We start from the raw sequence: 54,441 nt of genomic DNA on the forward strand, positions 1-54,441 counted from the left end.
CAGACCTTTGTACTGCTGCACCGCATGCGTGTTGACCAGCATGACGTGGTGACCGGCCGCTTGTAGGCCGTCCACCAGCCAGTACCAGTTGAAGGTCGACTCCACCGCAACCCCGTAGAGATCGTTCTGGAAAGGCTGCAGCGCCCGCTCGATGGTGGGCAGGTCGTTAGGTAGACGTTCCTGATAAAGCACGCTGTCATTCTCATCAAGAACGACAGCGACACTATTGTTTGAATGCAGGTCGATGGCGCAGAATAGAGTCATGTCAGCCTCCTGTAGCGGCAGTGTGTTTGCCAACTACCAGCCTACTCCGGATGACGGACTATGGGAGGCTGGCTACATGATTTTCAGATGAAAGCTTTCATCTGACCCCGTCTTCGAGTCGGGATGTCGGAGTTGGGCTTGAAAATGGGGTCAGAAGAAAGCGTTCTTCAGACCCCGGAGGAGGGTCAGAGTTAGCGTGGGGTCTGATGAAAGCCTTCATCTGACCCCGTCTTGGAACCAGGGGCGTCAGAGTTGGGTTTGAAAAAAGGGGTCAGAAGAAGGTGTTCTTCAGACCCCGTCCTGTCTTTAGAAATTATCCTTGCCGTGCCGGATGGCCGCAAAAATGGCATTCTCCGAATCCGCCGGCAGCCCATTCTGCGCACAATAATTCCGGGCCGCGTCAACAACCTCGGGATCATCCCACCGGAGGAAGGGATTCAGACGCTTTTCATCACCCAGCACCGACGGCACCGTGGGCTCGCCGGCGTCACGGGCCTTTTGGCACTGTTCTTCAAAGGCTTTGAGGCCTTCGTCCCTGGGTAGCCAGCTGCGGGCGAACCTGAGGTTGGCCAGGGTATACTCGTGGGCGCAGTAAACTGCAGTTTTTTCCGGCAGGTTGCGCAGGGTCTGCAGGGATTGCCGCATTTGTTCGGGAGTGCCCTCGAACAACCGACCACAGCCGCAGACGAAGAGGGTGTCACCACAGAACAGCACCGGGCGGCCGTTGATCTCGACATCCGTGAAGTAGGCGATGTGATCCAGGGTGTGGCCCGGAACTCCCAGAACCTGGAAGGTGATCGATTCCCAGACAACTTCGTCACCGGGGTGGACGAGGTTGGTGGAGCCCTTGAACGGTGACTCGGCGGGGCCGGTTACCCGGCAGTCCGGGTGAGCCTTGACCAGATCCTTAATGCCACCAACATGGTCCGCGTGGTGATGGGTGACCAGAATCGTATCCAGGGTCAGGCCATTGGCGGCCAGGTGTTTCTCGACAGGGGCAGCTTGCCCGGGATCAACAATCAGCGCTTTCCTGGTGTCGGAATCTGCCAGGCACCAGATGTAGTTGTCACTGAAAGCAGGAATTGCGGAAATGGTCAGCATATGGCCCCACATGTGTTCGTAGAATGTGACTGTTATGATAGAGCATTAAATCTGTGGCCCCAACCTGGAGGCTGACAAGGCGGGAGGCAGGGTAGTGGTCAGATCTGGCAACATTGACTATCCGGCAAGGCACGAGAATTTCGAGCGTTGGTTCCAGTCGCCACTCGGGCGGGCGCTGCTGGCGGACCAGCGTCGGTTCTGCGATTACGAGCTTGGCAGCCTGATCGGGGCGCGGCAGCTTCAGATTGGCGTCAGTCACCGTCTGCCGCTGGCCACCGGAACCGATTTCGCACAGAAGATCATGACCACGCCACGGTGGTTCCCCCACATGCCGGAGGATGTCGCGGTATGCGATGCCGATGAGCTGCCTTTCCCATCGGACTCCATGGATCTGGTCATCCTGCACCATACCCCCGACTTTTCACCTTACCCGCACCAGGTGTTGCGGGAATCCGCAAGGGTATTGCGCGGTGAAGGCACGATCGTGTTGCTTGGCTTCAATCCGATGAGTCTGTGGGGCCTGCGCAAACTGATGTCGCGGCAACAGGAAGGCCCCTGGGGTGGCCGGTTCATGCTCCGGCGGCGGATGGAGGACTGGCTCCGCCTGCTCGGATTCAGCGTGGATACGTCCGTGACCCGGTTTCTACGGTTTCCCGTGCAGCGCTCTGGCAGGCACACCTATCGCTGGATCGATACCCGATTGGCGGGTAATCGTTTCCTGCCTCTTGGCGCCTATTACTGTATCCTTGCCAAAAAACGGGTCTATGGCCGTATTCCGAGGCAGCCGGCCTGGCGCAAGAGCAAGGTCATTGCCATGCCCGGAACCGGTGCGGTCGGCGCCTCCCGGGGTTGCTACCGCGGCACGGGCGGCGTGAGCCCCGAGGGTCAGGATTAACGAGGATTCAGGAGTACGAATGGCGGATAAGGTAATTCTCTACACGGATGGTGCCTGCAAGGGTAATCCCGGTCGTGGAGGCTGGGGTGTAGTGCTTCGTTACGGCGACGTCAAGAAGACCATGCACGGCGGCGAGCTGCACACCACAAACAACCGGATGGAGCTCATGGCAGCGATCCGTGGCCTGGAGGCCCTGAAGCGTCCCTGTGATGTGGAGCTCTACACAGACTCCCAGTATGTCCGGAAAGGCATCACCGAGTGGATGGCCGGATGGAAACGCAACGGTTGGAAAACCGCCGCAAAAAAACCGGTGAAGAATGACGACCTGTGGCGGGAACTGGATGCGGAAACCGCCCGGCACCGGGTCAACTGGCACTGGGTGAAGGGCCATGCCGGCGTACCCGACAACGAACTGGCTGACGAACTGGCAAACCGTGGCGTAGCGGAATTGAGTGAAGCATGAGACAAATCGTACTGGATACCGAAACCACCGGCATCGATCCCAATGAAGGGCACCGGATCATTGAAATCGGTTGTGTGGAAGTGGTCGAACGTGAGCTGACCGGCCGGAACTACCACGTCTATATCAACCCGGAGCGGGAGGTGGAGGCCGAGGCCATCACCGTTCACGGCATTACCAATGAGTTTCTGGCGGACAAGCCGAAGTTCGCCGAGGTCGCCGAGGAATTCTTCGAATTCATCAAGGGTGCCGAGCTGGTCATTCATAACGCCGCGTTCGACGTGGGCTTCATGGATTCAGAGTTCGCTCGCCTGAAATCGGTGCGCAAGACTGCCGACCATTGCGGCATCGTCGACTCTCTGGCCATCGCCCGCGCCAAGCATCCGGGCCAGAAAAACAGCCTGGACGCCCTGTGCAAACGCTACGGCGTGGATAACAGCAACCGGGAACTCCACGGCGCACTGCTGGATGCCGAGATCCTGGCCGACGTCTATCTTCTGATGACTGGCGGCCAGACCGCGCTGTCCCTGGATGCCGGCTCGGAAGACGGTGGCGCGGCCGGCGGCATTCGGCGCCTCAAGGCCGACCGTCCCCGGCTTGCTGTAGTGCGGGCCTCCGGTGACGAGGCAAGTGCCCACGAGGAGTTCATCGAGATGCTGAATAAACAGGCGGGGCAGAGTCTGTGGAGCAAGCTCGAACAGGCGGAATGAGAACTGGGTCAGTGTGTACCAATTGTTACACTCCGCCTTTATTGAGCAACATGAGTTTTGTGTTATAAGTAATGATAAGTTCGCCAGTTTTTTGCGAACAGAGAATCGGTCGGTCAGGGTGTAACCGATCTATAACAACAAAGCCCGGCGTTTCGTGGCCGGGCTGAATATCAGGCACGGGACGCGGTAGTCTCCGCAAATCAGACAGGAAGCGTTTATGGTTCAATCGTCTCTGGCGACGAAATCGCAGTCGTTTGATCTGGTCAAAAGTGAGATTGAGCAGACCATCAAACAGGCAGAATCCAGCCTTGAGCGTTTCCAGGAAAATCGCGAGAGCGGGGAAGACCTCCAGAACTGTGTTGATTACCTGAACCAGTTGCGTGGTATTTTCATCCTGGTTGAGCTTCGTGGCGGCACCCTGTTGTGCCAGGAAGCGGTTGCAATGGCCAACGACGTTCCTGTCGGTGCCAATGACGACAAGAACATCCTGCTTACCACCCTGAACAGCGCCCTGTTTATCCTCCGTCGCTACGTGGAGTACTACCACCAGCAGCGCGAGGACCATCCGGAACTGTTGCTGCCGGTTATCAACGATCTGCGCGAAGCCCGCCGCGAAAAACCTTACCCGGAATCCTGTTTCTTTGATGTGGACGTCAAGGAACGTCCCGATTTCTGCGCGGATCTCAATCTCGTTGCATTTGAAGGTAATGAAGCGGACTACGAGGTGATGGCCCGGCGGATGCGTCTGACCTTCCAGGTCGCCTTGCTGGGGGTTCTGCGGGATCGCAACGATGCGGTCAGCAAGAAATTGTTCGGCCGCGCCGCCCGCGGATTTGCGCGCTTGTGTCAGGGTGCGCCCATGGGGCAGATGTGGTGCCTGCTGGCGACTGTCTCGGATACCATGCTTGATCGGGCAATGATCTTCACCAAGGCCCGCAAACGCATGTTCATGCGTATAGAGCGGTACGCCCGGGAAGTGGTTTACGTGGGCAAGGTGGCGACGGCCAAGGATGCACCGGATTCATTGATCCGGGATCTCATCTACATGCTTTACCGTAGCGGCTCTGCGAATCCGGAAGTAACGCGCATTCTCTCCGCTTATCGACTGGCACCCGCGGAATTTCCGGATGCCATGCTGGAAGCCCATGCCCGTCGCCTGTACGGCCCGGGTAGCGATGTACTCAAGTCCCTGTCGGACGCACTCCAGGATGAGCTCAACCAGCTCAAGGACAAACTCGACATTATCGAGCGGGGCATCGAGCCGGATCTGGCGGAGCTTTCGTCTATTGCTGACGCCCTCGAGCGTCTCGCGAATACCCTGGTGATGCTGGATCTTAACAAGCTTGCGGGTATCTCCCGCGAGGAAGCGGCCAAGCTGCGCAAGTGGGAAGAAGATAACCGGCTTCCCGGGGATGACGAGCTCTACCGCCTGGCCGACTCCGTGCTGGGGGTAGAGGATGCGGTGATGCAGATCGTCACTCGCGGTATCACCTCGGAAACGGATGCCCTGGCCGGCAGCCGGCGCAACCGGGATGAATCGGTCTATCTCCAGGAAGCGATGTTCGTGGTGGCGGATGAGGCAAGAAGCGCGCTCACCCTCGCCAAACGGGCCATCACGGCATTTATCGAGTCGGATTACGACAAGCTGCACCTGGCCAATCTGCCTGCAACCCTGCACAGCATCTGGGGTGGCCTGCAGATGGTCAATGATCCCGGCGCTGCAAACGTACTTAAACGGGTGGCCGCCTCGATTCAGGATCGTCTCCTGGATGCCCGCCAGGCCCCTCCGCATCAGGTGCTCGAAGCGCTGGCGGATGCCTTGACGTCGCTTGAGTATTACATCGAAAGCATCGGCAAGCGGGAAGACCGCAACCCCGATCTGCTCAAGCTGGCTGAATCCTCACTCGACGACGTTGGTTTGTAATCCCCATGTCCCATGAGCTCGCAACCATCGTACTGGCGGTCGTCGGCGCGGTTCTGGTAATTGCGAGCCTCCTGTTTTTCCTCCGTCCCCGCTGGTTGCTGGGCTGGCTCAAAGGCATGGCGGTATTCTCCGTGCTGGTCATCGGAATCTACACCCTGGTGATTGCCGTGAACCTGATGGGCTACCAGTCGCTGGAAGGGATGAAAACCGTTGCCACAGTCTCCACTCAACGGCAGGGTGAGCAACTCTGGGTTGTGACCCTGCAGACCGGAGAGCAAGCACCGGTCATCCAGTCAGTCAGGGGCGACCAGTGGCAGCTGGATGCCCGTATCATCCGGTTCGCCGGTCCCATTCGCTGGTTGGGGATTGCACCGGGATACCGGCTTGAGCGCCTGAGTGGTCGTTATACCTCGCTCGAGAATGAACAGAGCATGCCAAGGACGGTGATCGGGCTGAGCGAACAGAAGTGGCCCGATCTCTGGGAGCTGGACCGGCAGTTCAATCTGCCATTTGTGGAGGGGGTCTATGGTAATGCCACCTTCATGCCCATGCGCGACGGCGCCCTGTTCGATGTTCGGCTGTCCGGATCAGGGTTGGTGGCGGCTCCCCAGAATGAAGCGGCACGGCAGGCGGTGCAGCTCTGGGATGAGTAAATCGGTTATTCAGGCATAAAAAAACCTGCGACGCGCGCAGGTTTTTTTATGAGCGGGGCGGGGCTTCAGCCCATGTTGAACAGCTCGCCCAGCTTGGTTGCCAGCATCATGTCGCCTTCAGCGCGCAGCTGACCGGCCATGAACGCCTGCATTCCATCGGTTTCGCCGGAAACGATGCCCTGCAGAGTATCGGAGTTCATGATCAGGGTAACGGAAGGGTCTTCATGAGAGCCTTCGTGCAGCTTGCAGGAGCCGTCGTTGATGGCCAGGTGGTAGTTCTTGTCGTCCTCAATGTCGAACTGGAACACCAGATCGAGGCCTTGAGCTGCGTCTGCGTTGAAATTCTGTTCGAGTTTTTCAAATACCTGAGCTACAGACATTATCTTGCCCTTCTGAATGGTTGTCTTGTCTTGGCGAAGCCGATCTCGCAATTCGACTTTATGGTCAGCAGAGGGTCGTGTCAAGCTCGATCGAACGCTTGTTTTAATTTTTTTGCTCCGCTTATCAGTGTCAATTCGGTAAGTTACACTCTCGTCTTTGCATAACCATTTGGAGAAGCCATTTTGGAGTTCCTGACAGAATACGGCCTGTTCCTGGCCAAGGTCGTTACCTTCGTGGTTGCCGCCCTCGTGATCATTTCCGTCATTCTCTCTGCTGCCCAGAAGGAGCGTGAGGATCATGAAGGTGAGGGCGAGTTGAGAATCCGGAAACTCAACGACAAATACCAGAAGTTGCGGGAAACCATTCAGGCGCGCCTGATGGACGAAGGCGAGCGCAAAGCCTTCCAGAAAGCACGTAAAAAAGAAGACAAAGCCGAGAAAAAGGCCGCAAAAGCCAAGGCCAAGAGTGGAAAGGAAGAGCAGGAAGTTCGCTCGAGAGTCTATGTGCTCGATTTTGACGGCGATATCAAGGCCAGCGATACCGATCAGCTGCGCCGGTCCATTTCAGCAGTACTGAGTGTTGCCAAACCGGAGCAGGACGAGGTGGTTATTCGTCTGGAAAGCGGGGGAGGACTGGTGCATTCCTATGGCCTCGCTGCCGCCCAGCTGGACCGGATTCGCAGCAAGGGTATTCCGCTGACAGCCTGCGTCGACAAGGTGGCTGCCAGTGGCGGCTACATGATGGCCTGTGTTGCGGACCGGATCGTCGCCTCTCCCTTTGCCATTCTCGGGTCCATCGGGGTGGTTGCCCAGTTGCCGAACTTCCACCGTTTTCTCAAGAAGAACGATGTGGATTTCGAGGTGCTGACCGCCGGCGAGCACAAGCGAACCATGACCATCTTCGGGGAAAATACCGAGAAAGGCCGGCAGAAGTTTCTCGAAGATCTCGAAGATACCCATGGGCTGTTCAAGGAGTACGTCACCGAGCGCCGGCCCAGTGTCGATATTGCCAAGGTGGCCAACGGCGACATCTGGTTTGGCAAGCGGGCCCTGGAGGTCAATCTGATCGACGAGATCAAGACCTCCGACGAATATCTCATTGAGGCTTGTGATCGTGCCGACGTAGTGTCAGTAACATTCCAGCGCAAACGGACACTCCCGGAAAAACTGGGGCTGGCCACCAGCGCAGCCCTGGAGCACACCGTATGGCGGGTGCTCAGTGCTTTCCGGAACCAGAAGATTCAGTAGCTGACAACAAACGGGGTAACACCATGACAACGAACAGCGAATTCAAAGCCTGGCGAGTGGAAGAGAGAGATGGCGAATACCAGGGCAGTGAACAGACCCTCAGCACGGCCGATTTGTCGGAAGGCGAGGTTCTGATCCGGGTCAGTCATTCGTCACTGAACTATAAGGATGCGCTTTCTGCGTCCGGCAACAAGGGTGTTACCCGCTCGTTTCCCCATACGCCGGGCATCGATGCTGCCGGCGAAGTTGTGGAATCCGCAACCGGCGCACCGGCGGTAGGCAGCCAGGTCATTGTTACCGGTTACGATCTGGGCATGAACACCGATGGCGGTTTTGGTGAGTACATCCGTGTGCCGGCCGCCTGGTGTGTGCCGATGCCCTCCGGCTGGGATGCCCATACTGCGATGATCTACGGCACGGCCGGCCTGACCGCAGGCCTGTGCGTCGGCAAACTCCTGAAGATGGGCGCCAGCCCGGAACAGGGCAAGGTGGCTGTCAGCGGTTCCTCCGGTGCCGTGGGTAGCGTGGCCGTCGAATTACTGGCCAACCTGGGCTTTGACGTGGTGGCGATCAGTGGCAAGGCTGATCATGCCGACAGTTTGAAGGAACTCGGCGCCTGTGAGGTGGTTGGCCGTGATGCTCTGACTGAAGAGAAAAAGCCGCTGCTCAAACCAGTCTTTGCCAATGCGGTTGATACCGTGGGTGGCACACCGTTGGCGGAGTTGCTCAAGCAGATACAGCCGGGTGGGTCAGTGTCTTGCTGCGGCCTGGTGGCCGGTCCTCAGCTGTCCACTACCGTGCTGCCGTTCATCCTGCGGGGCGTGAACCTGTTGGGTGTGGACTCCGTTGAGATTCCGCTGGCTGACAAGCAGGCGGTGTGGGAGAAGTTCGCCGGTGAGTGGAAGTGTCCGAAGACCGAGGCCTCCGCCCGGGATATCGGCCGTGCCGAGCTGGATGAGGCGCTGAAGGCGTTTTTGAAGGGGGCGTCGGCTGGGAAGATCGTGTTGGATCATGGCCGGTGAGGTGAGGTCCAAGGAGGGGTCAGATGAACGAGTTCATCAGACCCCGAGGCATAAAAAGGGGTCAGAAGAAAGCTTTCTTCTGACCCCATGTTCAAACCCGGAGTCTGACTCAACTCAGGGGTCAGATGAACTTGTTCATCTGACCCCATCTTCAACCAACCTCCAGCTCACCCGGCCCGCCGCCTAAACAGCGGCAAATCCGTATCCGTCGCCGCCTGGTACCCCTGGCTAAAGAAGTTCAGGCACTTCGCCGCCTGGCTGATGTCCTTGTCCGCCCGCAGCACATACGAGTCAAACCCGCAGCGCTTCATGAACTGCAGCTGATCCAGCAGCACATCCCCGATCGCCCGCAACTCGTTCTGATAACCAAACCGTTCCCTCAGCAGCCGGGCAATGCTGTAACCGCGGCCATCCACAAAGCGGGGGAAATTTACCCCGATCAGCGGCAGTTCATTGACCCTATCAGCAATCATTTCCGGCTCATCATGGCTGTCAAACCAGACACCAATCCGATCGTTACCGGTGAAATGCTCGTAGCCGGCCAGCCAGAGATCGGCCGGGATCAGCGCCGGCTGGTCCGATGGAATGTCGAGAGACTCGCCATCCTCCGGACGCGGAACCACAACCCAGTCGTCCTGACGGACAGTGCCATCTACATTGATTACGTCAGGCATAGACCCGCTCCTTGAAAGGTTTGATGCCAATACGGCGATAGGTATCGAGGAATTCTTCCTCCTCGGTACGCTGGTCGACGTACACATCGATAATCTTCGCGACAACCTCCGGCATGTCTTCCCGGGCAAAGGAGGGCCCGAGAATCTTGCCGATATCCGCATCATGGTGGGAGGAGCCGCCCAGGCTGACCTGATAGAACTCCTCGCCCTTCTTGTCGACACCCAGAACGCCAATGTTGCCGACATGGTGATGACCGCAGGCGTTCATGCACCCGGAGATATTGAGATCGATGTTGCCCAGGTCATACAGATAATCCAGATCCTCGAACCGGCGCTGGATGGCCTCAGCCACCGGGATGGACTTGGCGTTGGCCAGGGCGCAGTAGTCGCCGCCCGGGCAGCAGATGATGTCAGTCAGGGTGTTCAGGTTGGCGGTCCCGAAGCCCATGGGCGTGATGGCTTCCCACAGTTCCAGAAGCCGGTCCTGGCGCACATCGGCCAGCACCACGTTCTGGTGGTGGGTGACCCGCACCTCCCCGAAACTATACTCATCAGCCAGGTCAGCAATCTGCTCAAGCTGGTGATCGGTGACATCGCCCGGCGGTGTACCGGTCTTCTTCAGGGTCAGGGTCACAATGGCGTAGCCGGGCTTCTTGTGAACGCCCACGTTGTGGTTCAGCCACTGGTCAAAACCGCGGTTCTCGAACCGCTGCCGGGCCAGCAGGTCGGTTGCGTTGTCGAGGGCCTCGTAAGGCGGTTCGGTAAAGAACCCCTTGATCCGCTCAATCGCTTCAGGCGTCAGACGGGTGGGCGAATCCTTGATGTGCGCCCATTCTGCTTCCACTTTCTCGGCAAAACCTTCCGGAGTCAGGGCCTTGACCAGAATCTTGATCCGCGCCTTGAACTTGTTGTCCCGGCGGCCATAGCGGTTGTAGACCCGCAGGACCGCCTCGAGATAGGTCAGCAAATCCAGCTCGGGCAGGAATTCGCGGATCACCGGGCCAACCATCGGTGTCCGGCCGAGGCCGCCACCCACATGAACGCGGAAACCCAGTTCGCCGGCGTCGTTGCGAACGATCTGGAGCCCGATGTCATGGATGCGGATTGCCGCGCGGTCGGTTTTTTCGGAGGCGTTCACAGCCACCTTGAACTTGCGGGGCAGGAACGCGAATTCCGGATGGAACGTGGACCACTGGCGGATAATTTCGCAGTAGGGCCGGGGATCGGTAATCTCATCGGCCTGAACACCGGAAAACTGGTCTGTGGTGGTGTTCCGGATGCAGTTGCCACTGGTCTGGTTGGCGTGCATTTCCACTTCCGCCAGGTCGGCCAGAATGTCCGGAACATCTTCCAGGGCCGGCCAGTTGAGCTGCACGTTCTGCCGGGTGGTGAAATGGGCGTAGCCCTTGTCGTAATCCCGGGTGATACGGGCGAGACGACGCAACTGCTCGGAGCGCAGCATGCCGTAGGGCACACAGATTCTCAGCATCGGAGCATGGCGCTGGACGTAGAGTCCGTTCTGCAAGCGCAACGGAAGGAATTCTTCCTCGCTGAGTTCGCCCGCCAGGGCACGTCGGGTCTGGTCCCTGAACTGGGCTACCCGTTCCGCTGCCATTTGCCGGTCGTGTTCGTCGTATACGTACATAGGGGTAATTTCCTGCCTCTTATATCTGGATCGCAGGATATCACCACGTTTTTATTTCCAAAATGATTATTTCAAAATATGTTTATCGATTCAGGCGATAAGTGGGCGGGGCGCAGGCTGGACGAATATCAATTTCCTGCTTAACTGAAAAGACAACAACAATGACCTGAAAAAAGTGAGAAGGGGTACTTCCATGAAGAAGAGCATGCGTTCAGACAGTCAGGCAGACGCCATCGCTGCAGTTCTGGTAGTCGTACTGGTGGTCGCCTTCGCCGTTGTCTGGGTCTCGGGCCAATAGCCTACTGGCTGGCGAGCACAGCCTGCACCACCAGAATCAGCCCGCCCACAAAGGCCGCGGTAAACAATAGTCCGGCAATAATATAGGGCAAGGGGCTGTGGCTGGAGAAATCCTCTTGCCGGCGCTTGTCGGACTGAACCCCGAAAGCGCCGGCCAGGATGCTTTGCATTATTTTCAAAACGCTCGGTGAGCCCGATTTCCGATCTTTCTTGTTGCTTTGATTGTCGGTTGTGTCGGTCATTGCGTGCTTCGTCCCCGTCTATTCTGCCGGATCGTAGGCCAGGCTTGGCATCAGCCAGCGCTCCGCCTCCGCTTTGGATATACCCTTACGTTCAGCATAGTCCTCAACCTGATCCACGCCAATCTTGCCGACGGCAAAGTACTTGGACTCGGGATGGGCGAAGTACCAGCCGGATACCGCCGCGGTGGGGAACATGGCGAAATGTTCGGTCAGCTCCAGGCCGATTTTGCCGGTGGCCTCCAGCAGACGGAACAGGGTTGCCTTCTCGGTGTGATCCGGGCAGGCCGGGTAACCCGGGGCCGGGCGGATACCGCGGTAGCGTTCCTTGATCAGATCTTCGTTGGGCAGATGCTCGTCGGCAGCGTAGCCCCAGAATTCCTTGCGCACCCGCTCATGCATCCGCTCGGCGAAGGCTTCCGCGAGGCGATCGGCCAGGGCCTTGACCATGATGGCGTTGTAGTCGTCGTGCTTGTCCTTGAATTCCTGTGAGAACTCCTCGGCACCAATACCGGTGGTCACGGCAAAGCCGCCCACATAATCCACTTTCTGGGAATCCTCCGGCGCCACGAAATCGGACAGCGCCATCATCGGCTTGCCGGGTGCCTTTTCATCCTGCTGGCGCAGGTGGTGCAGGGTAGTCAGCTCTTCGGTGCGGGATTCGTCGGTGTAGACCACGATGTCATCGCCGCGACGGTTGGCGGGCCAGAAGCCGATCACGCCCCGGGCAGTCACCCGTTTCTCCTCAATCATCTGCTTCAGGATTTTCTGGGCGTCATTGAACAGGCTGCGGGCCGCTTCGCCGCGCTTGGGATCGTCAAAGATCGCCGGGTACTTGCCGGAGATATCCCAGGAAATGAAGAACGGCGTCCAGTCGATGTAGTCGACCAGTTCTTCGAGGTCATAGTCCTCGAACACCCGGATGCCGGTGAAGGACGGTTTTGGCGGCTCATAACCTTCGAAGTTGATTTCCGGTGCGCGGGCACGGGCTTCCTTAAGGGAAACCAGCTTGGTCCGCTCTCCGCGGTTCTTCCGGCGCTCCCGAATTTCCTCGTATTCGGTACGGGCCGCCTCGACAAAGGCCGGCTTGGCGGTCTTGCTCAGCAGCTGGGAGGCCACGTTAACGCAGCGGGAGGCGTCAGAGACATACAGGGCCATGTCGTTCTTGTACTGCGGCTCAATCTTCACCGCCGTGTGCGCCTTGGACGTGGTGGCGCCACCGATCATCAGCGGGATATGGAAGTCCAGCCGCTGCATCTCCCGGGCCACGTGAACCATCTCGTCCAGGGATGGAGTGATCAGGCCACTGAGACCGATGATGTCCACATTCTCTTTCTTGGCGGTTTCCAGGATCTTGTCGCAGGGCACCATCACGCCCATGTCGATCACTTCGTAGTTATTGCACTGCAGAACAACGCCCACGATGTTCTTGCCGATGTCGTGCACATCACCCTTCACCGTGGCCATGAGAATCTTGCCCTTGGCCTGCTGGCCCTCGGACTTCTCCGCCTCGATGTAGGGAATCAGGTAGGCTACGGCCTGCTTCATCACCCGGGCGCTCTTGACTACCTGGGGCAGGAACATCTTGCCGTCGCCGAACAGGTCGCCGACCACGTTCATGCCGTCCATCAGCGGGCCTTCGATGACCTCGATGGGGTGGGTGGCATTCTGGCGGCAGGCCTCGGTGTCTTCGATAATATAGTTGGTGATGCCTTTGACAAGGGCATGCTCAAGGCGCTTCTCAACCGGCCATTCGCGCCAGGCCAGGTCCTCTTCCTGGGTCTTGCCGCCTTTGCCCTTGAACTTCTCGGCCGCTTCCAGCAGGCGATCGGTGGCGTCATCCCGGCGGTTGAGTACCACGTCCTCCACCAGTTCCTTCAGATCCGGCTCGATCTCATCGTAAATCACCAGCTGGCCCGGGTTTACAATACCCATGTTCATGCCGGCTTTGATCGCGTGGTACAGGAATACCGAGTGGATGGCTTCACGAACGGCATCGTTGCCCCGGAACGAGAACGAGACGTTACTGACGCCGCCGGAAATGGAGGCGTGGGGCAGGTTTTCCTTGATCCAGCGGGTGGCGTTGATGAAGTCCACCGCGTAGTTGTTGTGCTCCTCAATGCCGGTGGCGATGGCGAAGATGTTCGGGTCGAAGATGATGTCGGCCGGATTGAAACCGATATCGGTCAGCACATCGTAGGAGCGCTTGCAGATCTCGGTCTTGCGCTCGTAGGTGTCGGCCTGACCGTCTTCGTCAAAGGCCATGACCACCACGGCGGCGCCGTAGCGCATGCAGTCTTTCGCCCGTTTGATGAATTCCTCTTCGCCTTCTTTAAGACTGATGGAGTTCACCACCGCCTTGCCCTGGATACAACGCAGGCCGGCCTCGATCACCTCCCATTTGGAGGAGTCGATCATGATGGGCACCCGGGAAATGTCCGGTTCGGAGGCGACCAGATTCAGGAAGGTCACCATGACCTCCTTTGAATCCAGCATGCCCTCATCCATGTTGATATCGATGATCTGGGCGCCGTTTTCCACCTGGTCCCGGGCCACGCTGAGGGCTTCCTCGTACTGCTCTTCCTTGATCAGGCGCAGAAACCGCTTGGAGCCGGTGACGTTGGTACGTTCACCCACGTTGATGAACAGGGTGTTCTCATCACCGGTAAAGGGCTCGAGGCCGGACAGTCGAAGTGCCTTGGGGCGCTCGGGAATCTGCCGGGGCGGGTACTTGGCGACAGCTTTGGCAATGGCCTCAATATGATCCGGGCGGGAACCGCAGCAGCCGCCAATAATGTTCAGGAAGCCGTCTTTGGCAAAGCCTTCGATGATCTCTGCCATTTCCTCCGGGGTCTGGTCGTATTCACCGAATTCGTTGGGCAGGCCCGCGTTGGGGTGGGCGGAGACATAGGTTTCGGCTTTGGTGGACAACTCCTCAACGTAGGGCCGCAGCGCATCCGCTCCCAGGGCGCAATTCAGGCCCACGGAAATGGGTTTGGCGTGGGCAATGGAGTTGTAGAAGGCCTCGGTGGTCTGTCCGGACAGGGTGCGCCCGGAGGCATCGGTGATGGTGCCGGAAATCATGATCGGCAACTCGATGCCGGTGTCTTCGAACACCTGCTGGGTCGCGTAGATGGCCGCCTTGGCGTTGAGCGTATCGAAGATGGTTTCGATCAGGATCAGATCGGCACCGCCTTCCATCAGGCCTGAAACCGCTTCGTAATAATTGTCCACCAGAGTCTGGAAATCGACGTTGCGGTAGCCGGGATTATTTACATCCGGTGAGATGGAGGCGGTACGGGAGGTAGGGCCGACCGCGCCAGCGACGAAACGTGGCTTGCTGGGGTCTTTAGCGGTGAACTCGTCAGCAATCTCCCGCGCCAGCTTGGCGGAGGCCACGTTCAGCTCCCGGGCCAGGTCTTCCATGCCGTAGTCGGCCTGGGACAGGCGGGTGGAGTTGAAGGTGTTGGTCTCGATGATGTCGGCGCCGGCGTCCAGGTAGTCCGCATGGATGTTGCGGAGCAGGGCGGGCTGGGTCAGGTTGAGCAGGTCGTTATTACCCTGCACCTCCCGTTCGAAGTCCTTGAACCGATCGCCCCGGAAAGCGGCTTCATCCAGCTTCTGGTTCTGGATCATGGTGCCCATGGCGCCATCAAGAATCACAATGCGTTCCTTGAGGGCTTGATGAAGCTGTTCCAGACGGGTAGTGCGATCGGTCATAGGGAAATCTTCCGGGTGTCGTGGCTAACGTCGTATTTCAGTCAATGGCGCGGGATCATAGCAAAAATGCCGGATTCCGTCTTAGTCCGAATGATCAATATCAAGTGCCGTGTTTCCAGCGCTTGCAGCAGGCGGTCATACGGGAAATTCATTACCTGATTAAATCCCGACTATTTTACTTGGTCTTTCATGTTCCCGCGAACTCTCTTAAAATAGGAATCAAACTTCCAAACGGGTAGGAAACATGGCATTGGTTACCGTGACAGATTCCGCGCGGGATTACCTCGCGCAACTCATTGAAAAGCAGGATGTAGAAGGCATGGGCGTTCGGATCTTCGTTACCCAGCCCGGCACCCGTAATGCCGAGACCTGCCTGGCCTACTGCCCGCCCAATGAAGTCGTCCCGACGGACGAACAGCTGGATCTCGGCAAGTTCACCCTTTACCTGGACCACAACTCGGTCCCGTTCCTGGAAGAGGCCTACGTGGACTATTCCAAGGACCAGATGGGCGGCCAGCTGACCATCAAGGCTCCGAACGCCAAGGTGCCCAAGATCGACGACGACGCACCGCTGCCGGATCGCGTGAACTACGTACTGGCCTCCGAGATCAACCCGAATCTCGCGGCCCACGGTGGCGATGTTTCTCTGGTCGAGATCGTGGACGGGTCCGTTGCCGTGCTGCGCTTCGGTGGTGGTTGCCAGGGCTGTTCAGCCGTAAGCCTGACTCTCAAGCAGGGCGTTGAATCCACCCTGAAAGAGCGCGTGCCGGAAATTACGGCCGTGCGCGACGTAACAGATCACTCCTACACCGAAAACGCTTACTACCAGTAAGCCGTCTCTGAGAGCCCCGGCCGCCAGGCCGGGGTTTTTGCTGCCGCAATTCCCCGCACCCCATGGCTTCACGGCCAATGTTGTGACATTTCAATTACTTCATCATCGGTCACATAAACTGACATGCCGGGCCACTACACTGTTGGCAGGCACTCAAGAACCGAATTTTCGTCGGCCTCTGGCCGCAATCTTAACCGGGGTAACACTTGATCGACCTAGCACTCCTGTCTGTGCCTGTCATGGCTGCTGTCACCGGCTGGGTGACGAATTGGCTGGCAATCCAGATGTCCTTCTATCCGGTCCGGTTCGTCGGCTTCGGTGTGATTGGCTGGCAGGGTGTTATTCCCCGGAAAGCAGAGAAGATGGCGCACATCTGCATTGACCATACCCTGCAGAAGTTTGGCGATCTGAATTCCGTTTACGAAAAACTTGAGCCCCAGTGCATCGTTGAGCAGGTGATCTCACAGGTGACCCCGAGGGTGGATGAGTACATCGACGAAATCATGTACGAGAATCACCCGGTCCTGTGGGATAACGTGCCCTTGTTCGTGCGCAACCGGATCTATAAATGGGCGAGGGAGGCGCTGCCTGAGCGGGTTGAGGAACTGGTGGAGGACTTCGGTGACGATCTGGACGACCTGGTGGATCTCAAGGCCCTGTTAAGCCGGGAGCTCCAGCGCCATCCGGACCTGATGAACCGGATCTTCAAGCAGGCGGGATCGGTAGAACTGCAATCGGTCATCAACCTCGGGGCGATCATTGGCGGCTTGTTAGGGGCCGCGATTGTGCCGCTTTGGGTTCGTTACCCCGAGCCCTGGCTGCTTCCCCTGGGCGGCTTTGCCGTGGGCTTCCTGACCAACTGGCTGGCCATCAACCTGATCTTCACTCCGGTGGAGCCCCGCCGTTTCCTGTTCTGGAAGATCCAGGGCCTGTTCCTGCGCCGGCAACACGAGATCAGCGATGTCTGGGCCCGACTGGTGGCGGACGAGCTGATTACCGTCGAGCGGGTGGCCGATGCCATGATCAACGGTGCCCATGGTGACCGCACCCGGGCGATCATCCAGAAGCACCTGCGGCCGCTGCTGGACAGCTCGCCGGTGATGAAGCTGACGGCACAGGTGTCAGTCGGCGTCACCGGCTATACCGAGTTGAAGAAAGCGCTTTACCAGAAAGCCGTGGTAGCCACCGGGGATGTCTTCTCGGACCCGGCGTTCAACCGGGAGCGGGCACCGGTGGTGGCGGAGGTCCTGGCCGGACAGATGAAATCCCTCGGGCCCAGAGAGTTTCAGGGCATCCTGCGCCCGGCCTTTCACGAGGAAGAGTTGCAGCTGATGATCGTGGGTGGCGTGTTCGGTGCCCTGGCCGGACTCATCCAGTTCGTGAGTCTCACCTACCTCGTTTTCTGACCATTCTGCCTTAAAGACAGTTGGTCGGGCGGGGCAGTCCGGCGATGCGGCAGGCGGTCTTGGCTGGCGTGCCCGGAAACAGCTGCATCAGGTAAATGCTGTTGCCTTTCTCCTCTCCGAAGGCTTCTTTCACCGCCTTGACGAAGAGCCGGTTCGAGGGTGGCGAGACTTCGTGTTCTTTATAAAAATCCCGCAAAAACTCTATGATCTCCCAATGATTTTCAGATAGATCGATAGAGTCTTCAGCAGCAATGGCTTGTGCGACCTCCGGGGTCCAGGTCCAGGCATCTTCCAGAAAACCTTCATTGTTCCGCTGTGGGATCTGCTGCTCACTCATGGTTTACCAACTGATTACCTGTTGTGCGCGGGTGGTCAGCTCGACCATGCGCTCATAGTCGATGATTTCCGCCGATTCGGCACCGCCGTTCACTCCACGTGCCGCCATGTCCGGCGCCAGCACCATCAGTTTGCCAGAGGCGCGGGCGGACGCAGCACCAAGCCCCAGGACACCGTTCTCGATCAGCAGGATCCCATCCTCCGGGCCGGCCATCGACAGGCAGCGGGCAAACCTCGGGTGTTCCGGGGACTTGTTCAGGATGTGCAGGGTCTGAATCTCGGTCATGGTGTTATCCGGCAAAGGCGGTGTGGCTGTAATTTGTGAACAGTTGCGAGTCGGCCTGAACGACGGTCACGCCGTCCAGTAACTGTTCGGCCTCAAGTCCATAGCGATTGCAGTCGTCACCATCGGCAAGCAGGGCTTCCACGCCAAAGATGGGTGCCGCGGCCAGATTTTTCTCCACCGACTTCTGACGGATCGTTCCGGGCTCCTGCCCCTTGCGAAGCCAGTTTACCCCGGCACCACAGAACAGCAGTGATACCGGCTGGTCAAACGCTGCCAGCGAAAACGCCATATCCAGGGCTTCCCGGCCGGCCCAGCTGCCATAGGGAGGCTGGTCGATGACAATCAAAGTGCTCATGGTCAGTCGCTCCCGTGAAAATAGACGGTTCGTGATGACGACATCCGGCCCTCAACCCACTCGCCCAGGCCCGCGATGGTGAATGGCGCCAGGAGATTGCTGGCGGTCAGCTCATACCGTTTCTGCTCGCCTTCATCCACCAGGCCGCGCCTCAGCGCCGAGGCAATGCAGGCAACGCCGGGAATGCCGTGTTTCTCAAGAAAAGAGCTCCACTCCCGGGGCCAGTGAGGTTCATCGGATGGTGGTGAGGCGAGGGCGGAGGCAAGCTGTACGCCATCCCCGTAGAGGAACACCCGGTCTACCCGATGGCCGGCCCTGATGGCAGCCGCGGCGAAGCTCAGTGCGCTCTGGGGTGCCTGCGAGCTGTAGGGCGCTCCGGTGATAACGAGAGTGAACGAGAATGGGGTGGAATCCTGCATGGCCGGTACCGTGTTGATAGCGGTTTCAGTTTACTCAAAGTAAAAGCCCCGGCAAGGCCGGGGCTTCGGTTAACCTGGTTTCAGGAGCGATCAATCTTCGCCGCTGAATGCTGCCAGCAGGTGCAGCAGGCTGACAAACAGGTTGTAGATGGAGACGTACAGGCCAACGGTAGCGATGATGTAGTTACGCTCGCCACCCTTGATGATCTGACTGGTCTCGAACAGGATCATGATGGAGGCGAAGATGGTGAAGCCTGCGGACACCGCCAGGTGCAGGGCAGAGCTTTCCATGATGAACGCCAGAACCATGGCACCGATCAGCACGAATGCGCCAGCAGTCAGGAAGCTGGACATGAAGCTGAAGTCCTTCTTGGTGATGATCGCGGTTGCGGACAGACCAACGAAGGCAACAGCGGTCAGTGTCAGTGCCTGGGCAACGATTTGGGACGCACCTGCGGCCACGAACGCACCGATGATCGGGCCCAGGGTGTAACCCATGAAGCCGGTCAGGGCGAAGGTGGTCACAATGCCCCAGGGGCTGTTCTTCAGTTTATAGGTGGCAAACAGAAGACCGATGTAGCCCACAATAGTGATCAGGAAGCCCGGATGGGTTCCGTTCATGTTCAGGAATGCGGTCAGGGCCGAGAAGGCCAGGGTCATGCCCAGGAGCATGTAGGTGTTGCGCAGCACATTCATTGCATCAGCGCTGATGCCAGTAGTCGCTCGCTCAGCCTGAGGCGCGGAATAGGCACCCTGCTGGTTCTGAGCGCCGAATCTTCTGTTTTCCATTGTCATCTCCGTTTGTGTAACGACTGGATACTGTCCCCAATCATAATGTCGAATACGCAACTTTCAATCATTTACGACAATAAAGTGCTCCGCGGATTCCATTAAACCCCGTTAATGTTGAAAAGTGCGGCCAGATTTATGCAGGGCGTTGACAGCACAGGCAATTCCGGTATCATGCACCTCGCTGTCGCAACGGCAGCAATGGTTTTGAAAGGTGGGCTGGCAGAGTGGCTGAATGCAGCGGTCTTGAAAACCGCCGACGGTTAGTAGCCGTCCCGGGGTTCGAATCCCTGGCCCACCGCCATTTTCTCCAGTTTCCCCTGATATTTCCCCGTTTCCTCTTCTTGCGCTAATCAGCACCTCTGCAGAGATTTCCCTATCGCTGCTCGTCCGGTCGGTAGCCCAGCTGCCGTGAAATATCCTCGCCCGCGCGCTTCAACTCCGAAATCCATTCATCCTTACGCCGCTCGATTGGTGCCGAAACCGATAGCCCGGCACTGACATTGCCTGATTTGTCGTGAATCAGCACCCCGATACAACCCACGCCGATTTCAGCTTCCTCGTTGTCCAGGGCGTAGCCTTGGCGGGCGCTTGCCAGGCAGGCTTTTTCCAGGTCCGGCAGTGAGGACAGGGTGTTTCGAGTATACGCGGGCAAGTTGGTCCGCTCTGCGTAGGCCTTGATCTCCTCCTTGCCCGCCAGCCCCAGCATCAGCTTGCCGACGGCGGTCACGTGCAGTGGCGCACGGCTGCCAACGATCTGGTTCACCAGCATCATTCGGTTGGGGGTGACTTTCTCGAAGTAGATCACCACGTCCCCCTCGCGGATGGTGAGGTTGATGGTTTCGCCCATCTGTTCGCACAGGGTCTCCATGTAAGGCAGGGAGACCGCTCTCAGGTCGATGTCGGTGTGCAGTCGGTTGGTCAGTTGCATGAGTCGTTGACCGAGGCGGTAATTGCCGTTGTAGTCCCGCTCCACGAACCGATTGCTGATCAGGGACAGCAGGATCCGGTAGGCAGTGGAGGGGGCAAGACCGGTATCCGCGCTCAGGGTCTTGAGTTTCACCGGCCTGGAATATCTGGCAATGGCGTCCATCAGCAGGACAGCCCGGTCAATGACCTGAATACGCGATTCGGTTTTGATTTCGCTCATGGGGGTACCTGGCTTGTCTTCGAGGGCGATGCCACAATATGGGACTTTTGCGTATGGTGCAAAATCTAGCGCCGGCCGGCTCAGGGAGCAACACCCAAACCCCGTGTTATTGCTTACTGGGTTTCCGCCGTTTCAGCCCCATAATGGAAGTATTGTTTGATTGGGAGTGCTTATGCCTGATACCACCAAAAACACCGAAGACCGTCGCAAAGACAGGAAATTCGCCGTCTCGGCAAACCGTGGCCAGGCCAGCCACCGTGTCCGTTACGTGGAGACCGGGGGCGCCCTGGTGGATACCGAGGAATGCACCTTCTGTCAGTCGGTTCCGGATCTGCAGGAAGGCGAAAAGGAAAAGGCGGCCAGAACCGAACCGGACTCCGGCCGCCAGCAGTCATCTGACTGATCGCGTGTACGGCGGATCCCTTAGAGGGATCTGCCGGGGTATGTCATTTCTTTTTGCTGGTCCGCGCGCTTCTGGCGCTGCGCCAGGCTTTCCGGGTCATTGGTCGGAATCTGCCAGCCCGCAATGTTGTCCTCAATCAGCTTCACCAGGGCTTCGATGTGGCCCGGTGTCGCATTCAGAGCCGGGATATAACTGAATCCCTCACCACCGGCTTCCATGAAATACTCGCGGTTTTCCTCGTTGATTTCCTCGATCGTCTCCAGACAGTCGGAGGAGAATCCGGGGCAGAACACATCTATCGATTTGATACCTTTGCCCGGAAGCGATTTCAACGTCTCGTCCGTGTAGGGCTTCAGCCATTCCTCGCGCCCGAAGCGGGACTGGAAGGTGGTCATGTAGTCCTCCGGCGAGAGCCCCAGGCGCTCGGCCAACAGGCGCGAGGTCTTGTGGCACTCGCAGTGGTAAGGATCACCTCTCAGGAGATACTTCAGGGGAACCCCGTGGTAGGACAGGATCAGCTTGTCCTTGCGGCCATGGTTGGCCCAGTGGGCCTCGATGTGACGGGCCATGGCCTCGATGTAAGGCGGGTAATCCGGGTAATGCGACACAAAGCGCAGGTCCGGCAGCCAGCGGCGCTTGGTGAAGTCCCTGGCCACCGCATCAAACGTGGAGGCCGATGTCGAGGCCGAGTACTGGGGGTAGAGCGGCAACACCAGCAGCTTACGCACGCCCTGTTCCTGCATTTCATCCAGTACCTTGCTGATGGACGGATTGCCATAACGCATGGCGAACCCGACCACAACGTTTGGCCCATACTTCTTCTTCAGCGCCTCGCGTATGCCTTCCGCCTGTTTGGCGGTATGAAGCAGGAGGGGGGAGCCCTCCGCTTCCCACACACTGGCATAGGCCTCGGCGCTGCGCTTCGGGCGGATGCGCAGGATGATACCGTTCAGAATCAGCCACCACAGGGGGCGGGGAACCTCCACCACCCTGGGATCCCAGAGGAACTCGGCCAGATAGCGTCGAAGGGCTGAAGTGGTGGGGGCGTCCGGGGTGCCAAGGTTGGTCACCAGAACGCCCAGCCTTTCGGGCTGGTTATGGCTGAAATTCTCTGAGCCTTTGTATTTCATTCAAGTCGGTCCCTGTTCTGGTTTATGGGCGGGCGGCTACCCCTTGTTCTGTGCCTGTTGCGCCATCCTCGGTGCCAGGCCACTGATGTCGTAGCCAGCATTACGGGCCTTGGTGAAAATTTCCTGGGCCGGATTGGAGCGGGCAGCGCTGAGTGCCCAGAGGACGGTGCAGCGGGTGCCGGAACGGCAGAAAGCCAATACGGGCTTTGCCGCGTCCCGGATCATCGGTGCAAACCGATCCACGTCCTCATCCGTGATATTGCCGGATTCAACCGGCATGTAGACCCACTCAAGTCCCTGTTCCTTCGCGGCGGCCTCGATATCCGCCATGGACGGCTGGCCAGGTTCTTCGTGATCCGGGCGGTTCGCAACGAGGGTCTTGAAGCCCAGGCGAGCCGCTTCGGCCACATCATCCACGCTGATCTGTGGCGCTACGGAAATGGTGTCGTCAATCTTTCGGATATCCATGGAGTACCTCCGCAATCTTGGTGGGCCTAAAGTACCAGAAATTGTTCAGGCTTTTGCCCGGTTCCGCTCAATTAATTCGAAAATCACCATACCGGCGACCATCGAGGCAACAAAAACGGCTGCCTTGATCTCGCCAGCGCCCAGGGCAACGATGCCAGGACCCGGGCAGAAGCCGGCAACGCCCCAGCCAACACCGAACATGAGGCTGCCGATGACCAGGCGCTTGTCGATATGGTTGTGGGACGGAATCTTGATGTTGAAACCGAGAAACGACAGGGTCCGGCGGCGGGCGACGGCAAACGCGACAACGCCGACGATGATGGCACCACCCATGACAAAAGCCAGGGACGGATCCCAGAGGCCGGCGATATCAAGGAAGCCCAGTACCTTTTCCGGGTTGGCCATGCCGGAAACAATCAGGCCGAAACCGAAAATCAGGCCGGCAAACAGGGATGCAAGGGAATACTTCATACTCAATCAGACTCCAAGCACGTGACGGATAACAAATACGGTAATGAAACCTGTGGCCATGAAACTCAGGGTGGCCGCCAGCGAGCGCAGGGAGAGGCGGGACAGACCGCAGACGCCGTGACCACTGGTGCAACCGGAGCCGTAGCGGGTGCCGACGCCTACCAGCAGGCCGGCAATGATCAGGGCCGGGTAGCCGGCGTTGATCTCGATGGCGGGCAGATCACCGGCCAGAAGCCAAACTGCCGGAGCGCCCAGCAGGCCGAGCATGAAGGCCACACGCCAGGCGATGTCGCCCTTCAGGGGTGTCAGCAGGCCGCCGAGGATACCGCTGATGCCCGCGATGCGGCCGTTGAGCAACAGAAAGCTGGCCGCTGCCAGGCCAACCAGAATACCGCCGGCCAAAGCCGACCAGGGAGTGAAATTACTCCAGGCAATCTCGATCATTTACTACTCCGTGAGGACAGGTTTTTGATTACAGGAATAAGCTTATAAGGGCGGGCAATAATACCACGAAAAAAGCCCGGCAAGGGATGCCGGGCAGAGGCGTGCGAGTAGTATCCATGAAAGACTTCCAGACAAACCGGCATCAGCAGGGACACCGGTATGGTGAAGTATTGACCATATTTTGAACACTTCAAGCGAGAGCCCGTTTCGTTTGAAAACATTTTTTCATATCGAATGCGTGTTTATACTGCGGCCTTTCCCTGTGCGGGTTTCAGCGCCACTGCAATCCCGCCGGGGGTGTAATACAATAGGGGCCTGAAGCGAAATTTCCACCCCGAGGTTGATAAATGTCAGACGAAAAATCCCCAAAGCCGGAGACCGACGCGCAGCTGGCCGCCAGGATCAAGGGTTCTGCACGGCAGATCTGGCTGGCGGGGCTCGGTGCCTACACCAAGGCCGAAGAAGACACCGGCCGGTTTTTCGAGCGTCTGGTGCAGGAAGGCGAACAGCTGGAGAGCAAGACCCGGGGCGTGGTTGGCAAGCAGATCAAGTCCGTGGAAGACCGGGTCGAAGGTGTCCGTGAGCGGGCCACCGGTACCTGGGACAAGCTCGAGAACATGTTTGACGAGCGGGTATCCGGTGCCTTGCGTCGGCTGGGCATTCACCGCCGTGAAGAGATCGAGGCCCTGGAGCGCCGGATCGAGATCCTGGAAACAGAGTTGAACCTGATTCGCAACCGATCCGGGAGTGACGAGGAAGAGTAGGTCAAAGGTAGTCCCGGCTCATCAGCCGGACTTCGTCCTGTTCCCCGGGGGCGAGGTAGGGAAGAACCAGGTGCATCATCTGGTAAACCCCGCGGCCCGGGTCCACGGATTCCCGATCTTCAAGGTGTGACAGCGTATCAAAACTACTCCAGTAACAAGATGTTAGCGTTAACTGTTCACACAAAGATTCAAGTTCTTCCCCGTTTATTTCCATCATCCCCTGACGCCGGAAACTCTCGCAGATCACCTGAAAAGCGGTGGTCTTCTTTTTAAGAAGCCTCTTGAATCTCGCCTGCAGCTGGTCGTATCGCGACAGCACATTGACCAGGTCCTGGTAGAGGAAGCGGTACCTCGCCACCGTCTCGAACATCAGGTGCAGGAAGAAGCCGTTCTGGTCCAGGCTGATGTCCGCATCTTCCGGTACTGCCAGCAAATCGAGCATTTCAGCCTCGAACCGTCCGAACAGTTCCTCGACGATGTCGCCCTTGCTCTTGAAGTGGTAATAGAGGTTGCCCGGGCTGATCTCCAGTTCGTCGGAGATCAGCAGGGTGGTCACGTTCGGCTCCCCGACGCAGTTGAACAGGGTCAGGCTGGTATCGAGGATGCGGTCGCGGGTTTTGATTTTTTTCATGTCGCGCCCGGCCGCGCCTCAGAGATCGAAACTGGCCCAGACCGGACAGTGGTCCGAGGGCCGTTCCATGGCGCGAATGTCATAGGAAACCCCGGCCGCTCGGGCCTTGGGCAGCAGGCTGTCGCTGGCCATGATCAGGTCAATGCGCAGGCCGCGCCTGGGATCCCGCTCGAATCCCCGGCTGCGGTAATCAAACCAGCTGAAGGTGTTGTCCTCTTCCGGGTGCAGGTACCGGAACACGTCGGTAAAGCCTCGCTGTTCGACCTGGCTGAGCCATTCCCGCTCCTCGGGCAGGAAGCTGGTCTTGCCGGTGCGCAGCCAGCGCTTGGCGTTGTCGGCTCCGATCCCGATATCCCTGTCGGTGGGTGAGATGTTCATGTCGCCCATCACCACGACATGGCCGCCCTCTTTTTTCAGGTCATCCAGGTAGCGCATCAGGTCCGCGTAAAACTTTTCCTTGGCCGGAAATTTCACCGGATGGTCGCGGTTCTCGCCCTGGGGGAAATAACCGTTGATGACCGTCAGCTTTTCGCCGTTGACGGTGAACTGGCCGGTGATCAGCCGGCGCTGGGAGTCCTCGCCGTCCCAGGGATAACCCTTGAGCACCCTCTCGGGCTCTTCTTTTGAGAGCAGGGCAACGCCGTAGTGGGTCTTCTGGCCGTGGAAATGGACCCGATAACCCAGCTTATGAATCTCCTCCACCGGAAAATTCTCATCCTGCACCTTGGTTTCCTGCAGCCCGATCACGTCGGGGTTCAGGTCCCGGATTACGGCTTCAAGCTGGTGCAAACGGGTGCGAATACTGTTGACGTTGAAGGATACAAACATCATGGCTGCATAGGTCTCCGGCGTAGGTTCCGGCGGAGTTTAACACACTGGTACGGGGTTGCTGCCTTGGCAGCACAGACAGGATCAGGGAGTCAGTTCACATTCCGGGTAACTGGCGATGTCGTAGCGGATGTGGGCCTGGTAATTGGTATCGGAGTCCCTGCGGATATTGGTCAGGCCCAGGTAATGGGTGAGTGCGCCCCGGTCGTTATAGCCGAGCTGTATCGGGTCCACCAGGAAGCGCAGGATCATGCTGGTGGGCCGAATGGCGACCTCGAGGTCCGCTTCCAGATCGGGATGCTCGCTCGGCTCAAGAATAAAGCCATAGAGTTCGCCCCGGGTCGGGCCCAGGAACCGGAACTCCACCGAGCGGCCCTGCTGCAACGCGGACCAGTGCTCGCGAACCAGGTTGTCAAACCCGGCATCAACCACGGCACGCCCCTGAATCGGCACATTGAAGGCCTGGGTTTCGCCTGAGGGGGTTACCCAGTCAACCTCTATCATGCCTTCGCCCGGGTAGCTGATCCGGAGCGATTCATCGAAACGGGGCTGGTTGAAATCCACTTCCGGCTGAACGGGGGAACGTTCGTACCCGAGTGATTTCTCCGCAAAGCTGTCATTCTGATTCGGTTCACGATATTCCACCTGATGATTCAGGGGGCGGAACTGGCCCTCGGTACATTCGCCTTCAACCTGATGGTGCTCGGTATAGAGCACTTCCCCGTTCTCCGCCCGGGCCTCACCGGAGAACTGGAAGGTTTTTCCGTAACAGGCTCCGGTGGCAGCCAACAGCAACAGCAACAGGGTCAGGGCAGGCCTACGCATCCGCTTCATTGTGCGAGCTCCGGATAAAGGTATTTGCGAATGAACAGCAGCAGCGGAAATACCACCAGCCAGCCCACCGCGAGTGCCAGCAGTGATTGAGTCTGGTCGGGCAGGGACACAGCACCGAGCTTGCTGGCAGACCAGTAGGCAAAGGGGCCGGCGATGGGCGCCAGCACAAAGGGCAACCAGCGATTCCGGCTGATCCAGTCCAGCGAATGACACAGGGTGGTCATGAAAATGGCCCAGATCGCCACCAGCCACGGGGGCACGATCAGTAGCTCGGCGGTCTCCGAATAGAGTACGCCGGTCTGGAACCAGAGCGTATCCAGGGCTGCGCCCACCACGGTGCCGAAGCCGATGAACTGCAGTTCGCTGAACCGCTTCTGGCTGACCAGCACGAAGTGCAAGATCAGGAACAGGCCTATGATCAGAACCGCAAGCCGGTTCGGATACAGCACACAAAGAAGCCATCCCGCCTGGAACAGGACAAAGTTCAGAACCTTGCGGGAAGTTTCCGAGGCAATCATACGCTCAGGATGTTCGCACGTTTGTTGCCGGGCTTGGCAAACACCAGCTGGGACACGCCGATGGCCCGCTCACTGAATCCCGCCTCGCAGTAGGCAAAGTAGAAATGCCACAAGCGGCGGAACGCCTGGTCATAGCCCATCTGATCCAGACTGTCTTTCCTGGCCATGAAACGCTCGCACCAGTCCCGCAGGGTGCGGGCGTAATGGAAGCCGATATCTTCCGAATGGGTCAGCACCAGGTTCGAGCCGTTGCGAACCGATTCCAGGATGGCACCGAACGAGGGAATGAAGCTGCCCGGAAAGATAAAGCGCTGGATGAAATCCACGTTCTTCAGGGCGCGCGCGTACCGTTGCTCGGGCATGTTGATGGCCTGCACCAGGGCCAGGCCATCGGGCTTGAGCAGGGCATTGATCTGCTGAAAATAGCTATCCAGAAACTGTGGGCCGACTGCCTCGATCATTTCAATGGAGACCAGCTTGTCGAACTGGCCCTCGAGATCCCGATAGTCGTCGAACAGCAGGGTAATACGATCTTCCAGTCCCTCGGCCTTGACCCGCGCCTTGGCCAGATCTAGCTGTTCCCGGGAGATGGTCGTGGTGGTGACGTGGCAGCCAAAATGCTTGGCGGCATGGATGGCAAAGCCGCCCCAGCCGGTGCCGATCTCGATCACGCGATCGTCCGGGCCGAGATCCAGTTTCCGGCAGATGGTATCCAGCTTGTGGACCGCCGCTTCTTCCAGGGTGGCATCCTCCCGGGGATAGATGGCCGAGGAGTACATCATGGTGGGGTCCAGGAAGGTTTCGAACAGGTCGTTGCCCAGGTCGTAGTGGGCACTGATGTTCTTACGGGAGCCCTCTTTGGTGTTGCGGTTGAGCCAGTGCAGGCCTTTGAGGGCAGGCTTGGTGACCCAGCTGAACCGGTCCTCGAATTCGTTCATCCGGTCGACATTGCGGGTGAAGAAGCGCAGCAGCGATACCAGATCCGGAGTGGACCAGTCGCCGGCCACGTAAGCCTCGGCGGCACCCACGCCACCGCCGGTCAGCAGATCCCGCCAGGTGCTGTGGTCGTGGATGACCAGTTCGGCCGGAGCGTAACGGGTATCGCCGTCACCAAAGATGAGGGTTTCGGCACCCGCCTCCCTGATGGTCAACACGCCGTGCTGAAGGACCTTGAGCTGCTGAAGCACCAGTTGCCGGGCAATTCGACTCATCAATGGCAGGTTGCCGGAGTCGGCATGTTCGCGTGTATCGACGGATGTATTCAGGTTCTCCATGAGCTTACCCTTCCACCAGTGGTGTTTACGTCATTGCCGGTGGTCACATCCAGTCCGGCATCTTCGGTTCCCCGGCGATAGGCCGGATCGTCCCCGGACAGTTTGTCCGGATGGGTGTAAAACGGGGCGCCTTTCAGTTTCAGGCGCAGGGCGTTCCAGTAGATGCCTGCGACCACCTTGATCGCCTCGACCGGAAAACGGCGCAGGCTTCTGTGCAATTCTTTACGAGTGAGGGGGGTACGCTGGACCACAAGGGTGGCGTCAAAATGCTTGTGTTGTTCCTGGAAAACGTTCATGTGTATCCGCAGCTCCGGGCCGCGGAAACTGAAGGTCCACTGGTATTCCTGTTCCATGCCATTGAACGGCGACACATGGAAACGCTTGGAGAAGCCGAAGCGCTCGGTTCGCCAGCCCGCGCTGTTGGCTTTTGCCCCCGTGGTCTCCAGGCAATAGACGTGCCGTTCGTGCCAGGGCGTGTTGGTGATCTGGGCCACGATTACGCGGGGCACCGCGCCTTCGGCGGGATCTTCTCCATGCTCGTAGCAAAAGTAGAAGCTGACCGGATTGAAGACGTAGCCGAAGTAACGGGGGTGGGTGATCAGTTCAACCGTCCCGTCCGGGTACCAGCCGGTCGCATCCTTCACATAATCGCGAATGGCGGCGGACAGGTTGCGGACTTCCGGCCGGAAATAATCGTCACGGCGCAGGGACATCCAGTTGAAGCGTTCCAGGGAGAAGAACCGGCTGATGCGGGAGATCCTGTCCCATTCGTCCACATCAAGCGCCAGCATCCCGGTGCCATATTCGAACCCATGGCCGATCGGCTGCATTCGGCGATGGCGCACGGACCCTTCAAGCCACTGGCTGCCCATGCTCAGATCTCCATCCCGAAATCACTCAGTACCCGAACCGCACTGCGCACGCCGTCCTCGTGGAAGCCGTTGAACCAGTAGGCACCGCAGAAATGGGTACGGTTGCGGTTGCCGATCTCGTGGTAGCGCTGCTGTGCGGCGACCGCCTCCAGGGTAAAAACCGGGTGGGCGTATTCAAAGCGCTTGATGACCTTGTCCGGTTCAATGTCCTGGCTGCGGTTGAGGGTCACGCAGAAGGTTTCCCGGGCGTCGTGGAAGTTCTGCAGGATGTTCATGTTGTAGGTGACCGACACCGGCTGGGTGCTGTGCTGCGGGAGGAAGTAGTTCCACGCCGCCCAGGCCCGGCGGTTGGAGGGCAGAAGGCGGCTGTCGGTATGCAGCACCACGTCGTTGTTCTGGTAGGCTATGGCGCCCAGGACATCCCGTTCCTGGTCGGTCGGATCGGCCAGCATGGCCAGCGCCTGGTCACTGTGGCAAGCCAGGATGACCTGATCGAATTCGTGGCTCTCGCCGTTCACTTCGACGGTCACGCCGTTCTCATGCCGGCGCACGGCACTGACCGGGCTGTTCAGGTGGGTGCGGTCGCCGATCCGCTCCATCATTTTCTTCACATACTCGGCCGAGCCGCCGCTGATCACCCGCCAGGTGGGCCGGTCGTCCACCGACAGCATGCCGTGGTTATTGAAGAACTGCAGGAAGAACCGGATCGGGAATTGTTCCAGAACAATCTCGGGGGCCGACCAGATCGCCGCTCCCATGGGCACGATGTAGTAGTTGCGGAAATACCGGGAGTAGCCGTTGCGGTTCAGGTACTCGCCCAGGGTTTCAGCGTCGCTGATGTTGCCGTCAGACAGATCCTTCCGGGTTTCCCGGTTGAACCTCAGGATCTCCCGGATCATGCGCAGGAACGGCAGGTTCAGCAGGTTTTTGCGCTGGGCAAACAGGGTGTTGAGGCTGGTTCCGTTGTATTGCAGCCCGGAGGACGGGCAATCCACGCTGAAACTCATGTCGCTGACTTCGGAAGCAACCCCCAGTCGGTCCATCAGTTTGATGAAGTTCGGGTAGGTCCAGTCGTTGTAGACGATGAAGCCGGTATTGACCGGCCAGGTGCGGCCGTCGGATTCCACCTGCTCGGTGTTGGTGTGGCCACCGGCATAATCGCCGGCTTCAAACAGCTGAACATCGTGTTTCTCCGCAAGCTTCCAGGCCGCGGTGAGGCCGGAGACGCCGGCCCCAATGACAGCAATACGCTGACGTTCGTTGGTCATTCGGTTTTTTCCTGTTGATCAGAACTCTTGCGCGCCATGTTGGCGGCCATGCGGTCAACCAGAGCCCCGGGCAGCGAGCCCAGGATCTTGAGCGTCCAGGTAAAGCGTTTGGGAAAGGCAATCTCGTTCTTGCCCTTGGCCAGCCCACTGACGATCCGCTCGGCCGCGTCCTCGGCGGAAATCCGGAAGGGCATGGGGAAATCGTTGCGGTCGGTGAGCGGTGTTTTTACGAAGCCGGGTGAAACCACCACAACGTCAATGCCCTCGGCGGCCAGGTCGGCCCGCAGCGAGTGGGCAAAATAGCTCAGCGCGGCCTTGGAGGCACCGTAGCCTTCCGCCCGGCCAAAGGGAAACCACCAGGCGGAGGAACTGACAATGACCAGAGAGGCTGGCCGGCCCATCGCCCGGGTGCGGCGCAGCGCGGGCAGGGCAATGTCCAGCGAACGGGCGGTACCGAGCACATTGGTCACGATGTTCGCTTCGATCACATCACTGCTGTACTGGTCGACCTCCAGGTACTCGCAGGTCCCGGCGTTGAGGATCGCCATATCCAGAGGCTGGTCTGAATCCAGGTCAGGGGCGATTTTGGCCAGGTCCTCCTTGTTGGTGGTATCGGCAACGGCCGGCTGAATCCGCTCGGGCGCCAGTTCACGCAGTTTTTCCAGCGCTTCGGCACGGCGCCCGGTGATCACCAGGTGGTGTCCGCCACGGGCCAGCGATCGGGTCAGCGCTTCGCCAATCCCGGAGCTGGCGCCCGTGATCCAGATGTTGGACGGTCCCTGCAATCGTGTACTCATCCCGCTTGCCCTTTTATCCAGCGGACCACCCGCCCGAGAGCCGGGAGGTTCTCGTAAAGCAGTTGGCCGGCATCAAAATAGTCCCGGTGAAAGCTGACCCGGCCATCTTCGATCTCCAGATGGCTGATGCCATCCACGGAAATTTCGCGACCGCCACGAATCCGCCTGTGGCGCAGTTTCATAACCCAGGGCAGGGCGACGGAGGCCCCGTTGGCGACGGCAGGTTCAAACTCGAACCTGCAGGAAATGACGTTCTTGTAGGCACCCGCAAAATAGTGGGTCAGCTCATCAAGACCGGTAACCCGACCGAAAGGGTCCTGGAACCGGATGCCCTCGCTATAGACTGCCTGGAGTTTGTTCAGGTTTCCCTTGTCCAGCTCGTTGAACAGTGCCTTGAAGTGTTCGATCGTCGCCGGAACGGCCGAGTTCTTGTTACCTACTTCAATTGCTGAGGCTGTGCTCATGACTGCTTCCTCCTCATCGCATCGAGCTTGCGGGTTTCCTCCTGAATGTGCTGCGGTATCGGGTTCAGATCCCAGATGATGCCCAGACGGGACAGCAACCACAGCCCGTACCAGGTAATGTCGATTTCGTACCAGCGGAAGCCCTGGCGGACCGACTGGGGCCAGCGGTGATGATTGTTGTGCCAGCCTTCACCCAGGGTGATCAGGGCCAGCCAGAAATTGTTGCGGCTGTCGTCATTGGTGTCGAAGCGGCGCTTGCCCCAGACGTGGGACAGGGAGTTGATCGAGACGGTGGCGTGGAACAGCATCACCGTGGAGATAAAGAAGCCCCACACCAGCAGCTGCAGACCATTGGTGCCCAGGGAAGGCGCAAAGGCCGCCAGAGCCTCACCGAGACCATAGATACCCACCGCGGCCGCAGCTGGTACCAGTGAGTCGAAACGGTTGATGAAGCGCAACTCCGGGTACTTCATCCAGTCCCGCACGCGCCGTTCGTCCATGGCAAAGCCGGCATCGCAGGTGAACCAGCCCACGTGTGACCACCAGAAGCCGCCATGATGGGGGGAATGGAGATCCTCCTCACGGTCGGAGTGCTGGTGATGATGGCGGTGGTGGGCCGCCCACCAGAGCGGGCCACGCTGGGCAGCACTGGCGCCCAGCAAACCGAAGATGAACTGTGCCGGCCGGCTGGTCTTGAAGGTCTTGTGGGCGAAATAACGGTGATAGAACCCCGTGATGGCAAACATGCGGATCAGGAAAAAGGCCACGGCAAAGCCGACGGCGAACGCACTCGCCCCGGTGTAGAATGCCAGCAGGCATACCAGATGCAGCAAAATGAATGGCACTACCCGGATGAAATTGAAGGAGCGGGAGCTCGTGTCGATGTGATCCGAACCCGCGTCAGAGTCGAACCACCTCAGAATGTTTATAAACCAGTGTTGCACTCGGGTCATACCCTGATTGCCCTTCTACTTCTGTGTGAAACCAAGTCGGCGAAGCATCGCTCAACGCTCGAGGGGTTTTACGTAATCGTTACTCAAATTGGATGCACCAAACACGATGTTTAATGAAGCACCCGACAGACACCTTATACGCCGTATTGCCGTCATCGGTTCAGGGATTGCAGGGCTGACTTCGGCGATTTTGCTCAGGGAACAGGGCCACTCGGTGACCGTGTTCGAGAAAAGCCGTGGCCCCGGTGGACGCCTGGCCGCGAAACGGGTTCCCGGAGGCTCTGCGGATCTCGGCGCCCAGTATTTCACCGCCAGAAACCCGGCTTTTCGGGACTTCCTGACCCGGTACGCCGGGGACAGCAGTTTCACCACCTGGCAGGGGCGCCTGGTCTTCCAGCACCAGGACGGAAGCAGGGAGCCTTTCCCGGAGGAAGAGCGTTATGTCGGAACCCCCCGTATGACAGCCATCAGCCGGGCGCTGTCAGCCCATGTTGACCTGGTCACCGAGACCCGTATTGAAAGAATGGCCCGTAAAGACAGTCAGTGGGAACTGGTCGATACCGGTGGCAACAATGTGGGCCGCTTTGACCGGGTGGTCGTAACCGCACCGCCGGCCCAGGCCAGGGATCTGATGCAGGCGAGTGGTCTGGAGGAGGTTGCAGGCCGGCTGGAGCAATCGGTATCAGCCGTGGCGCCTTGCTGGGCGGTGGCGGCGCATTTCAGCCAGCCTCTGGATCCGGGGTTCGACGGTATCCGTTGCCAGCATCCGGTGTTGTACTGGGTTGCCAACAATTCCAGCAAGCCGGGCCGTGAGGATTCCGGGCAATGGTGGGTGCTGCACGCTAACGCGGAATGGACGCAAGCGAATGTGGATGCAGCGCCGGAACAGGTTGGTGGCGAGCTGGTAAGGGTATTCCAGCAACTCACTGGCACTGATGTTCAGCCGGATGATCTTGTACCCCACCGCTGGCTCTACGCCCGCTCCGGTGGCGAGAATCTTCCGGGCCACCTGTGGTTCGATCAGCTGGGCATCGGCATGGCCGGGGACTGGCTTGATGGTGGTCGGGTCGAGGGCGCCTTCAACAGTGCCAGCGGGCTGGTCCAGGCAATGGCGTCCTGAGCCGGCTATTCCGTCATGTCTTCAACCGGGCCGAGAGTGATGTTCGGTCGGGTGTAGAAGTGGGTGATGGTGCCGTCGCTGAACTTGCTGAAGAACGCGCTCACTTCCGTGATCTTGCGGAGTGACCGCGTCCGGTTGATGGGGTCGCGCACCAGCACCTTGATGCCGTTGAAGTTGTCCTGGATGTTGGAGAACCGGGCGCGCATGGAGCAGGTCACCACGTGCGCCGGGTTCAGCCCCAGTTCCCGGGCCAGCCACTCGCTGTGGCGGTTAATCCCCTTGTCACTGAGATCCTCCCGCGTGTCCAGGTGGTCAAGCTTCACCCGGTTGACGATGCAGAAGGAGTAACTCTGGGGGTTCTGGCGCGCCACCTTGCGGAAGGCTTCCCAGAAGAAACTGTCCGTCAGCTCCGCGAAGAAGCGCATGTCACTCAGGCAGGTGTCGATCCACTCGAAATTCTCCTGATCCTCCAGGACCTCATTGATCGCTTCCCGGAGCAGCCAGTCGAAGCCGAGCGCGGTCTTGTGGGCGTATACCTTCCGGTACATCTGGTGCCGGCTGTAGACAAAGTCCTCCAGGGCGCCCAGGCCTTTATGGGTGATGGCCAGGCCCAGCCAGGGCTCGGCGACATCCCAGCCGAAACGGAAGTTGGTCAGCAGGTGATCCAGATTCAGGCCACCGATCGTCACCGAGGAATGGAAGCCGTCCCGGAGCATGTAGTCGGCGCGATCCGCGTCAATTTCCCCGGAAACGATAGAAGAAAGCAGATCCATGACCAGGCCGGGAATGTTCTCGTCCGGCATGGAGCCGGATTTCGCCTCGTCCCCGGCGATAAAGTTCCAGAAGGTCTCGGCGTGGCGGCGGAAAGTCTCGCTGGGCCGGACGTCGGTGGTTTCCATAATGCCAATCACATCCCTGCGGTCCAGCCCGGCGGCTTCCAGATCCACGGCAGAGAGCACCTCGTGGGCAACCCGCACCGAGTAATGCTCATGTTCGAGCTCTTCCGGCTCTTCACCGTGGTACTGCGAGAAATTCACCCCGGTCCAGAGGTTGCGGAACCGGTCCGGCCGGGACATCAGCTCGCGGATACGCCGGGCCTGGGTGAACTGGTGCGAGAAACTGGAGTGGCCGCTGTCGTGGAGCAGGCAGCCCAGGCGTATGGTTTTCGCCAGGTAATCGATGGCATCGAGCTGGCTCAGGGTGAGATCGGTCTGCTCGCTCAGCTGGCGCTCCCGCAGGTAGGCATCGATCATCGAGCGGAACATCCGCGTGCCCACATGCATCACCCCGACACTGTGCAGGAAGCGGGAATGGGTAGCACCGGGAAACACCAGGCTCAGGATATCGTTCTGGCAGATATTACGCAGGCGCTGGAACAGGGGATGGTCGATGACCTGTATCTCATGCCGGTATAAGGGAATCCCACCGTGAACCGGATCCATGATCAGCTTGTCATAAGCCCCGAGTAAATCGTTTACCGCACGTCTCATGGTCAGGATTCTCCCCAATTCGCGAAACTGGCCTTGTTATATCACAGGGTCGTGCCAGAATAGGCTTTATCAAGCCAATTTATCGTTTATCGATGGTAGTTTAGGGCAACAGCCATGGCATCGCGCACCGAGCGCATTCTTATTATTGACGCCGATGAAAAGGCCCGTGTCGACCTCTCACGTTATCTTGAGGCGCGCGGATTCTATGTGACCGGTTTTCCCGACGTGGCTGCAGCCAAGAGCCTGTTCGACGATAACACTCCGGATGTCATCTTTGCAGATCTGGATCCCGAGGCCATCCGGGATCTGGCCGGCAGGCTCGAGGAGTCGGAGACATTCACCCCGATTGTGGCCTGCTCCAGCACCGAATCCAGCGCCGATGTGGTAAAAGCCCTGCGGGCGGGCGCTGCCGATTTCGTGCTCAAGCCGTGCAGTGATGACAAGGGCGCCCTGGACGATGTGATCGGCAAGTTGCTGGACCGGGTCCGGGTCAACCGGTTGAACCAGCTCTATCGCCAGGAGCTGGAAGAGGCCAACCGGGACCTGCGGGACGGCATCGCCGAGCTCAGGGCCGACCAGCGGGCAGGGCGCAAGGTCCAGCTGCGGATGCTGCCGGACCGGGAACAGATGATGGGTGGGTTGCACGTGGACCACCTGATCAAGCCTTCCCTGTACCTCAGCGGTGATTTTCTCGACTATTTCCGGATTTCGGAAGACAAGCTGCTGGTCTACATCGCCGATGTGTCCGGCCACGGCGCCAGTTCAGCCTTCGTGACCGTGCTGCTGAAGAACCTGACCAACCGGTTGCAGCGCAACCTCCGGCGCCAGTCCAGTGATGACATCCTGTACCCGGAGCGCTTCCTGGAGCGGATCAACTCGGAGTTGCTGGACACCGGGCTCGGCAAGCATGTGACGGTGTTCGTGGGGATCATCTCCGAATCCGAGCGCAAGCTCCGTTACGCAGTGGGTGCGCATTTCCCGATGCCGATCCTGTCCTTCGAGGGCGGAAGTACCGCTTTCCTGGAGGGCAGCGGGCTGCCGGTGGGGCTGTTCGAGGCGCCCGAGTGGGAGGTTTATGAGGTGGCGCTCGACAAGCCGTTCCGGCTTTTGCTGTTTTCCGATGGCATTCTGGAGGTAATCCGGGCCAAATCCCTTGATGAAAAGGAGAAGACGCTACTTGAACTCGTATCGGGAGGTAGTCACACTATCGCATCTCTCAACGAGGCGCTGAGTCTGGACGGCATAACAGAACTTCCGGACGATATCGCTATCGTATCGGTAACTGATACCATTAAAAGGTCAGACAGCACGTCCCCTAAATAGTGGCAGTGTGAAACATGGCTGGTTACAAGATCCTGCAAGCTGAACAACAGGGCATTTATGTCCTCAAGTTTATCGGTGAAATCCGGCTGAACCTGTGTTCGACGCTGGACAATCTCGTTGAGTCCATTACCCAGGATCCTCAGTTCAAGACCGTGGTTATCGATCTGACCGAGACCGAGATCATCGACAGCACCACCCTCGGCCTGCTCGCCAAGATCGCTATGGCCGCACAGAAACAGAGTCATTTCCTGCCGACGCTGATTTCCACCAATCCCGATATTACCCGCATCATTACCTCCATGGGGTTCGACAAGATTTTCATCATTGTCCGGGAACCCGCCTCCCGTATTGAGGAACTGGAAGAGATTCCGGTACTGAAAGCCAGCGAACAACAGGTTCGCGACAAGGTTCTCGACGCCCACAAGGTGCTGATGGGCATGAACCGGAAGAACCGGGAAGAGTTCAAGAATCTGGTGCGTGCTCTGGAATGCGAAGAGCACGGCTGATCCGATAACAACACGGAATGACTATGTCTGATACCAACGCGTCCCGCGATTCAGGGGCCCAGAACCCGCCACATGACGTTGCAGTACTGGGCGGCGGCAGTTTCGGAACCGCCATGACCAAGGTACTGGGTGAAAATGGTCACCGGGTACATTTCTGGATGCGGGACCAGGCCCAGGCCGACGAAATCCGCAAAACCGGCATCAACAGTCGCTATATGCCGGGCGTCAAACTTGAGGGCGATATCGAGCCTACGACCGATCTGGCCGATGCTGTGAGCAAGGCAGAAGTGGTCTTTGTCGCCATTCCCAGCAAGGCTTTCCGGGCCGTTATCCGGGAACACAGCAACGATTTTCGCGATGGCCAGATCGTGGTCAGTCTCACCAAGGGCATTGAAGAGCATGGCTTCAAGCTGATGAGTGAGATCCTGCAGGAAGAAATTCCCCGGTGCCAGATCGGTGTACTGAGCGGTCCGAACCTGGCAGCAGAAATTGCGGCCCGGGATCTGACGGCCACCGTGATTGCCGCCAAGGATCCGGATGTGCGCCGTACCGTTCAGGACCTGCTCGGCTGCGAGTATTTCCGCGTGTATGCCAACGTCGATGTATACGGCGTGGAGCTTGCCGGGGCACTGAAAAACATTTACGCCATTGTCGCAGGCCTGGCCTCGGCGCTGGATATGGGCGAAAACGCCAAGGCCATGCTGATTACCCGCGGGCTGGCGGAAATGAGCCGCTTCGCCGTAAGCCTGGGCGCCAACCCCATGACCTTCATGGGTCTGGCTGGTGTGGGCGATCTGATCGTGACCTGTACTTCCTCCAAGAGCCGTAACTTCCGGATCGGCTATGCGGTCGGCAAGGGCCAGAACCTGGACGACGCCGTCAAGGAACTGGGCCAGGTGGCCGAGGGTATCTATACCCTGAAGCTGGTCAAGGAGCGCTCCGAGGCCATCGGTATCTACATGCCGCTGGTGCGTGGGCTCTACGAAATTCTCTATGGCAATGCGTCGATCAAGGCGGTGATCAACAGCCTGATGATGGCAGTCCAGAATTCCGACGTGGAGTTCATCCTGCCCCGCACCATCAGCCAGTAACCGGAAGGATCGGAGGTTCCCGTGCAACTGATCATCATGCGCCACGGCGAGGCCGGTTGGCACACCCTGGACCAGGAACGGGAACTGACGGAAGCCGGTCGGGAAGGGGTCGGAGCCGTTGCGCACCGTATTGCCGAATCTCCCTGGCGGCCCTCACTGATCTGGAGCAGCCCCTATGTCCGGGCACGTCAGACGGCGGGCATCATGTCCGAGATCCTCAACTGCCGGATTGACGAAAAGGATTTCATCACCCCGGATGATGATCCTGGCGCCTGCCTGGATGCCCTTCTGGAAGTCCGTGAATCCCGGCTGCTGATCGTCTCCCACATGCCGTTTGTCGGCAGCCTGTCCACACTACTGGTGGATGGTCACCGCCGTGGCATTCCCTTCATGACTGCCCAGGCGGTTTGCCTGGACATGCCTGTGGTGGGGCCGGGTTGCGCGGACTTGAAAGCCCAGTTTTTGCCCTGATCTTACCCACAAACACTCTCTGATTTCGGAAGCACCTATGTACAGTTTTCCCATCGACTATGTCGAGCCGGTGTTTCGCCCACCGAGTGAAGCCAAATCCCTGATATTGCCGGTGACCAACGGTTGTTCCTGGAACAAGTGCACATTCTGCGAGATGTACACCCAGCCCCAGAAGAAGTTCCGGGCCCGCAAACCGGAGGACATTCGCAGGGACATCGAGAACGCAGCGAAAACCCTGGGCGGCGTCCGGCGGGTATTCCTGGCCGACGGTGATGCCATGGTCCTGCCAACCCGTCGCTTGCTCGAGATACTTGCCGACCTCAAGGCCGCGTTCCCGGATTTGCAGCGGGTGTCCAGTTACTGCCTGCCAAGGAACCTAGCGAAGAAGAGTGTCGAGGAGCTGGCGGAACTCCGGGAAGCCGGGCTGGCCATCCTGTACGTTGGCATGGAATCCGGTGATGACGAGGTACTGCGCCGGGTCAACAAGGGCGAAACCTGGGAGTCCACCCGCTCGGCCCTGGTCAAGATCCGGGAAGCGGGGCTCACCAGCTCTGTGATGGTGCTGAACGGTCTGGGCGGTGAAGTGCTGTCCCGGCAGCATGCCATCAATACGGCGTTGCTGTGCAACGAAACCCAGCCGGATTACCTCTCGACCCTGGTGGTGAGCTTCCCCCGGGGTGAGGAACGCTTCCGCGCCGGCTTCGGGGATGATTTTGTCCCGCTGTCACAGCAGGGACTGTTCGAGGAAATCCGCCTGTTCCTGGAGCATCTGGAACTGGAGAAGACCGTTTTCCGCAGTGACCACGCCTCCAACTACCTGGTGCTCAAGGGCATTCTCGGCCGGGACAAGCCGAAGCTGCTGGACCAGGTCAATCTCGCCATCTCCAACCCCGGCGCTGCGCCGCTGCGGGCAGAATGGATGCGTGGACTCTAGGAGGCACTGAGCCATGAACAAGAATCCGGAAACCTTCGCCAAAGAAGTCGAGGACACCGTCAAGAAGCCGGGACTGCCGCCACTGGATCAATGGCACCCGGAACTGTCCGGGGATATGGATATGGTGATCCGCCGGGACGGACAGTGGATCTTCAAGGGCGAGCCCCTGGGCCGCGAGGCCATTGTCCGGCTGTTCTCGACCATCCTGCGGCGGGAGGAAGACGGGGAGTTCTACCTTGTGACCCCTGTTGAGAAATGGCGTATCCAGGTCGAGGATACGCCGTTGCTGGCGCATTCCCTGGAGGTGCATGGCACTGAGGATGATCAGGTACTGACTCTTACCACCAACGTGGGCGAAACGCTGGAAATCAGTGACGAGCATCCGCTGGAAGTAGGGCAGTATCCGGATTCGGGCGAGCCGAGACCGGTTATCAAGGTTCGTCACGGTGTTGAGGCCCGGGTTGTCACCGCGGCTTTTTACGAGCTGGCGGACCTTGTCGTCGAAAAGGAAGATGCCGGCGAAACCGTTTACGGCGTAATGAGTCACGGAAAGTTCTGGAAAGTCGGGCAGGGCGGTTGAAAAACTCCGGCCTGCCCCCATCAATCACGGTAGAAAACGCATCCTGTCACTTGTTAAACTGTGTTTTCTTACTTGTTATCGAGCCTGGCTCTCTAACGAGGCCCGGTGGTCGTTAGTCCCTCTGTGCAGTCCGGCTGTTCATGATCACTTTCGATTGCCTTAATTCATAAATGCAGTCATTGCGACACGCAAGGAGATAAAATGGCCCAACCTCGTGTTGTTACCATTCATTACACCCTCACCAACGACCAGGGAGAGCAACTCGATTCCTCCCGTGTAGAAGGTCGTGAGCCGCTGACTTACCTGGAAGGCGCACAGAACATTATCGGTGGTCTGGAAAGTGCACTGACCGAGAAGGACTCTGGTGATCAGGTGAAGGTTTCCGTTGAGCCAGCAGAAGGCTACGGCGAAGTAAACGAAGAACTGATCCAGCCGGTTCCCCGCTCTGCCTTTGAAGGCGTAGACACCATCGAGCCGGGCATGCAGTTCCAGGCACAGACTCCGGGCGGCCCCCAGATCGTACGTGTAGTGGAAGTTGGCGACGAGACCGTCACCATCGATGCCAACCACCCGCTGGCTGGCCAGACCCTGCACTTCGACGTGGAAGTGGTCGAGACCCGCGACGCGACTGAAGAAGAGCAAGAGCACGGCCACGTGCACTGAAGTCGCGCCTGAAGGCGGGGGAACGGGGTCTATGGCAGCGGGGTCTGATGAAATCTTTCATCTGACCCCAACTTAAAGCCCATCCCCAGATCCGGGCCTCATGGCAACGGGGTCTGATGAACACTTTCATCTGACCCCAACTTAAGGCCTGCCCCCCCGCCTCTGCGAAAAAACGGCCCCTTATGGGCCGTTTTTTTGTGCCTGCCGGAAAGTGGGGAGGTTTGAGAATGGGGTCAGAAGAAGGCTTTCTTCAGACCCCGGGTTGGCGTGGACCTTGCGGATAGACTTGAAAATGGGGTCAGAAGAAGGTGTTCTTCAGACCCCTGAGGTTAGGTTGAACCTTGGAGATCGGCTTGAAATTGGGGTCAGAAGAAAGTGTTCTTCAGACCCCTGGGGGTGAGTTGGGCCTGGACTCCGGGGTCAGAAGAAAGCCTTCTTCTGACCCCCTCTTCACGCCTCAGACTCCTCCCAGATTTCAGGCAAAAAAAGGGGTCAGATGAAAGCTTTGATCTGACCCCATGTTCACCTCAAACTCCGAAGCTTACATATTCGGATAGTTCGGGCCGCCGCCCCCTTCCGGGGTCACCCAGTTGATGTTCTGGGCAGGATCCTTGATGTCACAGGTCTTGCAGTGAACACAGTTCTGGGCGTTGATCTGGAACTTCTTGCCGCTGCCGTCTTCTGCTTCAACGACCTCGTATACGCCGGCCGGACAGTAGCGCTGCGCGGGCTCGTTGTATTTCGGCAGGTTTTCCTTCAGCGGGATATCCGGATCGGTCAGCTTCAGATGAACCGGCTGGTCTTCCTCGTGGTTGGTGTTGGAGATAAACACCGAGGACAGGCGGTCGAAGGTCAGCTTGTTATCCGGCTTCGGATAGTTGATCTTCTTGGCCTCGGACGCTGGCTTCAGGGTCGCGTAGTCCGGAGTGGTATCGTGAAAAGTGATCGGCAGGCTGCCGCGCAGGATGTTCTGCTCGAAGAAGGCGATGGCGCCGCCAACCACGTTGCCGAACTTATGCATGGCCGGGCCGAAGTTACGCTCGGCGTAGAGTTCCTTGTACAACCAGCTGTCCTCGAAACGCTGCTGGAAGCTGGTGATTTCCTCACCACTCTTGCCTTCCTTCAGTGCCTCGAATACCGCTTCCGCGCCCAGCAGGCCGGACTTCATGGCGGTGTGGGAACCCTTGATCTTGGAGCTGTTCAGGGTGCCGGCGTCACAGCCCAGCAGCAGGCCGCCCGGGAAGCTCATCTTCGGCAGGGCGTTATAGCCGCCCTTGGCGATGGCACGGGCGCCGTAGGATACGCGCTTGCCGCCTTCCAGGTATTTGCTGATTTCCGGGTGCAGCTTCAGGCGCTGGAATTCCTCGAACGGGCTCAGGTGCGGGTTGCTGTAGGACAAATCGGTGATCAGGCCTACGTAAACCTGGCCGTTTTCCAGGTGATAAAGGAAGGAACCGCCGGTGGAGCCGGATTCGTTCAGCGGCCAGCCGGTCGTGTGGACGACCAGGCCCGGCTCGTGTTTGGCCGGATCGATGTCCCACAGCTCCTTGATGCCGATGCCGTAGTGCTGCGGATCTTTGCCTTCATCCAGTTTGAAATCATTGATCAGGCGCTTGCCCAGGTGACCGCGGCAACCCTCGGTGAACAGGGTGTACTTGGCGCGCAGTTCCATGCCCGGCATGTAGCCGTCTTTCTCGGAACCGTCACGGGCCACGCCCATATCACCGGTGATGATGCCCTTGACCTGGCCATCCTCAACAATGGTCTCGGCCGCGGCGAAGCCCGGGTATACCTCAACACCCAGCTGCTCGGCCTGTTCGGCCAGCCAGCGGCACAGGTTGCCCAGACTGATGATGTAGTTGCCGTGGTTGTGCATGTTCTTGGGCACAAAGGCATTCGGGATCTTGGTGGCGTTTTCCTGGTTCTTCAGCAGGAAGATGTCGTCCCGGGTAACCGGCGTGTTCAGGGGAGCGCCTTTCTCTTTCCAGTCCGGGAAGAGTTCGTTCAGGGCAGTGGGCTCGAATACGGTACCGGCGAGGATGTGCGCACCGATTTCCGACCCTTTTTCCACCACGCATACGGTCAGTTCTTCGCCGGCTTCCTGCGCCAGTTGCATGACGCGGCAGGCTGCCGACAGGCCCGCAGGGCCGCCGCCGACGATCAGAACATCAAATTCCATCGATTCGCGTTCCACGTTGGTCTCCTCAAACAGCTTCTATTGGAAATTATTTGCCCGCAGGCCGATTTACAGGGGCGTCATCATACCGGTAAAACTGCCTATAGACGACTGCCCCGAGCCGAATAACCCGGACAATTTAACCGAAAGCATACCGCATTTGAGAAATCAAACAAACGTTTGTTTGAAATTCTCCGTGAGCTTTGGCATTGTACGTGTACACCGAAATATCGTGTGTTTTGAGTCGATTTTTAGTATCGTCTCATTGCCAATCCGGGTCAACACCGTCGAATTGGCTTTTAAAGCAGTCCCGGCGCGTCGTTTGAGGCTATTGATTCTGCTGACCATTGCCTCCATCATTAGTGCGCACTGAATTTCGGCAGGCTCCGCGGGGACTGCGAGTCATTAAACCCATCGTAGAAGAACGAGGAATCTATGAAGGTTCTGGTCGCTGTAAAACGAGTTATCGACTACAACGTGAAGGTGCGCGTCAAGCCGGACAACACCGGTGTTGACCTCGCCAACGTCAAGATGGCAATGAACCCGTTCTGCGAAATCGCTGTTGAAGAAGCGGTTCGTCTGAAAGAAAAGGGTGTTGCCAGTGAAATCGTGGTGGTTTCCATCGGCCCGAAGGCTGCACAGGAGCAAATCCGTACCGCTCTGGCCCTGGGTGCTGACCGTGGTATCCACGTCGAGACCGACGAAGAAGTCCAGTCTCTCGAAGCGGCCAAGCTGCTGAAGGCTGTTGTTGAGAAGGAAGAGCCGAAGCTGGTTATTCTCGGCAAGCAGTCCATCGATTCCGACAACAACCAGACTGGCCAGATGCTGGCCGCGCTGACCGGTATGGGGCAGGGCACCTTCGCTTCCGAAGTGGTTGTTGAGGGAGACAAGGTCAACGTAACCCGTGAGGTAGACGGTGGTCTGATGACCGTTTCCCTGAACCTCCCGGCGGTTGTCACCACTGACCTGCGTCTGAACGAGCCGCGTTACGCGTCTCTGCCGAACATCATGAAGGCCAAGAAGAAGCCGCTGGACAACATGAGCCCGGCTGACCTGGGTGTTGATGTTGCACCGCGCCTGTCCACCCTGAAAGTCGAAGCCCCGGCCGCGCGCCAGGCGGGTGTCAAGGTGGCTGACGTAGCTGAGCTGGTCGATAAACTGAAGAACGAAGCGAAGGTGATCTAAATGAGCATCCTGGTAATTGCTGAACACGACAACAGCAGCCTGAAGCAGGCTACCCTGAATGTTGTAGCGGCTGCCAAGGCCATTGGCGGTGACATCGACGTGCTGGTTGCCGGCGAGAACTGTGGTGCCGTTGCCGAAGCTGCTGCCAAGGCCGAGGGCGTGAATAAGGTTCTGGTTGCCGACAACGCTGCTTATGGTCACTTCCTGGGTGAGAACCTGGGTGAGCTGGTCGCTGAAGTGGGTAAGGGCTACAGCCACGTGCTGGCCGCTGCCGGTACCACTGGCAAGGACTTCATGCCGCGCGTTGCTGCGCTGCTGGACGTTGCCCAGGTTTCCGACATCATGCGCGTTGAATCCGACGACACCTTCGTTCGTCCGATCTACGCCGGTAACGCCATCGCGACCGTGAAGTCCAGCGACAGCATCAAGGTCATCACCGTTCGTCCGACCGCGTTCGATCCGGTTGCCGCTGAAGGTGGTTCCGCCTCCGTTGAGCAGCTGGACGTAGTGAAGGACGCCGGCCTGTCTTCCTTCGTCAAGGAAGAGCTGGCTCAGTCCGATCGTCCGGACCTGGCCTCTGCCGGTATCGTGATCTCCGGTGGCCGTGGCATGCAGAACGGCGAGAACTTCAAGATGCTGGAGAACGTTGCTGATCTGCTGGGCGCCGCTGTTGGTGCGTCCCGTGCCGCTGTTGACGCCGGCTTCGTGCCGAACGACATGCAGGTTGGTCAGACCGGTAAGATCGTTGCTCCGCAGCTGTACATTGCCGTGGGCATCTCCGGTGCCATCCAGCACCTGGCGGGTATGTCTGACTCCAAGGTGATCGTTGCGATCAACAAGGACGAAGAAGCCCCGATCTTCCAGGTAGCCGATTACGGCCTGGTCGCGGATCTGTTCGAAGCGGTTCCGCAGCTGGAAGAAGAGCTGAAGAAAGTTCTGTAACTTTCTGAAAAGCTTGAAAGAAGGCGCCTCCGGGCGCCTTTTTTATTGGCTGCAAGAAACTGCAACTGAGGGTTTGGATTTCCGGGGGGATACTTACGAGTTACTCGTCGCAGGAGTATCCATGCAGGGACAGGCCTTCGAGCAGGTAATCCGGTAACAGCGGATGAGCGATCAGATAATCCGCGGTTGTGTCGTTCCATGCATCTGCCGCATAGGCCAGAGCCTCTTTCCATTCAATGAGATCGTAATCGCCGCGCCCGAGCCATAACAGTCCCACCACTTGCTGTTGCTGATCAGGCTCCAGGTCAAAGATCACCGAGCGGAATTCTTCCAGCGTGGAGTCTCCGGCATGGGAGGCCAGCATCTGGACATGCCAGTCCTCGCTGGCATCACCGGAGTCGGTGGGTATGACCACCTGTTCCTGGGAATGAAATTCCCGCGCAAGCTGGACCAGATGGCAAACGGTATCCGGATTGACGTCGAGCATGGTCGATTCCTCCAATGGTCCGTCATCGTCTACTTTATAGACAATAGCTGATGGATGGACGATGAAAAAGCAAACGCTGAAACTCTTTTTGGCCGGGGACGTAATGACCGGGCGAGGCATCGATCAGATCATGCCCGTTCCCTCGAAGCCAAGGCTTTACGAATCCTGCGTGATCGACGCACGGGACTACATCGCCCTGGCAGAAAGGAAGGCCGGCCCGATCCCCAGGCAAGTTTCCGGTGACTATATCTGGGGCGATGCCCTGGCTGAGCTGGATCGGTTCAATCCTGACGTTCGCATCGTAAACCTTGAGACCAGTGTAACTACCGCCGGTAAGCCCTGGCCAGGCAAAGGGATTCACTACCGAATGCACCCGGACAACCTGGGCTGCCTTTCGGCTGCGCGCCTGGACGTTTGTGGCCTGGCCAATAACCACGTGCTCGACTGGGGCCGGGAAGGACTTGCGGAAACACTGAAAGTGCTCCACACCGCCGGATTACTCACGCCCGGTGCCGGGCTGGATAAGATGGAGGCCCGGTCGCCGGCGGCTCTCCGGCTTCCCGGTGGGGGCAGGCTACTGGTACTGGCCTGCGGCCTTGCGTCAAGCGGAATACCCGAGAACTGGGCTGCTGGTCCCGGCCGAAGCGGCGTGTTCCTGCTCCCGGGTCTCGACAATCAGTCGGTAAAAGCGATCGCCCGGATCCTCGAACAGGCCAGGCAACCCGGCGACCGGGTTCTGGTTTCGGTGCATTGGGGCGGCAACTGGGGTTATTACGTGGAGGATGAGGACCGGACGTTCGCGCGCCGGCTGATTGAGGAGGCCGGTGTGGATGTGGTCCAGGGCCATTCCTCCCACCATCCCCGGGGCATGGAAGTGTGGAATGGCCGACTGATCCTCTATGGGTGCGGGGACCTGATCAACGACTACGAGGGTATTCGCGGCTACGAGGGATTTCGCCCCGAATTATCCCTGCTGTACCTGCCGACAATTGATGCCGACACCGGTCTGCTAAAAAGCCTTCAAATGGTCCCGATGCGCATGGAATCTTTCCGGTTGAACCACGCAATTGAGGAGGAGGCGACGTGGCTGCAGGAACGGCTGAACGAAGTCTGCCGGGACTACGGCACGGCCCTTGAGAAGACGGCAAACGGATCGTTCGAGCTTGTCTGGTAGCCAGACAATTTACCCGGACTGATCATCGCCGTTCCGGGGCCGCCGGGTGTGGCGGGAGATGATGCGTTTCTCGACCTTACTGATGATAAGAGTGTCCGCAAGAATGTGCAGGGCCCGGTTGGTCGTTCGAACCGCGCTGTATATCTCACTGCTGGTCTGATCGTGGGTGCTTCGGGCCTTCATGGCATTCTTCCTGAAATCTTCGTCCCTTGAGAACAGGTCAATCAGTCCGAACGTGGTGCTCGAAATGGCTTTGTGCACCTTCTCCACGGCACTGGTTCCGCCGGAAACGGTTTCCTCCAGGAGCTTCGTCCGGTTGCGGACTTCCATCAGGTCCATCCGGCGCTTCTGAACGGCACTGCGGGCGGCAATGCGGTGGGTGTTGACCCGCCTGAGCATGACACGGCACCCGTGCAGTTGCCGGAAAACCAGCCCCAGCGAAACGGCGGCGGCCAGCAGGAGAAGAGAAACAAGCAGTTCAGTGACCATGCCCGTAACCTTCAGCGGTACTCGAGCTGCATATAAACGTCGATTTCCCGTTCCTGCAACTCCTGTTCGAGCTCTTTCATCACTTCCTGGTACACCATCTTGCTGACCATCACCGGCAGCCGGTCGGCGAGTATGCGGGCAGAGCGGGATTCCCGCTTGGCGACGGCAATCGGGTCGAGCACTTTGAGCGTAAGCACCAGTTCCGGATCGGCGCCGGATTCATCGATCCTGTCCTGTTCCATGATCTGGCGTATGACTTTCCTCTGCTCGAGGATCTGCCAGTACAGAAAGCCGCTGAACAGCACCAGGATAATGCTGAGAACCAGTAATAATGTCAGCAACGGAGGCCTCCGGCTTGGTTTTCGGGGTCAGCCGTCAGTGTGCAGCAACTGGCAAGCCAAACGATTGGCCGAACCGACGGGTCCCACAAAGAAACTCGGAAACTGGAAGCAATGCACAAAGCTGCTACCTTGATTTGCAGCTGTTGCGTCATATTCGGAGAATCAATCGGTTAGCGTAACTTCATAAAAAAGGAACCCAGCAATGGTCTGGATCAAGGCGTTTATAGCCGGATTTCTGGCAACACTGATTTTTCACCAGGGACTGTTCATGGTGTTTTACCTCGCAGGCATGGTGCCCAGTGAACCGTTCAACATGTCGCCGGTTCCACCCTTTGGCGTCCCTCAAATCGTCTCCCTGGCTTTCTTTGGCGGCCTGTGGGGAATGGTGCTCTGGTTGATCCTGGGGAGACTGGCGGGAATCGGTTTCTGGCTCGGTCACATCCTGCTTGGCGCCCTGGCGCCGACCGCCGTCGCCATGTTTGTGGTGTTTCCACTCAAAGGCCTGGAAGTTACCGCCCAGACCTGGACAGGCGGCCTGATACTCAACGGATTCTGGGGGTTGGGCGTTGCCATTCTCATGCGCCTGATGGGCACGCGCCCGAACGCCTCAACCCTATAATCACTTTCTGAATGCAAGGAGAGGAACTCGGATGGCAAAGACAACGAATACCAACTATGACCTCGTCGTATTCGGGGCCACCAGTTTTGTCGGGCAGATCCTGACCCGCTATCTGTTCGAGACCTACGGCGTCGGGCAATCGGTCAACTGGGCCATTGCCGGCCGTTCCAGCCATAAGCTGGAAGGGGTGAAAGGCGAGCTGGGCCATAAGGCAAAAGAACTTCCGGTCATCCTGGCCGACGTGTCGGATCAGGGCTCCCTGGAAGCCCTGTGTGGCCAGACCCGGGCGGTGATCTCCACGGTCGGCCCCTATGCGCTTTACGGTGAGCCGATGGTGCAGGCCTGCGTCCGCTCCGGTACCGACTATTGCGATCTGACCGGCGAGGTCCAGTGGATTCGCAAGATGATCGAACGGTACGAGGAGGAGGCGAAGTCCTCCGGCGCCCGCATTGTCCATTGCTGTGGTTTCGACTCTATTCCCTCGGATCTCGGGGTCTGGTACCTGCAACAACAGGCCGAGGAAACCTTCGGTGCCCCCTGCAAGGATGTGCGTATGCGGGTCAAGGCTGCCAAAGGCGGCCTTTCCGGCGGCACCGTGGCTTCGATGATCAACATCGCCAAAGAGGCGGGCTCCGATCCGGCCCTGCGCAAGGAGCTGGCCAATCCCTTTTCCATCTGCCCGCCGGAGCATCGCTCGCAAACCCGTCAGCCGAGCCTGAAAACCGCCGAGTTCGACAAAACGTTCCAGGTCTGGCTGGCGCCATTTGTCATGGGAGCCATCAATACCCGGATAGTGCACCGCTCAAACGCCCTACAGGAGGCCCGCTACGGCAAGGAATTCACCTACGACGAAGCCATGATGACCGGTCGCGGCCTGAAGGGCAGGGCCAGTGCCTACGCCATGACGGCGGCCCTGGGTACCTTCTTCACGGCCTCCGCCATCAAGCCAACCCGATGGGTGGTGGAGAAACTGGTCCCCAAGCCCGGTGAGGGTCCGAGCCCGGAAGAGCAGCGTACCGGGTTCTTCGATATCCGCTTTGTCGGGCGCACAGAGGATGGCAAGACCATGATCACCAAGGTGACCGGTGATCGCGATCCGGGTTATGGCTCCACCGCCAAGATGCTCGGCGAAGCCGGTATGTGCCTGGCGTTTGATGTGCCTGCGGACAAGCCCGGCGGTTTCTGGACGCCGGCCTCGCTGCTCGACGGCGACCTGCAGAAACGGCTGACCGAAAAAGCGGGCCTGACCTTCGAGGTGGTCGAGACCCGCTAGGGCGGTCATTACTCCAGATGGATCACGCGGTCGGTTGCCGGCAGGGCCTCCGACCCGTGCGCCAGGCTGATCACCGATTTCCCTTCCAGCCAGCGCTCCAGGCGTTTGCTGATGCGTGTTCTGGTGTCAGCATCGAGCCCGGTGAAGGGTTCATCCAGGATTACCAGGGGCGCCGGGTTCAGCAGCACCCGTGCCAGCGCCACCCGTCGGGCTTCCCCGCCGGAAAGCCGGCTTCCGGTATTGCCCAGCCAGGTATCCAGCTGATCCGGCTCACGGGCAAACCGGTCCCCAAGCTCCACCAGTTCCAGTACCTGCCACAACTCTGCATCGGTAGCCGCCGGGTTGCCGAGTACCAGGTTGGCCCGCAAGGTGTCGTCGAACAGCACCGTCTGCTGTGTCAGGTAGGCACAGGGTTGCCGGGCGAGCTCTCCCCGGGATGGTGGTAACAGGCCTGCCAGGGTATCCGCCAGGGACGATTTACCACTGCCGGAGCGGCCCAGGATGCCGACCCGTTCGCCCCGGGTGAGCGTGAGGTCGAAATGGGTCAGAACAGGCGCAAATCCGTCGTGCCGGACGGCAATGTCGCGGGCTACCAGTGCAAGATCGTCAGACGGCGCCAGGGTTTCAGCCCTGGTCTCCTCACTGGCCGGCATGGCATCCCGATTCAGGCGGGCGGCGGAGGATACGGTACTGCCAAGCTTGCCGAAGGCTTCCGGCAGCATGGAATAGACCTCGGCGAGGCCCAGGATCGCGATGGGAAGCAACACCAGGACCGGACCCGAGATGGCACCGGTCTCAAACAGGCTGTAGCCGGCCCAGAGTGCAAACACGGCGCACAGATTGATCAGCAGATGGCTGATGGCCTGATGCCAGCCAACCGTCGAGTCCACCTCAACCTGCTCCGAGTTCATCTGATGGGCCTGGCGAAGCAGCCAGGCTCCGTGCCGCCCGGTGCGCCCGGCAGCCCGCAATTCTGCGAAACCTTCTATGTGCTCGACCACCGCGGTACGCAACTCCTCCTGACGGTCGGCCTGGCGATAGGCTGGTTCGCGGGTACGAACATAGACGGCGACGGTGGCCAGCACGAAGGCGAGGGCGGTGATGGCAAGCAGACCCAGCGCTACGGCGCCACTGAACAGCACCCAGGCGAGCAAGGCCACCAGCAGGGTGATAACTCCCGCCAGGGCCGCAGGCGCGATGACCCTGAGGTAAATGGTGTCCAGGGCATCCACATCGCTGGTCAGGCGCGAGAGCCACTGGGCGCCGGAGAGTTTCGACTGGCCACTCCGGTTGGCCCCGGCCAGCTTGCGGAACAGCGCCACGCGGATGTCCGTGAGCAGCCGGAGCACGGTGTCATGGTTATAGACCCGCTCCAGATACCGGGCCACCGTCCGTGAGACTGCAAAGAACCGTATCCCGCCGCCGGGCACGTACAGATTGACTGCCACCTGGGTGCCGGCCGCAAGCAGGATGCCGACAATGGCTGTGTCCGTGATAAACCACCCGGACAGCGCCAGCAGGCCGATGCCGGATACCAGGGTCGCCAGAATCAGCACTCCACCCAACACCAGTCGCCAGGGGCGTTGTAAGATCAGGGCAAGCCAGGGCGTCAGTTCACGCATTGGCAACCTCCCCGTTGTCGACAGTCAGAACGCGGTCCGCGAGGGTAAGCAGGGCATGGTGATGGGTCGAAAAGATCAGGGTCTTGCCCGCTTCGGACAGCTTGTGAAGGCTTTCAAGGATGAAGATCTCACTGGCTGAATCCAGACCGGCGGTCGGTTCGTCCAGCAGGATCAGGTCATAGTCCGCAAGGAAAATCCGGGCCAGGCTGAGACGCCGGGCCTGTCCGCCGGACAGACCCCGGCCCTGATCCGACACCGCGCTGTAGATCCCGTCCTCCCGGCTGTCCACCAGATCACCAAGACCAACCCGGCGGAGTGCCGCGTCAATGGCAACATCGGAAGCATCCGGGGACGTGAGCCGGAGGTTGTCCGCCCAGGTACCGTGAACGAGGAAACCTTTCTGGCCCAGCCAGCCAAAACCGGTTTTGCCCGGCGCCTGACCGAAGACCCGGATCTCGCCAGAGTCCGGTGTCAGAAACCCGGCCAGCAGATAGAGCAGGGTGGATTTGCCTCCGCCGGAGGGGCCAGTCAGGGCCACCGCGTGACCTTTTTCAATTCGAAGGTTCAGGTCCCTGAACCAGGGAGCGGTTTCGCCCGGATGGGTGTAGATCACCTGATCGAGAGTGATGAGATCCGTCGCGCCATCGGTTTGATCAGCGGGCGGCTCGGATTTCACTTCCGGCACTTCGGCACCGTAGTCCTGCAGGCGCGCCAGAATTTCGGTACCCGCCCCCAGCGCCGCGGCCCGGTCGTGGTAATACTGGGACAGCGTGCGCAGAGGCTGGAAGAATTCCGGTGCTAGCAGCAGGATCAACAAACCGGTGAACAGAGTAAGTTCATCGGCGGGGCCGAAGGTGATATACCCCAGCAGACCGAAGCCGATATAAATGGCGATCACCGCAATTGCCACCGACGCGAAAAATTCCAGAACCGCCGAGGAAAGAAACGCAATTTTCAGGGTTTTCATGGTGACTACCCGGTAGCGGTCCGAACGGCGGGCCAGGAGGTTCGCGGCGGACTCGGTCTGGCCGAACAGCTGCAGGGTGGTGAGCCCACGCACCTTGTCCAGGAACTGACCGGATAGCCGGCTGATGGTCTCGAAGTGCTGCTGGTTGAGCTTCTCCGCGCCCATTCCCACCAGGGCCATGAACAGGGGAATCAGCGGTGCGGACAGCAACAGAAAGACTGCGGCGAGCCAGTCCAGCCAGAACACCAGAGCCAGAATGAGCAGCGGCACGATCACCGAGAGCTGCATCTGGGGCAGGAACCTGGCGTAGTAGCCGTGCAGGGCTTCCACGTGGTCAATCCATTCCCGGGCGAGCGCCCCGGCGGACTCCTGGCCCATGGCTACCGGCCCTGCGGCCTGCCAGTGCCGGTGAATCTGGCGGCGGGCGGTCCTGCGAACGCGCTTGCTGCACTGGGCCGCAAGGCGGGTTTGCAGTCCCTGAAACAGTGCCCGGATGACCAGTGTAATGATCAGGGCGATAAAGAGCCCGGTCAGCTCCGAGACAGCAACGCCCTCGATCACCCCGAGATGAACGATGCGGGCCAGCAGGACCATCTGCACGATGGTGGCAATGCCGGCCAGGGTGCCGGTCAATACGGCACCCTGTACCCATCGACGATTGCCGGCGGCAAGCTCCGTGAGCCAGCGGCGAACGTTTCGCTGTTCCGGAGCTGTCACTTAGTGGTATCCCTCACCCGCACGCACCTTGCCGCGGAAGACCCAGTAGGTCCAGGCGGTGTAGGTGATCACAATGGGCACCACCATCAGGGTTCCCAGCAGCAGGAACATCTGGGAGCCATAGGCCGAGGCCGCATCCCACAGGGTATACTCCGGCGGCACCACGTACGGCCACCGACTGACCACCAGGCCCAGGTAGGTGGTAATGAACAGCCCCATGGTGGCCACAAACGGCATACCCTCGAAGCGGTTGCGTACCGACCGGAAGATCTGGAACGCACACAGCAGGGTCAGCACCGGCAGGACCCAGATCACGGTCAGATTGGAGAACCAGCGCTCGCGCACCAGGTCGTCCACGAACGGCGTCCACACACTGATGATGCCGAAGACGATCAGCACCGCTGCCAGCAATGGCAGGGTGATCCTGTAAGCCCATTCCTGCAGCCGGCCCTCGGTCTTCATGATCAGCCAGGTGGAACCCAGCAGGGAGTAGCCGGCCAGCATGCCGAGGCCAGTCAGGACGGTGAACGGCGTCAGCCAGTCCAGGGCGCCGCCAACGTAAACGCCATCAACGGTATTGAAGCCCTGGATGTAGGCACCGACCACCGCGCCCTGGGCGAAGGAGGCGATGGTGGAGCCACCGGCAAAGGCCCAGTTCCACAGGTAGCGGGAGGTCCGGGCCTTGAACCGGAACTCGAAGGCTACGCCCCGGAAAATCAGGCCGGCCAGCAGCAGGAACACGCCAATGTACAGCGCCGGCAGGAAGATGGTGTAGACCATCGGGAAGGCGGCCAGCAGGCCGGCACCACCCAGCACCAGCCAGGTCTCGTTGCCGTCCCACACCGGGGCCACCGAGTTCATCATGGTGTCCCGGTCACCCTCGCTCGGGGCGAACGGGAACAGGATGCCGACCCCCAGGTCGAAGCCGTCCATCAGCACATACATGATGATGCCGAAGCCGATAATGAATGCCCAGATCAGGGGCAGATCGAAGAGTTCCATAATCAGTGACCTCCCTGCTTGGCCGGGTTGCGGTGTTTGTCTTCGCCGTATTCGAACGGCACGTGGGCGGCGGAGAGCGGCCGTGCAGGACGGTCGGCTTCGTGCTCTTCGTCATCCTGGTCTTCCAGACCCACGTACAGCACTCGCATCAGGTAGTAGACACCGGCGGAGAACACCAGAGCATAAACCACGATGTAGCCAATCAGGGTGAAAAGCGCCATGCCCCCGGTGAGGGATGGCGTTACCGCCGCAGCCTGGTCCATGATGCCGTACACCAGCCAAGGAGCCCGGCCCACTTCGGTCACAAACCAGCCGGTCAGGACCGCAATGAACGGGGCAATGCTC

Annotated in this window: 60 protein-coding genes and 1 tRNA gene (1 of these 61 only partly in view); 25 read left to right on the forward strand and 36 right to left on the reverse strand. The window is 59.1% G+C overall.

The features are described from left to right. A partial coding sequence (locus BM254_RS15620; protein ID WP_139227071.1) for an IS110 family transposase occupies positions 1-264 on the reverse strand: 264 nt, incomplete at its 3' end. Positions 265-570: 306 nt separating this feature from the next. Next, positions 571-1,365 carry a hydroxyacylglutathione hydrolase gene (gloB, locus tag BM254_RS15625; protein ID WP_092005862.1) on the reverse strand — a complete coding sequence of 265 codons (795 nt, stop codon included), beginning with the start codon at positions 1,363-1,365 and terminating at the stop codon, positions 571-573. 94 nt (positions 1,366-1,459) lie between these two features. On the opposite strand from gloB, the gene BM254_RS15630 reads away from it, so the two are divergent. From BM254_RS15630 to BM254_RS15650, 5 genes are all read left to right on the forward strand, one after another. Next, a complete protein-coding gene (locus BM254_RS15630) occupies positions 1,460-2,260 on the forward strand; it encodes a class I SAM-dependent methyltransferase (protein WP_092005865.1) in 801 nt (266 codons plus the stop codon). Positions 2,261-2,279: 19 nt separating this feature from the next. Next, positions 2,280-2,723, forward strand: coding sequence for a ribonuclease HI (gene rnhA / locus BM254_RS15635; protein WP_092005868.1), 444 nt, complete (start codon positions 2,280-2,282; stop codon positions 2,721-2,723). Then, on the forward strand, positions 2,720-3,430 hold the full coding sequence (gene dnaQ / locus BM254_RS15640; RefSeq protein WP_092005871.1) for a DNA polymerase III subunit epsilon: 711 nt from the start codon (positions 2,720-2,722) through the stop codon (positions 3,428-3,430). Before rnhA ends, dnaQ begins: the two co-directional genes overlap by 4 nt. Positions 3,431-3,647: 217 nt before the next feature. Continuing rightward, positions 3,648-5,354 (forward strand): FimL-related protein, encoded by a 1,707-nt coding sequence (locus tag BM254_RS15645; protein WP_092005874.1) that lies wholly within the window; start codon positions 3,648-3,650, stop codon positions 5,352-5,354. Positions 5,355-5,359: 5 nt separating this feature from the next. Further along, a complete protein-coding gene (locus tag BM254_RS15650) occupies positions 5,360-6,007 on the forward strand; it encodes a multidrug transporter (protein ID WP_092005877.1) in 648 nt (215 codons plus the stop codon). 65 nt (positions 6,008-6,072) lie between these two features. On the opposite strand, the gene BM254_RS15655 is transcribed toward BM254_RS15650, so the two are convergent. Further along, positions 6,073-6,387 (reverse strand): SCP2 sterol-binding domain-containing protein, encoded by a 315-nt coding sequence (locus tag BM254_RS15655; RefSeq protein ID WP_092005880.1) that lies wholly within the window; start codon positions 6,385-6,387, stop codon positions 6,073-6,075. A 183-nt stretch (positions 6,388-6,570) separates the two neighbouring features. Between BM254_RS15655 and sohB the strand changes: the two genes are divergently transcribed. Together sohB and BM254_RS15665 are read left to right on the forward strand one after the other, a co-directional pair. Beyond that, positions 6,571-7,635: a protease SohB gene (gene sohB / locus BM254_RS15660; RefSeq protein ID WP_092005883.1), complete on the forward strand. Its 1,065-nt coding sequence runs from the start codon at positions 6,571-6,573 to the stop codon at positions 7,633-7,635. A gap of 23 nt (positions 7,636-7,658) precedes the next feature. After that, complete coding sequence (locus tag BM254_RS15665) at positions 7,659-8,657, forward strand: YhdH/YhfP family quinone oxidoreductase (RefSeq protein WP_092005886.1); 999 nt, start codon at positions 7,659-7,661, stop codon at positions 8,655-8,657. Between the two features lie 167 nt (positions 8,658-8,824). Here the strand turns inward: BM254_RS15665 and BM254_RS15670 are convergent, their stop codons facing one another. The 4 genes from BM254_RS15670 to metH form a co-directional block, all read right to left on the reverse strand. Further along, positions 8,825-9,331, reverse strand: coding sequence for a DUF934 domain-containing protein (locus BM254_RS15670; RefSeq protein ID WP_092005889.1), 507 nt, complete (start codon positions 9,329-9,331; stop codon positions 8,825-8,827). Beyond that, complete coding sequence (locus BM254_RS15675; protein WP_092005892.1) at positions 9,324-10,976, reverse strand: nitrite/sulfite reductase; 1,653 nt, start codon at positions 10,974-10,976, stop codon at positions 9,324-9,326. The genes BM254_RS15670 and BM254_RS15675 overlap by 8 nt, the downstream gene beginning before the upstream one ends. Before the next feature lie 299 nt (positions 10,977-11,275). Beyond that, positions 11,276-11,515 (reverse strand): DUF2970 domain-containing protein, encoded by a 240-nt coding sequence (locus BM254_RS15680; protein WP_092005895.1) that lies wholly within the window; start codon positions 11,513-11,515, stop codon positions 11,276-11,278. A gap of 18 nt (positions 11,516-11,533) precedes the next feature. Further along, on the reverse strand, positions 11,534-15,232 hold the full coding sequence (gene metH / locus BM254_RS15685) for a methionine synthase (RefSeq protein WP_092005898.1): 3,699 nt from the start codon (positions 15,230-15,232) through the stop codon (positions 11,534-11,536). A 244-nt stretch (positions 15,233-15,476) separates the two neighbouring features. Here metH and nfuA point away from each other — a divergent pair, with 244 nt between their 5' ends. Both nfuA and BM254_RS15695 read left to right on the forward strand, forming a co-directional pair. Then, complete coding sequence (gene nfuA / locus BM254_RS15690; protein WP_092005900.1) at positions 15,477-16,064, forward strand: Fe-S biogenesis protein NfuA; 588 nt, start codon at positions 15,477-15,479, stop codon at positions 16,062-16,064. A gap of 206 nt (positions 16,065-16,270) precedes the next feature. Continuing rightward, positions 16,271-17,470: a DUF445 domain-containing protein gene (locus tag BM254_RS15695; protein ID WP_217647764.1), complete on the forward strand. Its 1,200-nt coding sequence runs from the start codon at positions 16,271-16,273 to the stop codon at positions 17,468-17,470. Between the two features lie 10 nt (positions 17,471-17,480). Here the strand turns inward: BM254_RS15695 and BM254_RS15700 are convergent, their stop codons facing one another. From BM254_RS15700 to BM254_RS15720, 5 genes are all read right to left on the reverse strand, one after another. Beyond that, a complete protein-coding gene (locus tag BM254_RS15700) occupies positions 17,481-17,807 on the reverse strand; it encodes a TusE/DsrC/DsvC family sulfur relay protein (protein ID WP_092005903.1) in 327 nt (108 codons plus the stop codon). A gap of 3 nt (positions 17,808-17,810) precedes the next feature. Then, positions 17,811-18,092, reverse strand: coding sequence for a sulfurtransferase complex subunit TusB (gene tusB, locus BM254_RS15705; RefSeq protein ID WP_092005906.1), 282 nt, complete (start codon positions 18,090-18,092; stop codon positions 17,811-17,813). Positions 18,093-18,096: 4 nt separating this feature from the next. Then, positions 18,097-18,447: a DsrE family protein gene (locus BM254_RS15710; protein WP_092005909.1), complete on the reverse strand. Its 351-nt coding sequence runs from the start codon at positions 18,445-18,447 to the stop codon at positions 18,097-18,099. A gap of 2 nt (positions 18,448-18,449) precedes the next feature. Continuing rightward, positions 18,450-18,866: a sulfurtransferase complex subunit TusD gene (gene tusD / locus BM254_RS15715; protein WP_092005912.1), complete on the reverse strand. Its 417-nt coding sequence runs from the start codon at positions 18,864-18,866 to the stop codon at positions 18,450-18,452. Positions 18,867-18,956: 90 nt separating this feature from the next. Continuing rightward, the gene (locus BM254_RS15720) at positions 18,957-19,655 is read right to left on the reverse strand and encodes a Bax inhibitor-1/YccA family protein (RefSeq protein ID WP_092005915.1); all 699 of its coding nucleotides are present in this window, start codon (positions 19,653-19,655) and stop codon (positions 18,957-18,959) included. A gap of 213 nt (positions 19,656-19,868) precedes the next feature. On the opposite strand from BM254_RS15720, the gene BM254_RS15725 reads away from it, so the two are divergent. Continuing rightward, a tRNA-Ser gene (locus BM254_RS15725) sits at positions 19,869-19,959 on the forward strand. Between the two features lie 72 nt (positions 19,960-20,031). Here the strand turns inward: BM254_RS15725 and BM254_RS15730 are convergent. Then, a complete protein-coding gene (locus tag BM254_RS15730) occupies positions 20,032-20,805 on the reverse strand; it encodes an IclR family transcriptional regulator (protein WP_092005918.1) in 774 nt (257 codons plus the stop codon). A gap of 172 nt (positions 20,806-20,977) precedes the next feature. On the opposite strand from BM254_RS15730, the gene BM254_RS15735 reads away from it, so the two are divergent. Further along, positions 20,978-21,208, forward strand: a complete 231-nt coding sequence (locus BM254_RS15735; protein ID WP_092005921.1) for a hypothetical protein — start codon at positions 20,978-20,980, stop codon at positions 21,206-21,208. 20 nt (positions 21,209-21,228) lie between these two features. On the opposite strand, the gene hemH is transcribed toward BM254_RS15735, so the two are convergent. From hemH to BM254_RS15755, 4 genes are read right to left on the reverse strand one after another with little or no spacing between them, the layout of a single operon-like run. Beyond that, a complete protein-coding gene (gene hemH, locus BM254_RS15740; protein ID WP_092005924.1) occupies positions 21,229-22,338 on the reverse strand; it encodes a ferrochelatase in 1,110 nt (369 codons plus the stop codon). A gap of 36 nt (positions 22,339-22,374) precedes the next feature. After that, on the reverse strand, positions 22,375-22,806 hold the full coding sequence (locus BM254_RS15745) for a protein tyrosine phosphatase family protein (protein WP_092005927.1): 432 nt from the start codon (positions 22,804-22,806) through the stop codon (positions 22,375-22,377). 45 nt (positions 22,807-22,851) lie between these two features. Then, on the reverse strand, positions 22,852-23,277 hold the full coding sequence (locus tag BM254_RS15750; protein ID WP_092005929.1) for a YeeE/YedE family protein: 426 nt from the start codon (positions 23,275-23,277) through the stop codon (positions 22,852-22,854). Between the two features lie 6 nt (positions 23,278-23,283). Continuing rightward, entirely contained in the window at positions 23,284-23,721 is a 438-nt protein-coding gene (locus tag BM254_RS15755; RefSeq protein ID WP_092005932.1) for a YeeE/YedE family protein, read from the reverse strand. Between the two features lie 347 nt (positions 23,722-24,068). Here BM254_RS15755 and BM254_RS15760 point away from each other — a divergent pair, with 347 nt between their 5' ends. After that, positions 24,069-24,485 carry a phasin family protein gene (locus tag BM254_RS15760; protein WP_092005935.1) on the forward strand — a complete coding sequence of 139 codons (417 nt, stop codon included), beginning with the start codon at positions 24,069-24,071 and terminating at the stop codon, positions 24,483-24,485. Position 24,486: 1 nt separating this feature from the next. Here the strand turns inward: BM254_RS15760 and BM254_RS15765 are convergent, their stop codons facing one another. The 10 genes from BM254_RS15765 to BM254_RS15810 all read right to left on the reverse strand — a co-directional run bounded on the left by BM254_RS15765 (position 24,487) and on the right by BM254_RS15810 (position 32,924). Then, entirely contained in the window at positions 24,487-25,116 is a 630-nt protein-coding gene (locus tag BM254_RS15765; protein WP_092005938.1) for a TetR/AcrR family transcriptional regulator, read from the reverse strand. Between the two features lie 18 nt (positions 25,117-25,134). Then, the gene (gene xthA / locus BM254_RS15770) at positions 25,135-25,947 is read right to left on the reverse strand and encodes an exodeoxyribonuclease III (protein WP_092005941.1); all 813 of its coding nucleotides are present in this window, start codon (positions 25,945-25,947) and stop codon (positions 25,135-25,137) included. 81 nt (positions 25,948-26,028) lie between these two features. Further along, positions 26,029-26,778 (reverse strand): hypothetical protein, encoded by a 750-nt coding sequence (locus BM254_RS15775; RefSeq protein WP_245777459.1) that lies wholly within the window; start codon positions 26,776-26,778, stop codon positions 26,029-26,031. Then, complete coding sequence (locus BM254_RS15780) at positions 26,775-27,296, reverse strand: DUF2878 domain-containing protein (protein ID WP_092005944.1); 522 nt, start codon at positions 27,294-27,296, stop codon at positions 26,775-26,777. The genes BM254_RS15775 and BM254_RS15780 overlap by 4 nt, the downstream gene beginning before the upstream one ends. Next, the gene (locus BM254_RS15785) at positions 27,293-28,570 is read right to left on the reverse strand and encodes an SAM-dependent methyltransferase (RefSeq protein ID WP_092005947.1); all 1,278 of its coding nucleotides are present in this window, start codon (positions 28,568-28,570) and stop codon (positions 27,293-27,295) included. Before BM254_RS15785 ends, BM254_RS15780 begins: the two co-directional genes overlap by 4 nt. After that, on the reverse strand, positions 28,558-29,442 hold the full coding sequence (locus tag BM254_RS15790; protein WP_092005950.1) for a DUF1365 domain-containing protein: 885 nt from the start codon (positions 29,440-29,442) through the stop codon (positions 28,558-28,560). Before BM254_RS15790 ends, BM254_RS15785 begins: the two co-directional genes overlap by 13 nt. A gap of 2 nt (positions 29,443-29,444) precedes the next feature. Then, positions 29,445-30,710 carry an NAD(P)/FAD-dependent oxidoreductase gene (locus tag BM254_RS15795; protein WP_092005954.1) on the reverse strand — a complete coding sequence of 422 codons (1,266 nt, stop codon included), beginning with the start codon at positions 30,708-30,710 and terminating at the stop codon, positions 29,445-29,447. Beyond that, positions 30,707-31,507, reverse strand: a complete 801-nt coding sequence (locus tag BM254_RS15800; protein WP_092005957.1) for an SDR family NAD(P)-dependent oxidoreductase — start codon at positions 31,505-31,507, stop codon at positions 30,707-30,709. The genes BM254_RS15795 and BM254_RS15800 overlap by 4 nt, the downstream gene beginning before the upstream one ends. Next, positions 31,504-31,971 carry a nuclear transport factor 2 family protein gene (locus BM254_RS15805; RefSeq protein WP_092005960.1) on the reverse strand — a complete coding sequence of 156 codons (468 nt, stop codon included), beginning with the start codon at positions 31,969-31,971 and terminating at the stop codon, positions 31,504-31,506. The genes BM254_RS15800 and BM254_RS15805 overlap by 4 nt, the downstream gene beginning before the upstream one ends. Further along, entirely contained in the window at positions 31,968-32,924 is a 957-nt protein-coding gene (locus tag BM254_RS15810) for an acyl-CoA desaturase (protein ID WP_092005963.1), read from the reverse strand. Before BM254_RS15810 ends, BM254_RS15805 begins: the two co-directional genes overlap by 4 nt. A 106-nt stretch (positions 32,925-33,030) precedes the next feature. Between BM254_RS15810 and BM254_RS15815 the strand changes: the two genes are divergently transcribed. Next, a complete protein-coding gene (locus BM254_RS15815; protein WP_092005966.1) occupies positions 33,031-34,044 on the forward strand; it encodes an NAD(P)/FAD-dependent oxidoreductase in 1,014 nt (337 codons plus the stop codon). A 5-nt stretch (positions 34,045-34,049) separates the two neighbouring features. On the opposite strand, the gene BM254_RS15820 is transcribed toward BM254_RS15815, so the two are convergent. Continuing rightward, entirely contained in the window at positions 34,050-35,534 is a 1,485-nt protein-coding gene (locus BM254_RS15820) for an HD domain-containing protein (RefSeq protein WP_092005969.1), read from the reverse strand. A gap of 114 nt (positions 35,535-35,648) precedes the next feature. On the opposite strand from BM254_RS15820, the gene BM254_RS15825 reads away from it, so the two are divergent. From BM254_RS15825 to BM254_RS15855, 7 genes are all read left to right on the forward strand, one after another. Further along, positions 35,649-36,857 carry a PP2C family protein-serine/threonine phosphatase gene (locus tag BM254_RS15825; protein ID WP_092005972.1) on the forward strand — a complete coding sequence of 403 codons (1,209 nt, stop codon included), beginning with the start codon at positions 35,649-35,651 and terminating at the stop codon, positions 36,855-36,857. A gap of 14 nt (positions 36,858-36,871) precedes the next feature. Further along, positions 36,872-37,363, forward strand: a complete 492-nt coding sequence (locus tag BM254_RS15830) for an STAS domain-containing protein (RefSeq protein WP_092005975.1) — start codon at positions 36,872-36,874, stop codon at positions 37,361-37,363. A 23-nt stretch (positions 37,364-37,386) separates the two neighbouring features. After that, positions 37,387-38,454, forward strand: a complete 1,068-nt coding sequence (locus tag BM254_RS15835; RefSeq protein WP_092005977.1) for an NAD(P)H-dependent glycerol-3-phosphate dehydrogenase — start codon at positions 37,387-37,389, stop codon at positions 38,452-38,454. A gap of 21 nt (positions 38,455-38,475) precedes the next feature. Beyond that, positions 38,476-38,925 (forward strand): SixA phosphatase family protein, encoded by a 450-nt coding sequence (locus tag BM254_RS15840; RefSeq protein WP_092005980.1) that lies wholly within the window; start codon positions 38,476-38,478, stop codon positions 38,923-38,925. Positions 38,926-38,962: 37 nt separating this feature from the next. Then, the gene (locus BM254_RS15845) at positions 38,963-39,859 is read left to right on the forward strand and encodes a radical SAM protein (RefSeq protein WP_092005983.1); all 897 of its coding nucleotides are present in this window, start codon (positions 38,963-38,965) and stop codon (positions 39,857-39,859) included. A 13-nt stretch (positions 39,860-39,872) separates the two neighbouring features. Further along, entirely contained in the window at positions 39,873-40,439 is a 567-nt protein-coding gene (locus tag BM254_RS15850) for a DUF1285 domain-containing protein (protein WP_092005986.1), read from the forward strand. Positions 40,440-40,640: 201 nt separating this feature from the next. Further along, a complete protein-coding gene (locus BM254_RS15855; protein ID WP_092005989.1) occupies positions 40,641-41,102 on the forward strand; it encodes an FKBP-type peptidyl-prolyl cis-trans isomerase in 462 nt (153 codons plus the stop codon). 541 nt (positions 41,103-41,643) lie between these two features. Here BM254_RS15855 and BM254_RS15860 read toward each other — a convergent pair. After that, the gene (locus BM254_RS15860) at positions 41,644-43,296 is read right to left on the reverse strand and encodes an electron transfer flavoprotein-ubiquinone oxidoreductase (RefSeq protein WP_092005992.1); all 1,653 of its coding nucleotides are present in this window, start codon (positions 43,294-43,296) and stop codon (positions 41,644-41,646) included. Positions 43,297-43,713: 417 nt separating this feature from the next. On the opposite strand from BM254_RS15860, the gene BM254_RS15865 reads away from it, so the two are divergent. Both BM254_RS15865 and BM254_RS15870 read left to right on the forward strand, forming a co-directional pair. Continuing rightward, positions 43,714-44,463 carry an electron transfer flavoprotein subunit beta/FixA family protein gene (locus BM254_RS15865; protein ID WP_092005995.1) on the forward strand — a complete coding sequence of 250 codons (750 nt, stop codon included), beginning with the start codon at positions 43,714-43,716 and terminating at the stop codon, positions 44,461-44,463. Continuing rightward, the gene (locus tag BM254_RS15870) at positions 44,464-45,405 is read left to right on the forward strand and encodes an electron transfer flavoprotein subunit alpha/FixB family protein (protein ID WP_092005998.1); all 942 of its coding nucleotides are present in this window, start codon (positions 44,464-44,466) and stop codon (positions 45,403-45,405) included. It abuts the gene before it with no gap. A 100-nt stretch (positions 45,406-45,505) separates the two neighbouring features. Here the strand turns inward: BM254_RS15870 and BM254_RS15875 are convergent, their stop codons facing one another. Then, positions 45,506-45,892, reverse strand: a complete 387-nt coding sequence (locus tag BM254_RS15875; RefSeq protein ID WP_092006001.1) for a DUF3775 domain-containing protein — start codon at positions 45,890-45,892, stop codon at positions 45,506-45,508. Between the two features lie 61 nt (positions 45,893-45,953). Between BM254_RS15875 and BM254_RS15880 the strand changes: the two genes are divergently transcribed. After that, a complete protein-coding gene (locus BM254_RS15880; RefSeq protein WP_092006004.1) occupies positions 45,954-47,066 on the forward strand; it encodes a CapA family protein in 1,113 nt (370 codons plus the stop codon). 9 nt (positions 47,067-47,075) lie between these two features. On the opposite strand, the gene BM254_RS15885 is transcribed toward BM254_RS15880, so the two are convergent. Both BM254_RS15885 and BM254_RS15890 read right to left on the reverse strand, forming a co-directional pair. Next, entirely contained in the window at positions 47,076-47,555 is a 480-nt protein-coding gene (locus BM254_RS15885; RefSeq protein ID WP_092006006.1) for a hypothetical protein, read from the reverse strand. Between the two features lie 11 nt (positions 47,556-47,566). Continuing rightward, complete coding sequence (locus BM254_RS15890) at positions 47,567-47,896, reverse strand: hypothetical protein (RefSeq protein ID WP_092006009.1); 330 nt, start codon at positions 47,894-47,896, stop codon at positions 47,567-47,569. A gap of 202 nt (positions 47,897-48,098) precedes the next feature. On the opposite strand from BM254_RS15890, the gene BM254_RS15895 reads away from it, so the two are divergent. Both BM254_RS15895 and BM254_RS15900 read left to right on the forward strand, forming a co-directional pair. Further along, positions 48,099-48,515, forward strand: coding sequence for a hypothetical protein (locus tag BM254_RS15895; protein WP_092006012.1), 417 nt, complete (start codon positions 48,099-48,101; stop codon positions 48,513-48,515). Positions 48,516-48,546: 31 nt separating this feature from the next. Then, on the forward strand, positions 48,547-49,788 hold the full coding sequence (locus tag BM254_RS15900) for a saccharopine dehydrogenase family protein (protein ID WP_092006014.1): 1,242 nt from the start codon (positions 48,547-48,549) through the stop codon (positions 49,786-49,788). 8 nt (positions 49,789-49,796) lie between these two features. Here the strand turns inward: BM254_RS15900 and cydC are convergent, their stop codons facing one another. The 4 genes in view from cydC to BM254_RS15920 are tightly spaced (at most 2 nt apart) and all read right to left on the reverse strand, a layout consistent with a single transcriptional unit that may run on beyond the window. Then, positions 49,797-51,410 carry a thiol reductant ABC exporter subunit CydC gene (cydC, locus tag BM254_RS15905; protein WP_092006017.1) on the reverse strand — a complete coding sequence of 538 codons (1,614 nt, stop codon included), beginning with the start codon at positions 51,408-51,410 and terminating at the stop codon, positions 49,797-49,799. Continuing rightward, a complete protein-coding gene (gene cydD, locus BM254_RS15910; protein WP_092006020.1) occupies positions 51,403-53,094 on the reverse strand; it encodes a thiol reductant ABC exporter subunit CydD in 1,692 nt (563 codons plus the stop codon). Before cydD ends, cydC begins: the two co-directional genes overlap by 8 nt. Next, positions 53,095-54,096, reverse strand: coding sequence for a cytochrome d ubiquinol oxidase subunit II (cydB, locus tag BM254_RS15915; RefSeq protein ID WP_092006025.1), 1,002 nt, complete (start codon positions 54,094-54,096; stop codon positions 53,095-53,097). Between the two features lie 2 nt (positions 54,097-54,098). Further along, positions 54,099-54,441, reverse strand: partial view of a cytochrome ubiquinol oxidase subunit I gene (locus tag BM254_RS15920; protein ID WP_092006028.1) — the final stretch only. Its footprint extends 1,085 nt past the window's final position; the window shows 343 of its 1,428 coding nt (coding positions 1,086-1,428); its start codon lies off the right edge, out of view — the gene reads right to left on this strand; its stop codon occupies positions 54,099-54,101.

Origin of the sequence: Marinobacter pelagius (genome assembly GCF_900114925.1) — a bacterium.
Taxonomy (GTDB): Bacteria; Pseudomonadota; Gammaproteobacteria; order Pseudomonadales; family Oleiphilaceae; genus Marinobacter; species Marinobacter pelagius.

What these genes read in the sequence shown, in the direction of transcription:
- BM254_RS15675 (WP_092005892.1), bottom strand. Translation starts at nt 10,976, where the DNA reads ATGTACGTATACGACGAACACGACCGGCAAATGGCAGCGGAACGGGTA.
- BM254_RS15870 (WP_092005998.1), top strand. Translation starts at nt 44,464, where the DNA reads ATGAGCATCCTGGTAATTGCTGAACACGACAACAGCAGCCTGAAGCAG.
- BM254_RS15765 (WP_092005938.1), bottom strand. Translation starts at nt 25,116, where the DNA reads ATGAAAAAAATCAAAACCCGCGACCGCATCCTCGATACCAGCCTGACC.
- cydB (WP_092006025.1), bottom strand. Translation starts at nt 54,096, where the DNA reads ATGGAACTCTTCGATCTGCCCCTGATCTGGGCATTCATTATCGGCTTC.
- BM254_RS15775 (WP_245777459.1), bottom strand. Translation starts at nt 26,778, where the DNA reads ATGAAGCGGATGCGTAGGCCTGCCCTGACCCTGTTGCTGTTGCTGTTG.
- BM254_RS15645 (WP_092005874.1), top strand. Translation starts at nt 3,648, where the DNA reads ATGGTTCAATCGTCTCTGGCGACGAAATCGCAGTCGTTTGATCTGGTC.
- cydC (WP_092006017.1), bottom strand. Translation starts at nt 51,410, where the DNA reads ATGCGTGAACTGACGCCCTGGCTTGCCCTGATCTTACAACGCCCCTGG.
- BM254_RS15710 (WP_092005909.1), bottom strand. Translation starts at nt 18,447, where the DNA reads ATGAGCACTTTGATTGTCATCGACCAGCCTCCCTATGGCAGCTGGGCC.
- BM254_RS15895 (WP_092006012.1), top strand. Translation starts at nt 48,099, where the DNA reads ATGGTCTGGATCAAGGCGTTTATAGCCGGATTTCTGGCAACACTGATT.
- BM254_RS15785 (WP_092005947.1), bottom strand. Translation starts at nt 28,570, where the DNA reads ATGGAGAACCTGAATACATCCGTCGATACACGCGAACATGCCGACTCC.
- BM254_RS15745 (WP_092005927.1), bottom strand. Translation starts at nt 22,806, where the DNA reads ATGGATATCCGAAAGATTGACGACACCATTTCCGTAGCGCCACAGATC.
- BM254_RS15880 (WP_092006004.1), top strand. Translation starts at nt 45,954, where the DNA reads ATGAAAAAGCAAACGCTGAAACTCTTTTTGGCCGGGGACGTAATGACC.
- BM254_RS15815 (WP_092005966.1), top strand. Translation starts at nt 33,031, where the DNA reads ATGTTTAATGAAGCACCCGACAGACACCTTATACGCCGTATTGCCGTC.
- BM254_RS15855 (WP_092005989.1), top strand. Translation starts at nt 40,641, where the DNA reads ATGGCCCAACCTCGTGTTGTTACCATTCATTACACCCTCACCAACGAC.
- BM254_RS15650 (WP_092005877.1), top strand. Translation starts at nt 5,360, where the DNA reads ATGTCCCATGAGCTCGCAACCATCGTACTGGCGGTCGTCGGCGCGGTT.
- BM254_RS15845 (WP_092005983.1), top strand. Translation starts at nt 38,963, where the DNA reads ATGTACAGTTTTCCCATCGACTATGTCGAGCCGGTGTTTCGCCCACCG.
- BM254_RS15755 (WP_092005932.1), bottom strand. Translation starts at nt 23,721, where the DNA reads ATGATCGAGATTGCCTGGAGTAATTTCACTCCCTGGTCGGCTTTGGCC.
- BM254_RS15810 (WP_092005963.1), bottom strand. Translation starts at nt 32,924, where the DNA reads ATGACCCGAGTGCAACACTGGTTTATAAACATTCTGAGGTGGTTCGAC.
- BM254_RS15670 (WP_092005889.1), bottom strand. Translation starts at nt 9,331, where the DNA reads ATGCCTGACGTAATCAATGTAGATGGCACTGTCCGTCAGGACGACTGG.
- BM254_RS15730 (WP_092005918.1), bottom strand. Translation starts at nt 20,805, where the DNA reads ATGAGCGAAATCAAAACCGAATCGCGTATTCAGGTCATTGACCGGGCT.
- BM254_RS15655 (WP_092005880.1), bottom strand. Translation starts at nt 6,387, where the DNA reads ATGTCTGTAGCTCAGGTATTTGAAAAACTCGAACAGAATTTCAACGCA.
- BM254_RS15885 (WP_092006006.1), bottom strand. Translation starts at nt 47,555, where the DNA reads ATGGTCACTGAACTGCTTGTTTCTCTTCTCCTGCTGGCCGCCGCCGTT.
- tusB (WP_092005906.1), bottom strand. Translation starts at nt 18,092, where the DNA reads ATGACCGAGATTCAGACCCTGCACATCCTGAACAAGTCCCCGGAACAC.
- BM254_RS15790 (WP_092005950.1), bottom strand. Translation starts at nt 29,442, where the DNA reads ATGGGCAGCCAGTGGCTTGAAGGGTCCGTGCGCCATCGCCGAATGCAG.
- BM254_RS15760 (WP_092005935.1), top strand. Translation starts at nt 24,069, where the DNA reads ATGTCAGACGAAAAATCCCCAAAGCCGGAGACCGACGCGCAGCTGGCC.
- BM254_RS15800 (WP_092005957.1), bottom strand. Translation starts at nt 31,507, where the DNA reads ATGAGTACACGATTGCAGGGACCGTCCAACATCTGGATCACGGGCGCC.
- BM254_RS15830 (WP_092005975.1), top strand. Translation starts at nt 36,872, where the DNA reads ATGGCTGGTTACAAGATCCTGCAAGCTGAACAACAGGGCATTTATGTC.
- BM254_RS15700 (WP_092005903.1), bottom strand. Translation starts at nt 17,807, where the DNA reads ATGAGTGAGCAGCAGATCCCACAGCGGAACAATGAAGGTTTTCTGGAA.
- BM254_RS15875 (WP_092006001.1), bottom strand. Translation starts at nt 45,892, where the DNA reads ATGCTCGACGTCAATCCGGATACCGTTTGCCATCTGGTCCAGCTTGCG.
- BM254_RS15825 (WP_092005972.1), top strand. Translation starts at nt 35,649, where the DNA reads ATGGCATCGCGCACCGAGCGCATTCTTATTATTGACGCCGATGAAAAG.
- tusD (WP_092005912.1), bottom strand. Translation starts at nt 18,866, where the DNA reads ATGCAGGATTCCACCCCATTCTCGTTCACTCTCGTTATCACCGGAGCG.
- metH (WP_092005898.1), bottom strand. Translation starts at nt 15,232, where the DNA reads ATGACCGATCGCACTACCCGTCTGGAACAGCTTCATCAAGCCCTCAAG.
- BM254_RS15780 (WP_092005944.1), bottom strand. Translation starts at nt 27,296, where the DNA reads ATGATTGCCTCGGAAACTTCCCGCAAGGTTCTGAACTTTGTCCTGTTC.
- BM254_RS15850 (WP_092005986.1), top strand. Translation starts at nt 39,873, where the DNA reads ATGAACAAGAATCCGGAAACCTTCGCCAAAGAAGTCGAGGACACCGTC.
- BM254_RS15720 (WP_092005915.1), bottom strand. Translation starts at nt 19,655, where the DNA reads ATGGAAAACAGAAGATTCGGCGCTCAGAACCAGCAGGGTGCCTATTCC.
- dnaQ (WP_092005871.1), top strand. Translation starts at nt 2,720, where the DNA reads ATGAGACAAATCGTACTGGATACCGAAACCACCGGCATCGATCCCAAT.
- BM254_RS15820 (WP_092005969.1), bottom strand. Translation starts at nt 35,534, where the DNA reads ATGAGACGTGCGGTAAACGATTTACTCGGGGCTTATGACAAGCTGATC.
- xthA (WP_092005941.1), bottom strand. Translation starts at nt 25,947, where the DNA reads ATGATGTTTGTATCCTTCAACGTCAACAGTATTCGCACCCGTTTGCAC.
- BM254_RS15805 (WP_092005960.1), bottom strand. Translation starts at nt 31,971, where the DNA reads ATGAGCACAGCCTCAGCAATTGAAGTAGGTAACAAGAACTCGGCCGTT.
- BM254_RS15665 (WP_092005886.1), top strand. Translation starts at nt 7,659, where the DNA reads ATGACAACGAACAGCGAATTCAAAGCCTGGCGAGTGGAAGAGAGAGAT.
- BM254_RS15865 (WP_092005995.1), top strand. Translation starts at nt 43,714, where the DNA reads ATGAAGGTTCTGGTCGCTGTAAAACGAGTTATCGACTACAACGTGAAG.
- BM254_RS15680 (WP_092005895.1), bottom strand. Translation starts at nt 11,515, where the DNA reads ATGACCGACACAACCGACAATCAAAGCAACAAGAAAGATCGGAAATCG.
- BM254_RS15795 (WP_092005954.1), bottom strand. Translation starts at nt 30,710, where the DNA reads ATGACCAACGAACGTCAGCGTATTGCTGTCATTGGGGCCGGCGTCTCC.
- BM254_RS15835 (WP_092005977.1), top strand. Translation starts at nt 37,387, where the DNA reads ATGTCTGATACCAACGCGTCCCGCGATTCAGGGGCCCAGAACCCGCCA.
- gloB (WP_092005862.1), bottom strand. Translation starts at nt 1,365, where the DNA reads ATGCTGACCATTTCCGCAATTCCTGCTTTCAGTGACAACTACATCTGG.
- BM254_RS15735 (WP_092005921.1), top strand. Translation starts at nt 20,978, where the DNA reads ATGCCTGATACCACCAAAAACACCGAAGACCGTCGCAAAGACAGGAAA.
- BM254_RS15750 (WP_092005929.1), bottom strand. Translation starts at nt 23,277, where the DNA reads ATGAAGTATTCCCTTGCATCCCTGTTTGCCGGCCTGATTTTCGGTTTC.
- nfuA (WP_092005900.1), top strand. Translation starts at nt 15,477, where the DNA reads ATGGCATTGGTTACCGTGACAGATTCCGCGCGGGATTACCTCGCGCAA.
- hemH (WP_092005924.1), bottom strand. Translation starts at nt 22,338, where the DNA reads ATGAAATACAAAGGCTCAGAGAATTTCAGCCATAACCAGCCCGAAAGG.
- rnhA (WP_092005868.1), top strand. Translation starts at nt 2,280, where the DNA reads ATGGCGGATAAGGTAATTCTCTACACGGATGGTGCCTGCAAGGGTAAT.
- BM254_RS15900 (WP_092006014.1), top strand. Translation starts at nt 48,547, where the DNA reads ATGGCAAAGACAACGAATACCAACTATGACCTCGTCGTATTCGGGGCC.